This is a genomic window from Streptomyces sp. Ru62 (assembly GCF_002920615.1).
GTDB lineage: Bacteria > Actinomycetota > Actinomycetes > Streptomycetales > Streptomycetaceae > Streptomyces.
Genome location: NZ_PQSU01000004.1, coordinates 285328 through 341372 on the forward strand (window position 1 = coordinate 285328; position 56045 = coordinate 341372).

Sequence of the window (56045 nt, forward strand, 5' to 3'; positions counted from 1 at the left end):
CTTTCGCTCGGTCATGAACCCATTGTGCCGGACGCGACCCCGCCGGGCGTTTTATCATGCGGCGGCGGTACGGCACTGGGCCCGCCGCGACCAAGCCACCGCACAGGACGTCTCAGGGGGAACCTCGTGCTCGAACTCACCATGGCCACCGTCTCCGGGGCGGACGCGGGCGCCACCGCCGGCATGACGATGGCCGAGGCGCCCAGCGAGCCCGGCGCCGTGCTGCGGATCGGCCGGGACGGGGCGGCGTGCCGGCTGGTCACCCCCGACGACTGGCTGTTCGTCTCCCGCGTCCACCTGGAGTTCCTGTGCGGCCCGGACGGTGCCTGGCAGCTCACCTGGCTGCGCGGCTCCCAGCCCGACCCGGCCTCCGAGGTCCGGCTCAGCGTCGGGGAGTACGCCCAGGCCCTCGGCTACGGCGCGACCGTCCCGCTGCCGCACGGCGGGTCCGGCGAGATCGTGATCCAGGACCGCACCGCGCCGCGCAGCGTCAACGTCGGCTTCTACCACGAACTCTGAGCCCGCAGGACCTCGGCACCGAGTGGCCTCAGCCGAGCACCCGGGCCAGCGCGAACCCGTCGTACCCCTTGCTGCCGACGGTCTGGATCGCCGTACCGGTCAACCGGGGGTGGCCGGCGATCAGTTCGAGCGCCGCACGGGTGCCGACCACGTCCGGCTCGGTGCTGCCCGCGTCGGCCACCCGGCCGCCGCGCACCACGTTGTCCAGGACGATCAGGCTGCCCGCGCGGGTGAGCCGCAGCGCCCACTCCACGTAGTGCGGGTTGTTGGCCTTGTCCGCGTCGATGAAGACCAGGTCGAAGGGGGCCGGGTTCTCGTCGGCGAGCTTGGGCAGCGACTCCAGGGCCGGGCCCACCCGCACCTCCGCGATCCGGTCCAGGCCCGCCCGGGCGATGTTCCGGACGGCCACCTCCGCGTGCTTGGCGCTGTACTCCAGCGAGATCAGCCTGCCGTCCTCGGGCAGCGCGCGGGCCAGCCAGATCGTGCTGTACCCGGCGAGCGTGCCGATCTCCAGGATGTGCCGGGCCCCCTGGAGCTCGGCGAGCAGCCGGAGGAACTTGCCCTGCGCCGCCGTGACGGCGATGGCGGGCAGCCCGGCGGCATCACTGTCGCGCAGGGCCGCGCGCAGCACCTCGTCGTCCGGTGAGAGCGTGTTGATGAAGTAGTCGTCGACGTCGTCCCAGACCTGCGACCCGCTCATAGCCCCAGCTGCCTTTCCCGAGTGTCCTCCCTCGATGATCGCAGCAGAGGACGCGGATGGGTACGACTGCCCGCGGGGCATGGCGGCGGAAGCGCCCCGCTGGGGCGCGGGCAACCGCACGACCGGCCGCGACGGAGTCGCACCCGGGGGACGGCCCGCACCCCCGCGGCGCGCTCAGCGACCTTCCACGGACGGCGCGGAACCCGGCAGCGGACGCCCCGCCGACTCCGACATCCGCCACACGGCGACACCGCCCACGACAGCCGCGGCCATCATGTAGTACGCGGGCATCATCATGTTCCCGGTCGCCCCGATCAGCGCGGTCACGACCAGCGGAGTCGTACCGCCGAACAGGGACACGGACACGTTGAACCCGATCGACAGGGACCCGTACCGCACGCGCGTCGGGAACAGAGCGGGCAGCGCGGCCGGCATGGCCGCCGTGAAGCACACCAGGAGCAGACCCAGCGCGCCCATGCCCAGCCCGACGGCGAGCAGGCTGCCCTCGCGGATCAGCAGCAGCGCCGGGACGGACAGGAACAGGAAGCCCGCGCAGCCCGCCGCGATCACCGGCCGGCGGCCGACCCGGTCGGTCAGCGCGCCCACGAACGGCTGCACGATCATCATCAGGGCCATCACACCGAGCACGACCAGCAGCCCGTGTGTCTCGTCGTACTTCAGCTCACTGGTGAGGTAGCTCGGCATGTACGACAGCAGCATGTAGTCGGTGACGTTGAAGACCAGGACCAGGCCCATGCACAGCAGCAGCGACTTCCACTGGCCGGTGATCATCTCGCGCAGCGGCACCTTCGGCCGGGCCGCCTCCGCCTTCTCGACCTCCGCCGCGAACGCCGGGGTCTCCTCCAGCCGCATCCGCAGATACAGGCCGATGATGCCCATCGGGCCCGCGATCAGGAACGGGATGCGCCAGCCCCACGAGGTGAGGTCGTCCGAGGACAGCAGCGCGGTCATGAGCGTGACCAGACCCGCGCCGCCGATGTAACCGGCGAGCGTGCCGAACTCCAGCCAGCTGCCGAGGAAGCCGCGCTTCCTGTCCGGCGCGTACTCGGCGATGAACGTCGTCGCGCCCGCGTACTCACCGCCGGTGGAGAAGCCCTGCACCAGACGGGCGGCGAGCAGCAGGAGCGGCGCTCCGACGCCGATCGTCGCGTACGACGGGATCAGGCCGATCGCGAACGTACCCGCCGCCATCATGATCATCGTGACCGCGAGGACCTTCTGCCGGCCCACGCGGTCGCCCAGCGGGCCGAAGACCATGCCGCCGAGCGGACGGACCAGGAAGGCCGCCGCGAAGGCGCCGAACGTCGACAGCAACTGCGCGGTCGGGTTGCCGGACGGGAAGAAGACCTTGCCCAGGGTGACGGCGATGTAGCTGTAGACGCCGAAGTCGAACCACTCCATCGCGTTGCCGAGCGCCGCCGCCTTCACGGCGCGCCTGACGAGCGCGGGGTCGGTGACGGTGACGTCACGGGCGGCACGGGCCTGGGCGGCCCGCCGCGGTTTGAGGGGCGGGGTGACGGCTGAGGCGGTGGTAGCGGTCGCCAAAACGGGGCTCGCCTACCTTTCGACGGGGACAGGGACGGACCCGGACGGCGACGGTGACGTACGGCGGGCCGAAAATCGACCATAGGCGGAGTTCTACCCCTTACGTCCCGCATGCGTTTAGCTGCACAGTGCAGCTAAACGGCGCATACGCAGGTACGTCTGCCCCTTCGCCGGGGGCCATGCCCGCAGCTCGGTGTGATCCTTCTCGCGCCCCCCGCGCGCAACCGACCGCACCCCGGACTATGGTCTTTCGGACAAAAAGAGACCGACGTCAGGTGAATCGGGGGTTGCCTGCGTCCCTCTCCGGGGGGTCTGCGAGGCTCAGAAGGAGCGCAGAGGGGAACCCGGCGCGGACCGGCGGCCGGGACGACGGGGCGGGAGGCCGACGAGGCGTGGCGAACGTGGAGCACAGCGGGCGACCGGCGGACGTCTTCGGAAGAGCGGCGGTCGGAGCGCGGCTGCGCGCCACCCGGCTCGCCCTGTGGGCGGTGGCCGCGATCCTCGCCGCACGGCAGATGGCCGTCGTCCTGACCACCCCCAGCGGCGAACGGCTCACCGACCTGGAGACCTGGGTCGGCCCCGAAGGCGTCCTGCACGTGAACGGCTCGATCTACGACTCGACGCGGTTCACCGGCACCCCCTTCGGCGGCCTGGTCCTCAAACCGCTGACGCGGTCGGCCGAGGCCGCGCTCGGCTGGGGCTGGACCTTCGGCACCCTGCTGCTCGTCGTCGCCCTCGGCCTGGTCGCCGCCCGCGCGCTGCCCCAGCCCATCAGCCGGCGCACCTCACTGCTGGCCGCGCCGGTCGCCATCAGCCTGCTCATGCTGTCGCTGCCGGTCCGCAACACCCTGTGGCTCGGGCAGACAAGCATCATCCCGGTCCTGCTCGTCCTGCTCGGCTGCTTCACCGTACGCGGGCAACGCGCGAGCGGCCTGTGCACGGGCCTGGCCGCCGCCCTCCAGCCGACCGTCCTGCTCTTCATCCCGCTGCTGTGGTTCACCGGCCGCCGCCGGGCCGCGCTCACCACGGCCGGCACCTTCGCCGCCTGCACCGCGCTCGCCTGGGCCGCGCTGCCGCACGACTCCCGCACCTACTGGGTGCACCACATGGCCGGCGCCGGCCTCGGCGGCAAGGCCGACGCCCTCGCCAACCAGTCCCTGCACGGCGCCCTGCTCCGCCTCGGCCTGACAGGCACCTCGGAGACAGCCCTCTTCCTCCTCCTCGGCGCCGGCGTCGCCGCCCTCGCCCTGCGCCGCGCGGTCCGCTACGCCCACGACGGACAGCTCCTCCTCGCCGTCGCCGTCACCGGCTGCGCCGCCGTCGCCGTGTCCCCGACCACCTGGCAGCACCAGCTGCTGTGGGTGCTGCTCGCGGTGGTCGGCCGGGTCGGCAAGCGGACCTCCGACCGTTACGTCTGGCCGGTCGCGGTCGTCCTCGTCACCACGCTCCCGGCGCAGATGATGCTGCCGCACATGCCGGTGGTGTACCCGCTGCGGGACAACCTGGTCCTGCTCGCGGCCCTGGCCGCCGCCACGGCCGTCCCCTTCCTGTCCCGCACGTCGCCCTACTACCAGACCCCGATACCGGCGCACTACGCCCCGCCGGCCCCGGCCCGCTTCCGCCGCGTCCCGCTGCTGCCCTTCCTGCGCCGGGTGCTCACCCGTCCCAACCTCCTCCTGGAACTGCTCCTCCTCCGCGTCACGTACGCGGCCTACCAGCAGGTACGGCTGGCGGCGACCGGCGGCAGCAACTCCGAGGGGCGGGCTGAGGCCGAGCGGCACGGCCATCTGATCCTCGACACCGAACGCTTCCTCCACATCGACATCGAGCACGCGGTCAACCACGCCGTGGTGAAGATCGACTGGCTGCGGGACTTCTTCGACTTCTACTACGAGTCCTTCCACTTCGTCGTCCCGCTGACCGTCCTCGCCGTCCTGTACTGGCGCCGCCCGGTCGACTACCGCTGGGCCCGCGCCTCCCTCGGCTTCGCCACGCTGCTCGCCCTGGTCGGCTTCTGGCTGTTCCCGCTGGCCCCGCCGCGCCTGATGCCCACGCTCGGCATCATCGACACCGTCCACGGCGTCCAGGACTTCTCCAAGCCGGACTACGGCACCCTGACCGCCCTCACCAACCAGTACGCGGCGATGCCGTCGCTGCACTTCGGCTGGTCCCTGTGGTGCGGGGTGGTGATCGCGGTGATCGCCCCGAAGTGGTGGATGAAGGCGCTGGGCCTTCTGCACCCCCTCTTCACCGTCTCGGCCATCGTCGCCACCGGCAACCACTGGGTCCTGGACGCGGTAGGGGGCGCGGTGGTGGTGACAGCGGGCTTCGGCCTGTCGTACGCCTTCCAGGGACCGCGCGCGAGGGGGCGGACGGGGGTCCGGGGAGCGGGTGCCGGGGCCGGTGCCCGTGCCGGGGCTGGGGAGGTCGGCTGTGTGGACGTCGGCAGTAAGTGACTGTCGGGCCGCTCGCTTCTCCCTCGTGCTGGAGCGGGCCGGGTCAAGGGTGGGCCGGAGGCCCGTCGCCGGAGGCGACGCGCAGCGCCCTTGACGCGGACCGCGGAAGCACGACACTGGCCAAGAGGCGGGCGGCCCAACAGCAACCGTTTCAGCCGACGTCCGAGTTCAGCGCCCAACGTCCGAGTCCAGCGCCCGGTGGCGTGACTGGCCGCCGGGTCGCCGTTCGCCGTGGTCATTCCCGGCCCGAGGCCGCCATCGCCAGGGCACCCGACGCCAGTGCCGCCAGCAGCAGGGGGATGCCCAGGCCGTGGTGGAGGACCAGCCAGGCGCCCAGGCAGGCACCGCCGGCCATCGCGAGCACCGAGGCCGCGCGGCGCAGGGTGCGGTGGTGCGTGGCGTCACCGAGGCGGGACTCGGAGGCCAGGCCGGTCAGGGTCATCGTCACGACGGTGGTGGTGGTCAGGTCGGGCACGCGGAACTTGCGTACCGTCGCGGTGCGCAGGCCCATCGCGAAGGCCGTGAGGCCGATCAGGGCGTCCCGGGTCCCGGCGGTGTCCGGCCGGGCGAAGGCCACGGCCGCCGCGACGCCGACCAGCGCCGCCTCCCCCGCCAGGGCCAGCCGGGCCGAGCGGCGGCGGGAGCCCCGGCCGTATCGGCCCGTCACCCGGCCGCCGGTCACCGCGCCCAGCAGGAAGCAGACCAGGGACATGACCGCGTGGCGCACGGAGAAGCCGGGGACGCCGGCCGCGGCGAAGCCGAGGATGACCACGCTGCCGGTCACATTGGCCGTGAAGACCCGGCCCAGGCCCAGGAAGCTGACGGCGTCGATCAGGCCGCTGACCACGGTCAGTGCCAGCAGTACGGCCACCAGCCGCAGCCCGCGCGTCTCCGGGTCCGGTACCGGTACCGGACCCGGAGACGTCGGCGGCGGCGTCGTCATCGTTCCTCCGAGGGGACGGGAGGTGGAAAGAAGTCCACCCGGCGCGCGAAAGAAGTCCACCCGAGGACGGGGGGCTCTCGGATGTCCGGGCGCAGCGTGCGTCCGTAGCGTTCGGGACATGACTCAGGACACGCGCAACACGGTGGAAAAGCAGCCCGGTCGGCCCATCCGCAAGGGCCCGGCGGTCACCCTGGGTGCCCTGGCGCTCGTCGGGGTCGCAGGGGTGGCACCGGGGGTCCCCGGCGCCGACGGACAGCGCGCCGGTGAGCGTGGGGAGGTCGTGTCCGTCGTACCGGTCGCCGCGCACAGCCGTGCGGAGGTCGCCCGGGCGCTGCGCGCGCAGCACATCGGTGCCGTCCCGGTGCGCTACGGCGTCCTCGCCTACCGGGTGACGTACCGCACGGTGGACCCGCAGGGCCGGCCGACCACCGCCACCGGTCTGCTCACCGTCCCGTCCGGTGGCGGGCACCGCCTCGGGCTCGTCTCCGACACGCACGGCACCATGGCCAACCGGTCCTACGCGCCCTCCGTGGCCGAGGCCGCGCGGACGCGGTCGTACCTCTTCGCCGCCACGGGGCGCGCGGTGGCCGCGCCCGACTACCTGGGCCTGGGGGAGGGGCCCGGCCGGCACCCCTACATGGACACCCGGTCCGCGGTCACCGCCTCGGTGGACATGCTGCACGCGACCCGGACGGCGGCCGGGCTGCTGGGTCGCTCACTGACCGGGGACCTGTACGTGACCGGGTTCTCCCAGGGCGGGCAGGTGGCGATGGCGCTGGCCCGGGCGGTGCAGGGCGGGGACGCGGCCGGGTTGCGGCTGAAGGCCGTCGCGCCGGTGGCGGGGCCGTACGACCTTGAGGGCACCGAGGAGCCGGCGCTGACCGACGGCCGGGTCAACGACGTGAGCGGGGTGTTCTACCTCTCCTACTTCCTCGTGGCCCAGAACCGCCTGCACCCCATCTACAAGGACCCCGCCGAGGTGTTCCGGCAGCCGTACGCCGGGCGCGTCGAGCGGCTCTTCGACGGGCGGCACAAGGACGAGGACATCGTGCGTCAGCTCGCCCCGACCGTCCGGCAGTTGCTCACCGACCGCTTCTACCGGCAGCTCCGCGAGCCCACCGGCGGGCTGCTCACGGCCCTGCGCGCCAACGGCCACGCCTGCGACTGGAAGCCCGAGGTGCCGGTACGGCTGTACGCGGGCGACCGCGACACCGACGTACCGATCGGCAACGCCCGGACATGCGCGCGCACCCTCGCCCAGCGGGGGGCGAGGGTGCGGGTGCTGGAGGTGGGCCCGGTCGACCACTTCGGGTCGGACCGGGCCGCGCTGGCCGGCATCGCGCGCTGGTTCAGCGGGGGCGCGGCTCGGTGAGGGGCGGCGGGACGGCCGGTGGCAGGGAGCCGGGTGGCTCAGTACCAGCCGTTGGCCTGCCAGAAGCTCCAGGCCTTGGCCGGGCTGCCGTAGCGGGAGTTCATGTAGTCCAGGCCCCACTTGATCTGGGTGGCCGGGTTGGTCTTCCAGTCGGCGCCGGCGGAGGACATCTTCGAGGCCGGCAGGGCCTGGACCAGGCCGTAGGCGCCGGACGAGCTGTTGGTGGCGGCGGGGTTCCAGCCGCTCTCGTGCTCGACGATCTTGCTGAAGGCGTTGAACTGCGCGGCGTCCGGGATCATCCGGTGCGCGATCGCCTGGGCGGAGGAGGCCGAGGTGGTGGCGGCCTGGGCGGGCGCCGCGCTCAGAGCCATACCGGCGGTGGCGGCGGCCACGGCGGCGGTGGTGAGGACCTTCTTCGGGGAAGCGATGCGGCGGATGAAGGAGACGGACACGGAGAACCTCTTGCGTCGGGGACGGGGGATCGCCCGCATGGGAAGGACCACGTGCTGCGGTCTCATGCGGCGGCGCCGCGGCCCGGGTGGGCTCGTGGCGCCTGGCGACGTCGTCCAGAGAAGCAGGCCCGGAACACGTCCGCAATGACCCCTTTTACTAGTTGTGGCCGGATCGGCGGCAAACGCCGGCTCTGTGATCTGGGTCGCAAAGCCCAGGTCAGAAGGGGTGCAGGAGAGGGTGTATCAGGCAAATGGGACTACGGTCCCGGGTCGTAGGTGACGTGCGTCATGTGGGGTGCTTCACCGGACCGCTCACGGCCCGGAAGCGAGCCCTCACCCGGCGGGGCCGTCGAATGTGACCGCGGTCTCGAAAGCGGCCCGCCGCGTGGCCCGGCGCAGCGCCCGCAGCACCGCCGGACCGAGGACCACGGTCAGCACCACGGTGCACAGCGCCCGGCCCAGGTCCCAGCCGAGCGAGGTGGCCAGGCAGTACGCGACGAAGTGGGCGAGGTTCTCGGCGACCGGCGCATCGCCGTGGAAGGAGATGTTCGAGGCCGCCGCGTCCAGGAAGGGCCAGCCGGCCAGGTTCATGCACGTGCCGTAGGCGAAGGCGGCCAGGAAGCCGTAGCCGGCGAGCAGCAGCAGCTCGCCACGGCCGCGCAGCCGGACCGGCCCGGGCAGCAGGCCCGCACCCATCGTGAACCAGCCCATCGCCAGCATCTGGAACGGCAGCCACGGCCCGACCCCGCCCGTGAGCAGCGCGGACGCGAACATCGTCACCGAGCCCAGCGCGAAGCCGAAGCCCGGGCCGAGCACCCGTCCGCTGAGCACCATCAGGAAGAACATGGGCTCCAGCCCCGCCGTACCCGCGCCGATCGGCCGCAGCGCCGCGCCCGTCGCGGCCAGCACGCCCAGCATGGCCACGGCCTTCGGCCCGAGATCCGACTCCGAGATCGTCGCCGCGACCACCGCCACCAGCAGCACCAGCAGGCCGGAGAAGAGCCAGGGCGCGTCCTGGGCGTGCGCGTTGAGCTGGGAGGCGGGCGGGGCGAGGAAGGGCCAGCCGAAGGCGACCACGCCGACCGCGCTGGTCAGCGTCAGTGCGGCGAGCGAGCGGGGGCCGAGGCGGACGGCGCGCGTCCGCGCGGTGGCGCGGCTGCCGTGGCTCATGTCAGCGCCTCCCGCACCTGGGCCACCGTCAGCCACTGCTGCGGGGCCAGGATCTTGGTCACCTGCGGTGCGAAGGACGGGGAGGACACCACGATCTCGGCCGTCGGCCCGTCGGCGATCACCTCTCCCTCGGCGAGCAGCACCACCCGATGGGCCAGCTCGGCGGCCAGCTCCACGTCATGCGTGGCCAGCACGATCGCGTGGCCCTCGGCCGCCAGATCGCGCAGTACGGCGACCAGGCGGGCCTTGGCCGCGTAGTCCAGGCCGCGCGTCGGCTCGTCGAGGAGGAGCAGGGGCGGGCGGGCGGTCAGGACCACGGCCAGCGCGAGCGCCAGGCGCTGGCCCTCCGACAGGTCCCGGGGGTGGGTGTCGTCCGGCACACCCGGCAGCAGCTCGGACACCAGGGCGCGGCAGGTGCCGGGCGCGGCGGCGGCGTCCCGGTCGGCCGCCGCGCACTCGGTGGCGACCGTGTCCGCGTACAGCAGGTCGCGCGGCTCCTGGGGGACGAGACCGACCCGGCGCACGAGGTCCCGCGGCGGGGTGCGGTGCGGAACGGCGCCGTCCACGTCCACGGTCCCCGAGCTGGGCGCCACCAGGCCGACGAGCGAACCGAGGAGGGTGGACTTGCCGGCGCCGTTGCGGCCCATGAGCGCGACGGTCTCGCCGGGGGCGACGGTCAGGTCGATGTCCCGGAGGGCTTGGACCTGGTCCCGGCGGACGGAGAGGGCGCGGGTCTCCGCGAGGTGCTGCCGCGGGACTTCCGGGGCGGGGGCGGGACGGCGACGGAACAAGGAGCGGCGGGCGGGGGTGCCGGGTGCCCGGCGCGGGGGCCGCCCGGCGGCCGGTGCCGCCTGCCCGCGCGGACGCGGTACCGCAGCGGCGCCCACCCGCGCCGCCCCAGCGACACGACTACCCGCGGCCACGACACCGGAGGCGCCGGTGGCCGGGGCGGGGGAGGCGCCTGTCGCTGTGGCGGTGGTGTCTCGGTCCGCAGCCGCGTCGGCTGGATCGTCTGCGGCCACGGCGGCGGTGCCCGCAGCCGTGGCGGTGGTGCGACGGCCCGCGGCCACGTCGGTGGGGGCGCCTTCGGCTGGGGTGGCGGTGTGGCCGGTCGTGGCTACGGCGGCGGAATCGCAGGAAGCCGGGGCGGCGGCGGTGTTCGTGGGCGGGGTGGTGGCGGCGCCTGCCGTGACCGGGGCGGCAGGGGCCTTCGCCGGTGCCGTCGCGCCGGAGAGAAGGGCGCGGAGGGTGGGGGCCTGGCGGCGGGCGTCCCGGACCGTCAGGGGGAGGGGGGACCAGCCGGCCAGACGGCCCAGGGCCACCACCGGGGGGTAGACCGGGGACACGGCCATCACCTCGGCCGGGGGGCCGGTGACCGGGGCGGCGCCGGGGGCCGGGAGCAGCACGACCCGGTCGGCGTACTGGATGACCCGTTCCAGGCGGTGCTCGGCCATCAGGACCGTCGTCCCCAGGTCGTGCACCAGCCGTTGCAGCACGGCCAGCACCTCCTCGGCGGCGGCCGGGTCCAGCGCCGAGGTCGGCTCGTCCAGGACCAGCACCTGGGGGTGCGGGGTGAGGACCGAGCCGATCGCGACCCGCTGCCGCTGTCCGCCGGACAGCGTGGCGATGGGCCGGCCGCGCAGCCCGGCGAGGCCCAGCAGGTCGAGGGTCTCCTCCACCCGGCGCCGCATCACCGCCGGGGCGAGCCCCAAGGACTCCATGCCGTAGGCGAGTTCGTCCTCCACGGTGTCCGTCACGAAGTGTGCGAGCGGATCCTGGCCCACCGTGCCGACCACGTCGGCGAGTTGACGCGGCGGGTGGGTACGGGTGTCCCGGCCGGCCACCGTCACGCGACCGCGCAGGGTGCCGCCGGTGAAGTGCGGGACCAGCCCGCTCACCGCGCCCAGCACGGTCGACTTGCCGACCCCGGACGGACCGGCGAGCAGCACCAGTTCACCCTCGGGCACCTCGAAGTCGACGCCGGCGACGGCGGGCCGCGCCGCCCCCTCGTACGTCACGCTGACATCCTCGAAGCGGATCACGACGACTCCCTCGGGACGACGAAGGCGGGCAGCAGGGCGAGCAGGACGGCCACGGCGGGCCAGAGGGGAAGCGTGGGCGCGACGAGGGGCACGACCCCGGGGTGCAGCGCCCGTGGATCGCCGAGTGAGGCGAGCGTGAGCAGCGCGGCCACCGCGGCGCCCGAGCCCGTGACCAGCCAGGCGCGCGGCCCCCACGGGTCCGGGCGGTACCGGGTGCGCGGGGAACGCCGGCCGCCCAGCCGCAGTCCGGCGAGCGAGGCGACGACTCCGGTGAGCAGCAGGGGAAGCCCGTACGCACCCCCGGCCGCGGTCAGCAGGCCGTACGTGCCCGCGCACACGCCGAGCAGACCGCCGAGGGTGAGCGCGGCCGTCGTACGGCGGACCCGGGCGGGAACCTCGGCGGTACGGCCGTAGCCGCGGGCCTCCATCGCGGCGGCGAGCGCGACCGAGCGCTCCAACGCGCCCTCCAGGACCGGCAGTCCGACCTGGAGCAGGCCCCGTACGCCCCGGTCCGGCCGGCCGCGCAGCCGGCGGGCGGCGCGCAGCCGCTGCACGTCGGCGATCAGATGGGGCGCGAAGGTGAGGGCGACGACCACGGCCACGCCCGTCTCGTACAGCGCGCCGGGCAGGGACTTGAGGAGGCGGGTGGGGCTGGCGAGGGCGTTCGCGGCACCGACGCAGATGAGGAGGGTGGCGAGCTTCAGTCCGTCGTACGCGGCGAAGACGACCGCCTCGGCGGTGACCCGGCCGCCCAGCCGGATGCCCTGCGCCCAGTGCGGGAGCGGGACTTCGGGGAGCGTCAGGAGGACGTGCGTGCCGGGGATGGGGGAGCCGAGCGCCACCGCGAACAGCACGCGGATGACGAGGACGGCGAGGGCGAGCCTGGCGAAGGCGGTGTAGGAGCGGGCCCAGGGGGCGGGGGAGCGGTGGGTCGCCACGACGTAGGCGGAGGCGGATATGAGGAGGGCGAGGAGCAGGGGATTGGTGGTACGGGTGGCGGCGACACCGAGGGACACCGCCCACAGCCACCAGGCCCCGGGGTGCAGGGTGGCGCGGTGCGAGCGCCCCGGAGGAGTGCGGGGCGCCGTCCGCTGCGCGGCCACTGCCGCGTGGGTGCGGTCGGCCCCCGCGCGCCCGGACCCGCACGACCGCTTCGGCTCACCCGGACTCATCGCGCCGCCGACGTGCCTGCCACACCGCCGCCCCCGCGAGGAGGGCGACCACGCCCGCGCCGATCGGCAGACCCAGCGAGGGCCCGCCACCGGCCCCGCCCGAGGTCCGCTTCTCCCCGGTGGAGACCTGCTCCCCGCACCCCTCCTCCGGGTACCCGGCGATGGCGCACAGCAGGGCGTTGGTGTCGTACCGGAGCGGTTTCGCCACGGCGGCCAGCGCGTCCGCGGTGGTCGCGTCGGACGGCACCCGCGCACACGCCGTGCGGCGCGCCGGCGGGGTCTCGCCGGACGGCGCGTCCGACCGCGTGCCGAAGTCGAGGACGAGGGCCACCCGCTTCGTGCCCGGCCGGGCCGGCGTACCGGCGCAGACCGTGTCGAAGTCCGCCGTACCGCGCGGCCGGCTGGCGTCCGCCGAGTCCGCGCTCACCGCGAACCGGAAGCCCTGGACCGCGCCGTCGTCGGGGCGGACGAAGGCCGGGCCCTGGGTGGCGTACGTCCAGTGGCCGCCGGTGCGCTCCCAGAAGGACCAGTAGCGGTAGCCGGTGGCAGCGGCCGGCCCGGCGGATCCGAGGAGCAGCAGCGCGGCGGCGAGCACCGGCAGGGTACGGCGGACGGCGGTCACGGCTGCTGCTTCTTCCGGCCGCTGAGCAGGAAGCCGATGCCGATGCCGGCGACGAGGCCGACGCCGACGATCCACCAGACGCCCGTGCCGGAGTCGTCGTCGGACTTCTCCTCGTGCTCGGCGGCGGAGTCCATGTGCGGGGCGGGACCGAGCGCGTTGAGGGAACGGACCAGGCTGGTGCCGCCGAAGTCGCCCGGCTGCTGCCCGAGCGCATGGGCGGCGAGGATCAGCTGGGCGTACGCGGCCGGCCCGTTCTGGGTCGCCCACGGGCCGGCGTTCTTCTCCAGCCAGGCGTAGGCCTTCTTGGCCGGCTCGGTCCGGCCGTCCGCGGCGAGCGCGACGACGGCGTCGGCGGTGTTGCCGAAGTCGGGCTGGTCCTCGGCGCCGGGCAGGGCGGACTTGAGGTGGCCGGTCCTGGCGACGGCCGCGGCCAGGAACGCGCCGGCGTTGTCGGCGACCTGGGTGCGGTTCCCGGCCCTGACACAGGTGTCGTGTGCCGGGGCCTTGCCGGCCCGCGCGGCGAAGCCCTTGCCGAGGGCGCCCAGCAGGCCGGCCGCCGTCGCGTCCGCGTTGGGGAGCAGCTTGCCCTTCTTGTCCGCCTGGTAGGCGAGGGCGCCGCCGCCGTCCTGGTCGCAGGGGATGGACCAGGCGGGCAGGGCGTCGTAGGGGGACTTGCCGGACTTCCGTACGTCCGCCGGGTCGGTGCCGGCCGCGGTCAGCGCGCCGATGACGACGGAGGTGGAGTTGGTGTCGCTGGGGCCGCCGGGGTAGTAGCCCCAGCCGCCGTCCTCGTTCTGCACGGACTTCAGCCAGTCCACGGCCTTGCCGACGGCGATGCCGTGCCCGTCGGTCGCGGCGAGGGCCTGGACGGCGGCGGCCGTGCTGTTGGTGTCGGCCTTGACCTTGTCGTCGCACGCCTCGGCGGGGGCGGCGCGGAAGGCGGCGAAGGAGCCGTTCGCGCACTGCTGACCGGTGAGCCAGTCCACGGCCTCGGCAGCCGGCCGGTAGCCGAGGGTCCGCTGGGCGACCAGCGTCAGCGACTGCCGCCACACGCCGTCGTACGTCGGGTCTCCCTTGCCGTAGAGCCCGGACGGGACCGTCACCTTCGGCGACGGGGACGGTTCGGCGGCCGTGGCGGGCGCGGCGGCGGCCAGCACGCCTACGGCGGCGAGAGCCGCGGCACTGCGGCGGACGTTCATGGTCGGCGACTGCCTCTCCTGCGGGGAGCCGGGCGGCGCACGGGTGACACCCCGGGCGGCTCGGCTCCGTAGACCTCGACGGTGCCGTGCGCGGCGGGCCGCCGACGCACGCGAGCCGGTCAACGTCCCGTCCGGGGCGGTCCGGCTCACCGCCTCGCTGGCGGCACACGGATGGGGGTGCCCCCGGGCGCGAGCGCAGCCGGGAGCCGGGGGAGGGTCAGCGCCGGAATTGCACCGGCTTCCCCCCGTACGGGTGTGATGACGACCCGCGCCACTTTACCGGCCGCCTCGCACGGGCCGAGGGGTGGCCGTGCGCACACGGAGCTGGTGACGGGGGTCACGGCGGGACCGGGGCGGGGCACGCGGCCACCGGGTACGAGGCGCAGGTCGATCGAGGGGCGGGTCGCGGCCGGGTGGGCGCACTGGACGGTGGCCCGCTGCCGGTGGGGGTCGGTCCCGCCGCCCGCCGGTGCCGAGGGCGATGCCCGGAGTCGTTCCCTCAGCGGCGGGATCAGGCCATCGGGTCGGTGCGGGGCCAAGGGGAGGAGGCGGGGGCGCCGACGGTCAGGCGAAGGGTGACGGCGCGGGTGCCGCAGCAGCCGTGACGGTGGGTCGGCGTAGGCCGACGTCGTCCCGTACGGCAGGCCCGGTGGGCCGAGTCGGGTCGTGAGCCGCGTCGCGACACCCGGACCCGACGAGGGGGGCGCTGCACCACCGAGGGGTGGACGTCCCCGGGGTGAAGGCGGGCGCGGAGGCGCCCCGGGTGCCGCTCCCCCATAGGCGGCACCCGGGGCGGGTCGGAATCTTGCTCTCCGTGCGGTGATCCTCACCCACCGCGCCCCTAACTGTCAACGATAGCTGCCTAATTAGGCAGGGAGCGTTGTCACATCTGGTCGCCGAACGGGCGAACCGGTAGCCTCGCCGTCAGCCCAGCCGCCGAACGGACGACACGCCCAGGGGGGACCTCGGTGAGTGACGCGTACGCCTCGCTGGCCGATGTCCTGGACCGGCTCGGCGAGTTGACCGGCCGGCCCGGCCGGCTGCCGGAGGCCCTGGACGTGGCCGGCCTCTCCCACCGCACGGGCATCCCCGTCGGCGTCGTCGTCGACCTGCTTTCCGGCGGCCGGGCCCCCGAGACCTCCCTGGCCGAACGCGTGCGCCAGCGACTGGACTTCATCCGGGAGACCCGGCGCCGCCCGGACGGCAAGCGGTACTCGCTGGACGAGCTGGCGAGGATCGCCGGAACCAGCCGCCAGTGGCTCAGCGAGTGGCGCAAGAGCGGAATGCCGAGCCTGGAACACGCCGACCGGCTGCGCCGGTTCTTCGGCCTGCCCGCGGGCTACTTCACGGCGGACGAGCCGGAGGCGCTGCACGAGGCGCTGCAACCGGTGCTGCAGAGCCTGGAGGCGGAGGCGGACCCGCTGCTGCGGCTGCGCGAGAGCGGGCTGGTACGACTGGCCGCCCGGGCTCCGCAGATGAACGCCCGGCAGCTCGCCACCCTCGCCGACCTCGCCGAGATGATCATCGCCTCCGAGCGGGCGGAGGACGCCGGGCGTGCGTGAACCGAGCGCCAGGGCCCCGAAGCCGGCGCCGTACCCGCGGTCGGCACCTCTGGCGAGGCACTTCAGGTCCCCGAGGCGCTTCCTCGACCGGCTCGTGCGCGACACCGTCCGCACCCTCACCCCGCCGACCGGCCCGGAGGCGTTCCTGCACGCGCTGTGCGCCACGCTCAGCCCGCGGCTCGACCGCCCGGTCCGGCTGAAGTTCGTCGCCTTCCCGCCGGGCCTGGACGTCTCCGGGATCACCCTCGCCCGGGACGAGGACTACATCGTCGTGGTCGAGGACCGGGCCCCGGACCCGCACAAGTTCGTCATCGCCGGGCACGAGATCGGGCACATCCACTACGGCACGCTGGACGTGCACTACCCGTCCGGCCTGCCCGCCGCCGCCCGTCGGCTGCTCTCCCGCGCCGAGGACGACGTTCCCTGGGACCGGGTCGTCGCCATGGCCACCCGCTCGCCCGCCGCGGCGGCGGCCGAGGCCGAGTGGGAGGCCGAGGAGTGCGGGCTGCGCCTCGCCGCGAAGTTCTCCAAGGTCGTGGGGCCGGGCGCGGCCGGCCGGATGACCCAGGACACCCTCACCGACCGGCTGTCGTCCTCGCTGGGCAACATCGGCGGGCCCTGATGCGCTGGGACATCGCCGGTTCCTTCGCCGCCTACGCCGTCCCGGCCGCCCTGCTCGCCGTCGCCTTCGTGATCAAACTGCCGCTGCTGCGGCGCGCCTGGCAGGATCCGATCCTGCGGGCCACCGCCCTGCTGCTCGGCATCGGCGCGGTCTGCTTCGCCTCGCTGCCACCGGCCAACCTGCACCGCATCAACGTACTGACCGGAATCCCCAACTTCGCCGGCCTCTGGGTCTATTCGCTGCTGACCGCGTACTGCGGTGCCTGCCTGTGGCTCATCATCACCTGGCGGGAGCCCCCGTCCGCCGTGCGCCGCCGGCGCACCCGGCTGGTCCGGGTGGCGTACACCGTCATCATCGTCGGCCTGTGGACGACGTTCCTGCTCGGCGACCACCGGGTGGAGCGCACGCGCGACCTCGACACCTACTACGCCGGCACGCCCTGGATGCGCGAGTTCGTGCTGCTCTACCTCGTCGCCCACCTGGTGTCCGCGCTGGTCGCGGCGGGCATGCTGTGGGCCTGGTACCGGGAGGTCGAGGACACCTGGCTGCGCCGGGCGGTGATCTTCCTCCAGGTGGCCTACGCACTCGGGCTCCTCTTCGACGTCGCCAAGCTCGCGGCGATCGGCGCCCGGTGGAGCGGCCGGGACTGGGACTGGCTGTCGACGTACGCCGCACCGCCGTTCGCCATCGCCGAGGCCGTCCTGGTGGCCGTCGGCTTCATCGCCGGGCAGGCCGGGCCGTGGGCGGCGGAGCACCGGAGGCTGGTGCGCACCCACCGGCGGCTGAAGCCGCTGTGGCAGACCATGCTGGCCGTCACCGCCCCGGCGGCGCCCGCGACCGGCCGGGTCAGCGGTGCCGCCCTCCGCCTGGAGCTGCGCCGGGCCGCCATCAACGACGGGCTGCTCAAGCTCGCCCCGCACCTGTCCGCGACGCGGCGCGAACGGACGCGGACGGCGGCGACGGCGGCGGGCTACCCGCAGCCCGTGGCGCGGGGCATCGCCGCGGCGGTGGACATCCTGGTCGCGGCCGACGCGCTGCACGCGCCAGACGGCCACGCCCGTCCGCTGCCGGCGGGGCGGGCCGGGGCCGCCTTCGTCCCCGACGGCGAACTGGAGTCCGTCGCGCACGCGCTGCGGAACCACGCGGCGGCCATCGAACGGTTCCGCCGGCAGGCGGTCGCCACGGAAGGTCTCACCTCACATGCCTGACATACCCACCCGCCGCCGTACCGCGCTCGTCATCGGCGGCAGCACGGCCGGCATGCTCGCCGCGTCCGTGCTCGCCAGCCGCTTCCACGAGGTGACGATCGTGGAGGCCGACCGGCTGCCCGCGGGCCCCGAGCCGCGCAGGGGCCTGCCCCAGGCCCGGCACGCCCATCTGCTCTGGTCCGGCGGGGTGGCCGCGCTGGAGGAGCTGCTGCCGGGCGTCACCGGGGAGCTGACCGCCCGGGGCGCCGGGCTCATCGGGGTGATGCGGGACCTGGTCAGCAAGGCGCCCTCCGGGCAGTGGTTCCGGCGGTTCACCGACTCCCGGCACCACATGATCGTGTGCAGCCGGGACCTGCTGGACGCGGTGATCCGCGCCGACGTCCTCGCCCGGCGCCGGATCACCCTGCGCGACGGGACCCGGGTGGCGGGCCTGACCGGCGACCGGCACCGGGTGACCGGCGTCCGCCTGGCGACCGGTGAGACGCTGCACGCCGACCTGGTGATCGACGCCGGCGGGCGCGGCTCCCACGCGGCCAACTGGCTGCGGGACCTGGGCCACGCACCGGTCGAGGAGCGGGTGGTCGACGCGGGCGTCACCTACGCCAGCCGTGTCTACGCGGCCCCCGAGGCCACGGCGACCCTGCGCTACCCGGTGGTGAACGTGCAGGCCGACCCGCGCGAGGCGCCCGGCCGGGGCGGGGTCGTCGTACCGATCGAGGGCGACCGCTGGCTGGTGACGCTCTCCGGCACCCGGGGCGGCGAACCCTCTGCCGAGCCGGAGGCGTTCGAGCACTTCGCCCTCACCGCCCTGAAGGACCCGGTCATCGGCCGGCTCCTCGCGCGGGCGAAACCGCTGACCGACCCGGTGACCACCCGCAGCACGGCCAACCGCCGGCGTTTCTACGAGAAGGCCGGGACCTGGCCGGAGGGCTTCGCCGTCCTCGGGGACGCCGTCGCCGGCTACAACCCGGTCTACGGCCACGGCCTGTCCGTCGCCGCGCAGAGCGCCCTCGCCCTCGGCCGGACCCTCGACCGGTACGGCCCCACCGCGCCCGGCACCGCCCGCCGGATCCAGCGCGCGGTGGCCCGGCCGGTGGGCAACGCGTGGAACCTCGCGGTCGGCCAGGACGCCTCCTACCCCGGGGCCGCGCCGCAGCCGCCGACCCGCGTCGAACGCCTCCTCACCGCGTACGTCGACAAGGCCGTGGCCGCCGGCTCCGAGAACCCCCGCGCCCTGCGCGGCCTGCTGGACGTCATGAGCCTGCGCACCCCGGCGGCCCGCCTGTTCGCTCCCGACATGCTGTGGACCCTCTCCTTCGGCCCCCGCAAGGGCCCCCTGCCGGGCCCGCCCCTGACCCGGGCGGAGCGGGAGGCGGTGGGGCTGGACTGACCTGACGGCCTCGACGGGCCGGCGCCGCCTGGGGTGCCGGCCCGCCGAACGGGAGGGGCCGCCGCTCGGCGAGCTGCCAGGGGGTGAGGGGCTCGGCGAGCATGCCCGCGAGGCGGCTCGCGTGGTGGTCGAGCAGTGCCTGGACGCGACCCGGGGCGTCGGTGAAGGGGTGCTGGTGGGCCGGAGGCCTCGGCGGGGGTGAGCCGGCCGATCCGCTCCAGGGAGTCGAGGTGGTCACCGAGGGGTTCGGTGACGGTCGCGTCGTCGGGGTCGGACTTCAGGTCAGCCGAGCCAGGCGAGCGGGTCCTCCTCGTCCTCCCCGGACGCCCGGACCGTCGTGAAAGTGACAGGGATTCCCAGTTCTGCGAGACCTGCGAGGACGTCTGGCGAGAGGTGGAGCCCCGATCCGAACTCGGCAACGCCTGCCACATCGACCCTCACCGATTTTCCCGCCTCCTTCAGCGCCTCGAGCGCCGACTTGCGGGACCTGAGGAATCCGATGAGTGCCGCGGCCTGTTCGTCGGCGCATTTCGAGCGTCGCTCGTCAACGGTGAGCGTGGCCCAGCCGGGGCCGGAATGAATGCCCACGCCGTCAAGTGAGGCGAACTCTTCGCTGTCGGCCAATTGGAACTCCATGACCAGGGACCCGGTATCCACTTCCTGACCTGATACGACCAGGGACGTGCTCAGGTCAGCCCAGGGCTTCAGTCCTGCCGCAGGTTCCATTTCCATGATTGCTCTCTCAGCGTTCGCTCATGCTGGCTGCGACCTTGAGGGGGAATCCCAGGAGTGCGATTCGCCTGATTTCTTCCGGATGAAGAGCAAGAGTGTAATCGTTTCCGGAGAAGCCGAAGAGGTTGACGGTCACCTCATATCCTCGTTCGGCCAGCTGTCTGAGCTCGGTCCGCTTCCGTTCCGCGACGGAGAGGATACTGTCCAGCTGTTCGTGGAAGTCCCGGGTCGTGCGCTCGTCGCAGCTGATCCTCCACTGTCCGTCGGTCTCGCCCGGACGGTCCCATTTACCGGGGCCCGGATTGCGTACCCCAGTGGGCTCGATGGCAAGGAAGGGCGTGATCTCTTCGGGGTGCAGATCCCTTCCCTTGATGACGAGCGACGCCTCCGTCAGCACCCAGTAACGCTTTGCTGTCACATACCCGCCTGTTCGGCCTGTTCGACAGCCCATCATCACCACCGCAACCGGAGGGGACAACCCGGCGCTGTACCGCCCTTGGCGCAGGCGCGGCCCGGCGGGGGACGGGTGGCGGGTGGCGGGGTACGCTCCTGCGGTTCCGGTGGACCGCGTCGCAGTGGGCAGGGTGGGGAAGAGTGCACAAGTCCGAGGCCGAGCAGTTGATCGACCAGGCGTACGCGGCCTGGGACGCCGAGGACTGGCTGACCGCCGCCGGGCTGTTCGAGCGGGTCCTCGCGCACTACCCGGACGAGCCGAAGAGCCCGGTGTGGTGGTACGACGCCGCGCTCGCCCACAAGTTCCTGCGCAACTGGGGGAAGGCGTACGAGCTGGGCCGCGAGGCCGCCGCCCGGGCTCCGCGGGGTGAGGGCGATCCGGCGTACTGGAACCTGGGCATCGCGGCGACCATCCAGCGCGACTGGGCGACGGCCAGGGACGCCTGGGAGGGCTTCGGTATCCAGCTCCCGCCGGGGGAGGGCGAGATCAACGGGCGGTTCGGGCCGGCGTGTGTCCGGCTGGACACGGGCGGGGAGCGGGAGGTCGTCTGGATCGACCGGCTCTGTCCGACGCGCGGCCGGGTGGTGAACGTGCCGGTGAGCGGCGGACGCCGCTACGGCGAGATCGTCGTCCATGACGGGGAACCGAAGGGGCGACGGGTCATCGAGGGGCGCGAGTACCCCGTCTTCGAGGAGCTTCTCCTCTTCCAGTCCTCCGACCTGCCGACGTTGACCGCGACGGTGAACGCGAGCGAGGTGGCCGATGTCGACGCCCTGATCGAGCTGTTCGACCGGCATGGCTACGGTGCCGAACCGGCGAGCGGCTTCGAGGTCCTGTGCGCCTGTTGCAGCGAGGGCACGCACGAGCAGGAGCGGAAGGTCCACGCGGGTGCCCAGCGGGTGTCCTTCGCGGCGCCCGAGGAGGAGGCCCGCCGTCTGCTCGGGCAGTGGGCGGCACAGACGCCGATCGGCCGGAGCTGGAGCGGGCTGACCTTGATCGGCTGACCTGGAGGTGACACCGGGGAGAATTGGTCGGAAATGGGGGGTTCCGTCGCGGGGTTTCCGGTCTATCCTGGAAACAGCCTACGAGGCGAGTGAGGGAGTCCGACCGGAGTAGCCGACTCAGGCGGGATGCGCAGGCATCCGCCCGGGCCGACAGCGACGGTAGGGCTGAGAGGCTGGAAGGCAGCAGTCAGGCCGGACGGCGACCCCTATGACCTGATCCGGACCATACCGGCGAAGGGAACCCGTCTCGTAGGTCTTTCCGTGTCCCGACTCATGCGTGTTACGCCGGCTCCGTCAGGTCGATCAGCCGGCACACCGTCTCGATGTCGATCTTCACCTGTGCGATGGAGGCGCGGCCCGACAGCCAGGTGATGAGGGCCGAGTGCCAGGTGTGCTCGATGACCCGGACCGCGGAGAGCTGCTCGGGGGTGGGGTCCGACAGGCCCATCGCGTCCAGGATGATCGCCGTCGTCTGGCGGGAGACCTGGTCGACCTCGGGCGAGACGCTGCGGTCGGCGAAGGTGAGGGCGCGGACCATCGCGTCGGCCAGTTGCGGCTCGCGCTGGAGGGCGCGGAAGGCCCGCATCAGGGTCTCCGCGACCCGCTCGGCGGCCGTGTCGCCCGCCGGGGGCTTCCTGCGCAGGGTCCCGTGCATGTGCTCCAGCTGGTCCTGCATGGTGGCGACCAGCAGATGCACCTTGGACGGGAAGTAGCGGTACAGCGTGCCCAGGGCCACCTGCGACGACTCCGCGACCTCTCGCATCTGCACGGCGTCGAACCCGCCCCGGCCGGCCAGCTGCGCGCTCGCGCGCAGGATCCTGCGACGGCGGGCCTCCTGGCGCTCGGTGAGGGGCGAGGCCGGACGCGAGGTGCTGGCTTCCGCAGGCATGGATCCCCGTTCCGTGACAGTCGGTGAGGCCGTCTGTTGGGCTTGTGATCGGACAGCATGGCAGGGCGCCGCGCCGTGGCGCGAATCACCCGATCCACTGCTCACAGCGCCCCTACCTGCCGGTAGATTCAGAGCCTCTTGAACGATCAAGTCTGAAACTTGTTCTAGATTAGCGTCCCGTCGTAGTCTCGCGGGACAGTGCAGGCAGAAGGGGGCACGGAGTGACCGCTGAGGCCCGGGAAGCGGGTGCCGACCAGGAACCCGCTGCCGACGGCGGACGACCGCTCGACATCGCGCTCCTCACCTACAAAGGGAACCCGTTCTGCGGGGGGCAGGGTGTCTACGTACGACACCTCTCGCGGGAGCTGGCCCGCCTCGGCCACCGCGTGGAGGTCATCGGCTCCCAGCCGTACCCCGTCCTCGACGAGGGCTACCCCGGCCTGACCCTCACCGAGCTGCCCAGCCTCGACCTCTACCGCCAGCCCGACCCCTTCCGCACCCCGAAGCGGGAGGAGTACCGGGACTGGATCGACGCCCTGGAGGTCGGGACCATGTGGACCGGCGGCTTCCCCGAGCCGCTGACCTTCTCGCTGCGCGCCCGCCGCCACCTGCGCGCCCGGCGCGGCGAGTTCGACGTCGTCCACGACAACCAGACCCTGGGCTACGGCCTGTTGGGCGACCTCGGCGCGCCCCTGGTCACCACGGTCCACCACCCCATCACCGTGGACCGGCAGTTGGAGCTGGACGCCGCCGACACCTGGCAGCGCCGCTACTCGGTGCGCCGCTGGTACGCCTTCACCCGCATGCAGAAGCGCGTCGCCCGCCGGCTGCCCTCGATCCTCACGGTCTCCGGCAGCTCGCGCCAGGAGATCGTGGACCACCTCGGCGTCCGGGACGACCGGGTCCACGTCGTCCACATCGGTGCCGACACCGACCTGTTCGCGCCGGATCCGGCCGTCGCCGAGGTGCCGGGCCGGATCGTCACCACCTCCAGCGCCGACGTGCCGCTGAAGGGGCTGGTGTTCCTCGTGGAGGCGCTCGCCAAGGTGCGCACCGAGCACCCCGCGGCCCACCTCGTCGTCGTCGGCAAGCGCCCGCAGGAGGGCCCCGTCGCGCAGGCGATCGAGCGGTACGGCCTCGAAGGCGCCGTCGACTTCGTCAAGGGCATCTCCGACGCCGAACTCGTCGACCTGATCCGTTCCGCCCAGGTGGCCTGCGTGCCGTCCCTGTACGAGGGCTTCTCGCTGCCCGCCGCCGAGGCCATGGCCACCGGCACCCCGCTGGTCGCCACCACCGGCGGCGCGATCCCCGAGGTCGCGGGGCCGGACGGCGAGACCTGCCTGGCCGTACCGCCCGGTGACGCGGGGGCGCTGGCCGCCGGGCTGAACCGGCTGCTCGGGGACCCGGAGCTGCGGGCGCGCCTCGGCCACGCGGGCCGCGGGCGGGTGCTCGACCGCTTCACCTGGGCCCGCGCCGCCGAGGGCACCGTGGCCCACTACCGCGAGGCCATCGCCCGCTCCGCGGGCCACTCCCCGAGCCGCTCCGCGGCCCCGACCCCCGGCCGCTCCGCGGCCCCGGCAAGTGTTGCAGGCGTCTCCTCCGAAAGCAGGGCCACGTGCTGACCGTCGACTTCTCCCGGTTCCCGCTCGCCCCCGGCGACCGTGTCCTGGACCTCGGCTGCGGAGCCGGCCGGCACGCCTTCGAGTGCTACCGGCGCGGCGCCCAGGTCGTGGCCCTGGACCAGAACGGCGAGGAGATCCGCGAGGTCGCCAAGTGGTTCGCGGCGATGAGGGAGGCCGGGGAGGCACCGGAGGGCGCCACCGCCACGGCCATGGAGGGCGACGCCCTCGCCCTGCCCTTCCCCGACGAGTCCTTCGACGTCGTCATCATCTCCGAGGTGATGGAGCACATCCCCGACGACAAGGGCGTGCTCGCGGAGATGGTCCGCGTGCTCAAGCCGGGCGGGCGCATCGCGATCACCGTGCCGCGCTACGGCCCCGAGAAGGTCTGCTGGACGCTGTCCGACGCCTACCACGAGGTCGAGGGCGGCCACATCCGCATCTACAAGGCCGACGAACTGGTCGCCAAGGTCCGCGAGGCCGGGCTGAAGCCGTACGGCAGCCACCACGCGCACGCGCTGCACTCGCCGTACTGGTGGCTCAAGTGCGCGTTCGGCGTCGACAACGACAAGGCGCTGCCGGTGCGGGCGTACCACAAGCTGCTGGTCTGGGACATCATGAAGAAGCCGCTCGCCACCCGGCTCGCCGAGCAGGCGCTCAACCCGCTGATCGGCAAGAGCTTCGTGGTCTACGCGACCAAGCCGCACCTGCCCCGGCTCGCCGAGACCGACGGGGTGGCCGCCAAGTGACCACCCCCCGGACAGAACACCTCGTCCTGCCCGGGGTCCTCACCGCCGAGCAGGCCGCCGCGACCGTCGCCGGCATCCTGGCCGCGCAGCGGGAGGACGGCGCGATCCCGTGGTTCCGCGGGCACCACCTCGACCCGTGGGACCACACCGAGGCCGCGATGGCCCTGGACGCGGCCGGTGAGCACGACGCCGCCGAGCGGGCGTACGACTGGCTCGCCCGGCACCAGAACGAGGACGGCTCCTGGTACGCCGCCTACGCCGACGGCGCCCACGACGAGATCACCGACCGCGCCCGCGAGTCCAACTTCGTCGCCTACATAGCCGTCGGCGTCTGGCACCACTACCTGTCCACGGGCGACGACACGTTCCTGGACCGCATGTGGCCGACCGTCCACGCGGCTGTCGAATGGGTGCTGCGGCTCCAGCAGCCCGGCGGCCAGATCGGCTGGCGCCGGGAGGACGACGGCACACCGACGACGGACGCGCTGCTGACGGGCAGCTCCTCCGTCCACCACGCCCTGCGGTGCGCGCTCGCCATCGCCGAGGAACGCGAGGAGCCGCAGCCCGACTGGGAGTTGGCCGCCGGTTCCCTGCGCCACGCGATCCGCCGCCACCCGGAGCGCTTCCTGGACAAGGACCGCTACTCGATGGACTGGTACTACCCGGTCCTCGGCGGCGCGCTCACCGGAGCGGAGGCCAAGGCCCGCATCGAGGCGGACTGGGACCGGTTCGTCGTCCCCGGGCTCGGGGTGCGCTGTGTGGTCCCGAACCCCTGGGTGACCGGCGGCGAGTCCAGCGAACTCGCCCTGGCCCTGTGGGCGATGGGCGAGTCCGACCGGGCCCTGGAGATCCTCCAGTCCATCCAGCACCTGCGGGACGCCGACAGCGGCCTGTACTGGACGGGCTACGTCTTCGACGACGACGCCATCTGGCCCCGCGAGCTGACCACCTGGACGGCCGGCTCCCTGCTGCTGGCCGTGGCCGCACTGGGCGGCCACGACGCCACGTGCGCGGTGTTCGGCGGGGAACACCTGCCGGCCGGACTGGACCCGGACTGCTGCGGCTGACCCGAGCGCGGACGTAACGGCTCCGCGAGGGTCCGGTCCGGCCGTCCGCCGGGGTCAGTGCCGGTGCATCCGGTTGGCTATGGCATGGCCCACGAACAGGTAGACCACCGCGGCGAGTCCGTATCCGGCGACCACCCGGGCCCAGGCCTCGTCGAAGGTGAAGAGGTCGTGGGACCAGCCGGCCAGCCAGGAGGCCGCGTCATGGACGAACTGGACCAGGCTGTTCGCCCGGTTCGCGTCCAACAGGTACATCAGGATCCACAGGCCGAGGATCAACGCCATGATGTCGGCGACGACCGCGATGACCGTCCCGGCCTGGTTCGCGCCGTTGCGATATCGAGGGGACATACTCTCCGGATTGCCGGGCGATGTGCCGTGAAACCCCCCAGGGAGCCCGGAGCCGACCCGGACCCGGCCCGGACACCACCCGGACGGCGTCCCCCGGGTGGCGCACCCGGCCACCCCGGACGAGGCTGCCGGAGGAAGCAGACCGCTCGGGGAGGACACGTCCGGAGGACTCTCGTGCCCGTACCGATACGGCGCCTCGTCGTGGCGCTCACCTTGTGCTGCGCCCTGGTGGCGGGTGCCACCGCCTGTGGAGGCAGCGAGAAGAACAGCACGAAGGACACCGCGGCGGCACAGGCCGTCCCCGCCGTCGACAGTCCCAGCCCGACCACGTCCGAGGAGAAGCGCAGGTTCGCCAAGACCCGCTTCGTGGTGGACGCGGGCCTGGCCGCCGGCGCGACCTACCAGTGGATCGTCAAGCCCTGGAAGGAAGGCAAGTTCAAGAAGGGCGCCAAGGGCCGCAAGACCGCCCTGATCAAGGCGGGTCTCGCCGGCGCCTTCGCCTACAACCGGCTCAAGGCGGCCCAGAGGAACGCCAAGGCCGACCCGACGCTCTCCAAGGCGCTCGAACCCCTCAGCAGTGGCATCGAGGCCCTGAAGAACCTGCCGTCCAAGCTCCGCAAGGGCGACGAGAACGCGGTGAACTCGTTCAACGACGTCATCGGCGATGTCAAGGACGCGGGCAGGAGCGCCGGTGCCCCGGTCAAGGACCAGGTGCCCTCGGCCTCCCAGCTGGCCAAGGGCTAGGACACCCTGTCAACTGCCGGTAGAGAGGCGACTGTACGACGACAACGGCCCCCCGCCCGGAAGGGCGAGGGGCCGGTGCGGTGCCGTGGTGCGGCTCAGCCGCGCTGGATGCCCGAGGTGTCCTGGAGCACGCCACGGCGGCCGTCCTGGGTCTGCGCGACCAGCGCGGCACCGCGCTGCTCGACGGCCAGGTACCAGGTGCCCGGCGCCAGTTCGGCGATCTGGTTCGGCGAACCGTCCTCCGAGAACAGCGGGCGGGGCACCGGCACGGCGAACCAGAACGGCGAGAAGTCCGCGGCGGCCGGCTGCGGCGCCGGGGCGGTACCCTGCGCGGCCGGCGGCTGCTGCCCGAACGGCTGACCCGGCTGCGGCTGGGCACCGTAGGGCTGCTGCGGCTGGGCGCCCGGGTAGCCGTAACCACCGGGCGGCTGGGCGCCGTAGGGCTGCGGGGCGACCGGCTTGGGGGCCGGGACCAGGGCGGCCTGGAGGGCGGGCACCAGCGGGGTGGCGATGGCGGCGGCGGCCAGGACGAGAGCGGCGATGAACCCAAGGACGAGACCGGCGCCGGCGTCCACGTTGTCGAGGTCGATCAGCGTCCACAGCAGCGTCCAGGCCGCCAGGATCGCGAAGGCGGTGCCGACCGTGGCCAGGTCGAGCCCGGCCACCTTGCGCGGCTGCGGCAGACAGCGGTTGACGACGATGAGAACGGCACCGATCACCGCGCCCATGTAGGTGCCCAGGCCCATGCCCAGGTTGTCCCACGCGCTCCGGCTGACTTCAGCGCCGAAGCCGGAGTAGGTGTAGAAGTCGAGGAACGACGCGATGAACAGCACCACCGCTGCTCCGATCACCACGCCGTCGCCTCTAGTGAGGGAGCGGATATTCACTTCAGGTCCTTCGTAGGTCGTCTCGTCGTCGGTAGACACTATCGTCCGCAAGATCCGGCTGTCCGGCCGGTTCCGCCCGCCGCTCACGAATCGCGCAGGAAACTCACGATTCCCTCAGAGATCCCTTGCGCGGCCCGCTGTCGCCAGGCGCCGCTGGTCAGCAGTGCCGCGTCCTTGCTATCGCGCATGTTGCCGCACTCGATGAACACCTTGGGAACCGTTGACAGATTGAGACCACCCAGGTCCGTCCGCGTGACGAGACCGGTACCGTCACCGAGGTAGTTGGAGGGCGGCTCCCCCGTCTCGCGGAGGAAGTTGCCGGCGATGCGCACCCCTAGATCGTGGGACGGGCCGACGATGGCACGGGTGTCGGCGGCACCCGCGTGCACGGAGCCCGGCAGGATGACGTGGAAGCCGCGGTTGCCGGGGGCGGAGCCGTCGGCGTGGATGGAGATCGCCGCGTCCGCGCGCGCGGCGTTGCCGATCCGGGCCCGCTCGTCCACGCACGGACCCCACGCCGGACTGTCGTCGCCGCGCGTGAGCTTCACCGTGGCGCCCTGCCGCTCCAGCAGCTCCCGCAGCCGCTGCGCCACGTCGAACGTGAACCGCGCCTCGGTGTAACCGTCGTTGGTGGACGTACCGGTGGTGTCGCACTCCTTGCGGTTCGTTCCGATGTCCACCGGGCGGTTGATCTCCGCCGTGTGCCGGAAGTTGCCCGGGTTGTGCCCCGGGTCGACGACGACGACCTTCCCCTTGAGCGGACCGGAACCGCCCGGCCGGCCCGAGGGCGAGCCGGACACCTTGCCGTCGTCACCGCCGCCGCTGCCACTGTCGCCGCTCTTGCCGCTCTTGCCGCTCGGGGAGGGGGCCGGGGCGGAGGACACCGCGGAGCCGTGCGGGGCCGGCGCGGGGGAGGCCGTACGGTCCGCACCGCCACCGCCGGCCGCCCCGTACACCACCCAGCCGAGCAGCGCCCCGGGCACCAGGGCGGCGAGCGCCACGGTCAGCGGGCGGCGCCGGGGCCGGCGGGGCTGCGGGGGATCGAAGTCCGGACCAACGTACGACACGTCTGCGACTCTAACCGGGGCCTCAGATCCCCGCTCCCGTTCGCCGCAGGACACGCAGCGAGCCGGTCGCCGAGACCTCCTCGAACGCCCCGGAGCCAAGGGCCCGCAGGTACACCCGGTACGGCGCCTGGCCGGTGAACTCGTCCTCCGGGTGGGGGAAGACGTCGTGGATGACCAGCAGCCCGCCCTCGGCCACGTGCGGCGCCCAGCCGTCGTAGTCGGCCGTGGCGTGCTCGTCCGTGTGGCCGCCGTCGACGAACACGAACCCGAGCGGGGAGTTCCAGATCGCCGCGATCTGCGGGGAGCGGCCGACGAGGGCGACCACGTGCTCCTCCAGCCCCGCCCTGAACAGCGTGCGCCGGAAGGTCGGCAGCGTGTCCATCAGGCCGACCTCGGGGTCGACCGTCTCCGGGTCGTGGTAGTCCCAGCCGGGCTGCTGCTCCTCGCTGCCCCGGTGATGGTCGACGGTGAGCGCCGTGACCCCGGCCGCGCGCGCGGCGTCGGCCAGCAGGACGGTCGAGCGCCCGCAGTACGTGCCGACCTCCAGCAGCGGCAGCCCGAGCCGGCCGGCGGTGACGGCGGCGTCGTAGAGGGCGAGCCCCTCGTCGAGGGGCATGAAGCCCTTCGCGGCCTCGAACGCGGCCAGGATCTCGGGCTTGGGAGCGGCGGGCATGGGGCGCCTTTCGGTCGTACGTCGGTCCGGGCGCCCATGCTGCCGCACCCCCGGTCACGCGTGGACAGGGGGTGCGGTGCGAGGGCGCGGAGCCGGACGGCGGAACGAGGTGCCCGTCAGGCGTTCACGGTCTCCCCGGGCAGCGAGAGATCCAGGTCGACGGCCCGCTCCGCACCGGAATGCGTCGCCGAAGAAGCCAGCGGCCCATGGCCGGAGGCCCGCGCGGCCAGCACGTACGCCCCCTCGGCCGGCACGGCGAGCGCATAGCTGCCGTCCTCGGCGGAGACGGTCGCACCGGCCTGCCGCCCCCGGCGGTCGATCAGGGTGACCTTGGCCCGGGCCACGGGCGCGCCGCCGGCGTCCAGGACCCGCCCCCGGAACCCGCGCAGCGCCTCCTCGGCCCGCTCCAGGTTGGCTTCCTCCTCACTGCTCGCCCGCAGCTGGGTGTGCTGCGCCGGGCGGGCCGCCTTCGGCAGGAAGACCGCCAGCAGCAGACCGACCGCGACGGCGACGGTGGCGATCAGGAAGGACACCCGGAACCCGTGCATGGTCGGGATCGCGACGCCGTTCACGTTGTTCGCCGTGTTGGCCAGCACCATGCCGATGACGGCGCTCGACACCGACGTGCCGATGGACCGCATCAGGGTGTTCAGGCCGTTGGCCGCGCCGGTCTCCGAGGCCGGGACCGCACCGACGATGAGCGCGGGGAGCGAGGAGTAGGCGAGGCCGATGCCCGCGCCGAGGACGACGGACGTGATGATCGTCTGCCAGGCCGCGTCCATCAGGCCGAGGCCGCCGCCGTAGCCGATCGCGATGACGACCAGGCCGGTGATCAGGGTGACCTTGGGGCCGTAGCGGGCGGACAGACGGGCGTACACCGGGGCGGTGAACATCATCGTCAGGCCCAGCGGGGCCACGCACAGGCCCGCGACGACCATGGACTGGCCGAGGCCGTAGCCGGTCGCGGTGGGCAGCTGGAGGAGCTGGGGCAGGACGAGCGAGACGACGTAGAAGCTGACGCCGACCATGATCGAGGCCAGGTTGGTGAGCAGCACCTCGCGGCGGGCGGTGGTGCGCAGGTCGACCAGGGGCGCCTGGACCCGCAGCTCGTACACGCCCCACAGCAGCAGGACGACGACGGCCGCGGCGAACAGACCGAGCGTCGTGCCCGAGGACCAGCCCCAGTCGCTGCCCTTGGTGATCGGCAGCAGGAGCAGCACCAGACCGGCGGACAGGCCGAGCGCGCCGAGCAGGTCGAAGGAGCCCTGGGCGCGCATCGGGGACTCGGGGACGACGAGGAGGGTGAGGAGGATGGCGAGCGCGCCGAGGCCGGCGGCGCCGTAGAACAGGGCGTGCCAGTCGGTGTGCTGCGCGACCAGGGCAGCGGCGGGCAGCGCGAGGCCGCCGCCGACGCCGATCGAGGAGCTCATCAGGGCCATGGCCGAGCCCAGCTTCTCGCGGGGCAGCATGTCGCGCATCAGGCCGATGCCGAGCGGGATCGCGCCCATGGCGAAGCCTTGGAGGGTACGGCCGACGATCATGGTGAGCAGCTGGTCGGTGAAGGCACTGACCAGGGCGCCGGCCACCATCACGGCGAGGCTGAGGACCAGCATGCGGCGCTTGCCGTAGAGGTCGCCGAGCCGGCCCATGATCGGGGTGGCGACGGCGCCCGACAGGAGGGTCGAGGTGAGGACCCAGGTGGCGTTACTGGGGGCGGTGTCCAGAAGCTGCGGCAGATCCTTGATGACCGGCACGAGCAGCGTCTGCATCACCGCGACCACGATGCCCGCGAAGGCGAGCACGGGGACCACGGCGCCGCCCGCTTGCCGGGTGGGCTGGTCGGTCGTCGTCTCTGGCATGGGGTGAGGCCTTCCGCGTGTCATAAGTGCTGGGTAAACCTCGTATGCACAGGCAACTATTCCGTTGCTTCGGGCCTCTAACGAATTCTTGACCGTTCCATGGGTTACTGACGCGGTGTCATGGCGGGAGGAGAAATCCTGGTGCGGACCGGGGCAACGGTCCGGGCGGCCCATGGACTCCTTCAGACATCTAGGAGGTGCCCATGGGGGACGGGAAGCAGACTCGGAACGAGGAGTTCCAGAGCTTCGTGGTCGGCCGCTGGCCGCGGTTGATGCGTACGGCATTTCTCCTCACGGGGGAGCAGCACGCCGCCGAGGACCTGGTCCAGTCGACGCTCGAACGGGTCTATGTGGCCTGGCGCCGGGTCGGCGGCGCGGACGACCCGGAGGCATACGTACGGCGCGTGATGATCAACGCGCACGCGCGCAGACACCGACGGAGGCTCAGGGAGTTCCTCGCTCCGAAGGACGACTCCGGCCTGGTGCGCGAGGTGGCCGACACCGGCGACCGGATCGCCCAGGCCGACGACCGCAGCGCCCTGCTCAAGGCACTCGCGCAACTGCCCGTCCGGCAGCGGGAGGCGGTCGTGCTGCGCTACTGGGAGGACCTGACGGAGACACAGACGGCGGAGGCGATGGGCTGCTCGGTCGGCACGGTGAAGAGCAACGCGGCCAAGGGGATCGCGAAACTCCGCGCCATACCGGGACTGGCCGACATGGTGACGCACGGAGGGCGGAAGTGATGAGCGCGGACCGGGAGAACCACGACATGACGCAGACGGACATCGCCCTCCTGCTCGCGGACGCGGCGGACGAGGTCGAGATCGGCATAGCCCCCGTCCAGGCCGTCATCCGCGGCGGCCGGCGCCGCAGAGCCCGGCGCTGGGCCGTGGCGGCGGCCACCGCCCTGGTGCTGGCGGGCTCGACGGGGGCCACGCTGGCCTTCGCCGGGCTGCCCGGGGAGCGCGTCGACCGGGGGACGCCGATGGCGCCCGGCCCGGCGTCCGCGGAGGAGAGACATGTGTACGACCCCCGGCGGACGGAGCTGGCGCGGGGGACCGAGCACGGCAAGCAGTGGCGGGTCTGGGTCGAGGTGTGGGGCGCGCCACGTGACGCGCGGGAGGCTGACCGGCAGTTCGACGCCATGAAGCGGATGGGCCTGCGGCCGGCCGTGGACAAGGCCGCCGACCTGGTCGGGAAGACGTCGTACTTCTCCATGCGGTCCTACGGCGACGGCCGTTCCCTGGTGGTCATGTTCGACACGCACCAGAGGATCGACCGCCTCTCGGGCACCGACCTCATGGCCGCCGCCGTCAGCCTGGACAAGGCCGGCCCCACGGCCCCGGAACGGCTGGTGGTCGGGCATGTGGCGAAGACCGCCCGGGAGGTCACCTGCCACTGGAAGGACGGCAGTTCCACGGTGGCCCGGCCGGCGGGCTCGGCGCCGGCCGCCCCTGACGGCACCGCGCTGATCCGCCCGGTCGCGGGCTATCCGGGAGGCAACTGGTTCGTGTGCGTCGCCCCCGAGGGAACGGCCTACGAGGACGCGGACGTGACGAAGTGACCCTGGGTGCGGGTGCAGTGTGCCGGCGATGGCGGCGACGGTCGGCTCGGTGGGGGTGGCCTGGGTGGATGCGGATGTGACGGAGTGACCCTGGGCGCGGGAGGCCCTGCTCAGAGCCAGCCCTGCTGCCGGGCTTCCCGTACCGCTTCGGCCCGGTTGCGGGTGCGGGTCTTGCCGATGGCGGAGGAGAGGTAGTTGCGGACGGTCGACTCGGACAGGTGCAGCCTGCCGGCGATGTCGGCGACGGTCGCCCCGTCCACCGACGCCGTCAGCACCTCCCGCTCACGGGGCGTCAGCGGATTCGGCCCGGCGCTGAGCGCGGCGGCCGCCAGCGCCGGATCGACCACGGTCTCCCCGGTGAGCACACGCCGGATCGCCGCGGCCAGCTCCTCCACGGGCCCGTCCTTGACGAGGAAGCCGGCCGCTCCGGCCTCCATGGCCCGGCGTAGATAGCCCGGCCGGCCGAAGGTGGTGAGGATCAGCACCCGGCAGTCGGGAGCCTGGTCCCGCAGCTCGGCCGCCGCGTCCAGCCCGCTCATGCCCGGCAGCTCGATGTCCAGCAGGGCCACGTCCGGCCGGTGCGTGAGCACGGCGTCCACGATGCCGTCGCCCGAGCCCAGCTGGGCCACGACCTCGATGTCCTCCTCCATGCCGAGGAGCAGGGCGAGAGCGCCACGCATCATGCCCTGATCCTCGGCCAGCAGCACCCGGATGCGTGCGCCGGGCCGGTGGTCCCGGGGCATCTCGTCGTCCATCGCCACAGGTTACGCCGGGCGGCCCGAGCAGCCCCGCGTGAGCCGTACCGAGCCGCACCCTGCCGAGCGGACTGAGCGTTTCCTCGGTGGGAGCGGACAGTGCGACTGGGTAACGGGGGAGGGGCCGGGCGGCCGTGGGGCGGGGGTGGGCGGTACGGCAGTACGGCGCTTGGGGTCGAGGCCCGGACCGGCGGGGGTGCAGCGCTCGGAGGCGGGGGCCGACGGCGGTACGGCGAGACGGCGGTCAGGACAAGGGCCGGAGACGGTACGGCGGTCGGGACCGGAGACGGTCTGACTGTCGGGGCCGGAGGCGGTGTGGCGGTCGGCCGTTGACCGCCGGGGTCGGGGTGCGGTCGCGGAAATTGCCTACCGTGGCCGTTGGAAAGGGCGGAGACTCGGCTCATGGCTGACATGGGGGCGTTCCGGGAGGCGGTCACCGCGTGGGCGGCCGGTGGGCCCGGGGGCCCCGCGCGAGAACTGGCCGCGCGGCTGTCCGTGCGGGCAGCCGTCCTGCTCGAAGGTCCGAGCGACGCCGCGGCGGTCGGCGCGCTGGCCGCGGGCCGCGGCCGGGACCTGGCGGCCGAAGGGGTCTGTGTCCTGCCGATGGGCGGGGCGATGAACGTCGGGCGGTTCGCCGGCCTCCTCGGGCCGGCCGGACTGGGCCTGCGCCTCACCGGGCTGTGCGACGAGCGGGAGCGCCCGTACTACGCCCGCGGCTGGGAGCGGGCCGGTGCGGCACAGCACGGCTTCTTCGTCTGCGCGGCGGATCTGGAGGACGAGTTGATCCGCGCGCTGGGCGTGGCCCGGGTGACGGAACTGGTCCGGGCGGAGGGCGACCTGCGCGCGCTGCAGACCTTCCTGCGCCAGCCCGCCCAGCGGGGCCGCACGGCGCAGCAGCAGTTGCGGCGCTTCCTCGGCACGAAGAAGGGGCGGAAGATCCATTACGGACGTGTCCTGGTCGAGGCCCTCGAACCCGATCACACACCCGCCCCGCTGGACGGTCTGCTCACCAGCCTCTGACCGGAGCCTTTGGTCCGAGCCTCCGACCGGACCCTCCGACCGGACCCTTTGACCGGAGCCTTTGACCTGAGTTCCTGATCGGACGCGGGTTCGTCACAGACGGCTCCTCACGAACGGCTCGTACAGAGGGCCCGTAAAGACTCGGCATGGTCCGCTGCGGCGGGGGTTGACGCGCCTTGACGGTGCACAAACAATCGCCCCTGCAATCACCCGCAGCAATCACCCGTGCTGTGGCTGCGCATTTCCAGAAATCCGCAGTAATTCCGCAGGTGAACGAGTTCGGTATTTCGATCGAACGACGTTCGGGATGTCGGACAAGCCCTCGCCCCACGACGAACCCGAGGTGCACCGTGCTGTCGAGAACCCCCCGCGCCCCCGGCGCCCCCCGCGCCCTCCTCTCCCTCCTCGCTGTCTGCGCCACCCTCGCCGCGCTGTTCCTCGGCGCCGGCGCGCCCCCGGCCGCCGCCGCGAGTTCGCTGCCCTGTGACCTCTACGCCGCCGCGGGCACCCCCTGTGTCGCCGCGCACAGCATGGCCCGGGCGCTGTACGCGTCGTACAACGGACCGCTGTACCAGGTGCAGCGCGCCGAGGACGGGGCGAAGACGAACATCGGTCTGCTGGCCGCCGGCGGGTACGCCGACGCCGCCGCCCAGGACTCGTTCTGCTCCGGCACGACCTGCATCATCACCGAGATCTACGACCAGTCCCCGCGCCACAACGACCTCACGATCGAGGATGCGGGCGGAGCCGGGGCCGCCGACGTGGGCGCACCCGCGGACGCCCTGCCGGTGACCGCCGGCGGCCACCAGGTCTACGGCCTGGAGATCTCCGCCGGCATGGGCTACCGGGACAACTCCACCTCGGGCGTGGCCGTGAACGGGCAGGCCGAGGGGATGTACATGGTGACCTCGGGCACGCACGTCAACAACCGCTGTTGCTTCGACTACGGCAACGCCGAGACCAACAACATGGACACCGGCAACGGCCACATGGACGCCATCAACTTCGGCACCGAGTGCTGGTTCTCGCCCTGCTACGGGCAGGGCCCCTGGGTGCAGGCCGACCTGGAGAACGGGCTGTTCCAGTCCGACGCCGGCTACAGCAGGAACACCTCCAACACCGGGACCGGCCCGCTGCCGTTCGTGACCGCGCTGCTGAAGAACAACGGCCAGGACCATTTCGCGCTGAAATACGGAAACGCCCGATCGGGCGGGCTGACGACCACCTATTCAGGGGGTGAGCCGACCGCGGGCGGATACTCTCCGATGCACCAGGAGGGCGCGATCGTCCTCGGCACCGGCGGTGACAACAGCAACGGCTCGATCGGGTCCTTCTTCGAGGGCGTGATGACCGCCGGCATCCCGACCGACGCCGCCGACAACGCGGTCCAGGCCGACATCGTCTCCGTCGGCTACGGCGGCCCGACCGGCAGCACCGGCACACTGAGCCCCGGCTCCGAGATCTCCCTGCGCGCCACGACCTCCTGCTGCACCGGCGACTACGTCCGCCACCAGAACGATGCGGCCGTCATCTCCCCGCTGACGTCGAGCAGTTCGTCCCTCGACAAGAACGACGCCACCTGGATCGTCCGCCGTGGACTGGCCGACAGCTCCTGTGTCTCCTTCGAGTCACGGAACTACCCCGGTGACTTCCTGCGGCACTTCAACTACCGGGTCCACCGGCAGCCGATGGACGGCACCGCCCAGTTCCGGGCCGACGCCACCTTCTGCCCGCAGACCGGCAGGAGCGGCACCGGCACCTCGTTCGCCTCGTACAACTACCCGACGCGCTACCTGCGCCACTACGACCACAGCCTCTACATAGCGAGCAACGGCGGAACCAACGCCTTCGACAGCGCCACGTCCTGGACGGCGGACGTCAGCTGGGCGGTCACAGCGCCCTGGGCACCGTAGCCGCCGACGGCACGGGTTCGTCACCGCCCACCGGAAGGTCGGCGGTGACCGTGAAGCCGCCGCGTGGCGCCGGGCCGGCCGTGAGGGAGCCGCCCGCCGCCGCGAGGCGTTCGGTCAGCCCCTTCAGTCCCGTACCGCCCGCGCTCGCGCCGGCGGCGGGGGACCCGGCGCCCGTGCCGTTGTCCGTGACCGTCAGCCGGACCCGCTCGGCGGCTCCCTCGACGGTGATCTCGCAGCGGTCGGCGCGGCTGTGCCGGACGACGTTGGTGACCGCCTCGCGCACCACCCAGCCGAGCAGCGCCTCGGTCTGCGGGGCGAGCGGCGCCCCGGACTGGCGGACCACCGGCTCCACGCTCGCCGCGGAGAGCGCCGACCGGGCCCGGGTCAGCTCGGTGGCCAGGCTGCCCTCGCGGTAGCCGGTCACCGCCTCCCGGATCTCGGTGAGCGCCTGCCGGCCCACCGACTCGATGTCCGAGATCTGTGCGAGCGCCGCGGCGAGGTCGCGTGGCGCGAGCCGGCGGGCCGCCTCCGACTTCACCACGACCACCGACAGGGTGTGCCCGAGCAGGTCGTGCAGATCGCGGGAGAAGCGCAGCCGCTCCTCCGCCACCGCCCGCCGGGCCAGCTCCTCCCGGGCGGCCCGCAGTTCCCGCACGGCCTCGGACAGGCTGAGGATCGCGGCGGTGACCATGCTGGACAGGAAGGTGGCGTAGGCGATGCCGGACGCGTCGTCCCAGCCGTCCCGCAGCCAGGTGGCGGCTCCCGCGTAGAGCGTGAGCAGCAGGCCCGCGCGGCCCAGCCAGGGTCCGCGCAGGGTGGCGCCCGTGGCGAGGCCCAGCAGCGGGAAGAACATCAGCCAGTTGCCGCCGTACCCGAGGGCGAGGCCCGTCGTGACCAGGCCGAGCAGGCCCAGGGCCACCCGGGTGGACGCCGACTCGCGCCTGGCCCGGTCGAAGGCGCGGAAGGTGACGTAGACGTAGAGGGAGTTGAAGGCGAGCAGGCCCAGGCCGCCGATCCACGGGTTCGGGGTCTCGCCCTGGATCACGTTGGAGAAGGAGCCCATGCCCAGCAGCAGCCAGGGCAGCAGGGTGAAGCCGGTGGGCGGCGGGCCCGGACGCTCGGCGGCCGAGGGGTCCGCGCCCGCGCGCCGGGCGGCCCGGAAGCGCCGCACGTCCGCCCGCCACACCAGCCGTTCCCGCTGCCAGGCCGCCATCTGACAGCTCAGGCTCCGCCACCACGTCATCTCCGAGTCCCCCGTCTCAGTCGTTCGAACGACCCCTCCCGCGTGAGGGCGGGAGGGCGGCACAGCGTCCGGATCGAACGGTACGGAACCGGGCCCGGCCCCGGGCAGACACGTGTGTACCGAATCGGGCAGGACAAATGTCACGGCCGACCGATCTGACACTATGTCAGGAGTCTTCACAACCGCGGGGGGCTCGGCTATACAGGGGGCGCCGGACTGGAACGCGTTCTAGGTCCGCACGTGGACGACCTCGGTGCGGCCGACGGTGCGGACGTCCGCACCGAGGTCTTGAGACCCGTCAGGAGCCCCATGCCCATCGACGCCGCCATGGCACTCGCCGCCGAGCCCCGGTCGCGAGAGATCTCCTGGACGCGCAAAGACGTCCTGCTCTACCACCTCGGCATCGGCGCGGGCGTCCCCGCCACCGACCCCGACGAGCTGCGCTACACCCTGGAGTCCCGGCTGCACGTGCTGCCCAGCTTCGCCACCGTCGCGGGCGCCGGCTCACCGGGTGTGATCAGCGGGCTGTCCATGCCCGGCATCGACGTCGACCTCGCCCGCGTCCTGCACGGCGGCCAGACGCTCACCCTGTACCGCCCCCTCCCGGCCGAGGGCACCGCCACCGCCACCGGCCGCATCACCGCCGCGTACGACAAGGGCACGGCGGCCGTTCTCGTCATGCGCACCGAAGTCGCCGACACCGAGGGCCCGCTGTGGACCGACGACGCGCAGATCTTCGTACGGGGAGAGGGTGGCTGGGGCGGCGACCGGGGACCGTCCGCCCGGCCCGAACCGCCCGCCGGGGATGCGGACCGGGTCGTCGAGCGGCGCCTGCGCGAGGACCAGGCACTGCTCTACCGCCTCTCCGGCGACTGGAACCCCCTGCACGCCGACCCCGAGTTCGCCGAGCTCGCCGGCTTCGAACGGCCCGTCCTGCACGGCCTGTGCACCTACGGCGTCACGCTCAAGGCGGTCGTCGACACCCTGCTCGGCGGGGACGTGAGCCGGGTGCGGTCGTACGCCACGCGGTTCGCCGGCATCGTGTACCCGGGGGAGACCCTGCGGATCCGCATGTGGGCCTCGGAAGCCTCCGTGCGGGCCGCCGTGAGCGCCGTCGAACGGGACGACGCGCCCGTCCTCGTCGACACCATCGTCCAGCACTCCTGACAGACCGCGAGTGACAGACCGTGGATGAGGGCGGCCGGGGAAAGGCGAAGGGGGCTCCCGCCGAGCGGGAGCCCCCTCTTCTTCACTGCCGTCAGGCAGCCACCTCCGCCGTCTCCTGGGCCGGCTTGCGGTGCCGGCCGTGCGGAGTCGACTCGCTCTCCTGTGCCGCGATCGGGCCCCGGTGCCGGCCGTGGCCGGCGTTCTCGGAAGAGCCGGCAGACAGCTGCTCAGTGGTGCTGGTGTCGCTCATCGGACGTATTCACCCCGTCAAACTGATCTTTCGTACAGCCGGGCGAGTGTAACCGGCGCACCACGGGCCGAATCCAGGCGCACACGCCAACCGGCACTAGTTCGTTACAAGACGCCCCAAGGGTGCCTGCTGCAACGGCACGGGCCGGGTCGGCACCGGCACAGGAGGACCGGGTTCCGCCCCCGCCGGAACCCCCCGCTCCAAGGTCCCGGCAGCGCCGCCGTCCCGGTCCGGCCCCTGGGTGCCCCCCACCCCTTCCGTGGCCGCGCCCTCCGTGACCGCGCCCCCCGCGCCGTCCGTGGCCGCGCCCTCCGCACCCGCGGTCGCGTACCCGCCCGGTGCCGGCACGTCCGACACGCCGCACGGAGTCGCCTCCGTGGCGTACGGCAGGCGCAGCACCCCGTCGCGCGTGCACAGCCCGGTGCCCGCCAGCCAGCCCTCGGGCGCCGGGAGGTGCCGGACCTCCCGGTCGGCCGGGCGCCACACGCCCACCCAGGTGCCGAGGGCCCCGTCGAGCCGCAGGCCCACCGCGCAGTTCTCCGGCATCAGCACCTGCCCGGGCTGGATCGCGAACGGCGTCACCACGCAGTCCGGCACCCGCAGGCACTCCGGGAACCGCACCGGCAGGGTGCTGCCGAGGACACCCCAGCCCAGGCGTTCCCGCCCGGGCGAGGGCGCGTCCGAGGAGATCAGCAGCAGGCCGCTGTCCGGATCGGCGAGGAGCAGCCGGTCGTCGCTGCCCTCCGCGATCTGGAGCAGCGGCGAGACCTCGCCGGCGCGCTCCAGGTCCACCACGACCGTCTTGATGCGTCCGTCCAGCTCCCGGTCCAGTGCCAGCATCCGCCCGGAGCCGTCCAGCCAGACCCCGCCCGAGCAGCGCCCCGGCACCTCGGCGCAGCGCTCCGGGCCGAACGCCCCGCCCGCCACCAGCCAGACCACGCTGGAGCGCGGTCCGACCGCGAGGGCGTACGCCCGGGCGCCCCCCGGTGCCGGTGGCAGCAGGGTGAGCCGGGTGCCGGGCCCGGCGCACTCCACCGCGCCCAGCGGCAGCTCACCGGTGCCGGGCCCGGTCGGGTACAGCAGCGAGAAGGCGTGCCGCCCGGCCACCAGGCGGTGGATCAGCACCCGCCCGTCACCCATGGGCTGCACCTCGGTCCCGGGCTCCTCGGGCTGGTTTCCGGGCAGGGGCACCGCGTACGGCTCGGGGCCGTCCAGGGTCCAGCGCTCCGGGAACCAGGAGTCACCGTCCCGGGCGAGCCGGGCGGCGTACGCGCCGTCCGCCGTGATGGCGCATCCCGCCCGCGGCACGCCGCCGGTCCCGTCCGTGGAGGGGGGTTCGATCGCACAGGCCGTCATCGTTCGGTCACCTCCGGCGACGAAGCTAGTTTTCGCACGCGCAGGCGGGGGACCGGCCCTCCCCGGCTTCACACGTACGGGTGGTGCAGAAGCGATTCACCTGAGGAAACCGGGGCGTCCGTGCTGAGCGGGGTCAGACCGGACGCATGCGGTACAGCCCCGCCGAACAGCCAGGTAGCCTTGGGCCGTGCCCCGTCTGTCTGAAGTCATCGCCGCGCTGGAGAACCTGTGGCCGGCCGAGCGGGCCGAGTCCTGGGACGCGGTCGGCACGGTCGTGGGCGACCCCGCCCAGGAGGTCACCCGGGTCCTGTTCGCCGTCGACCCCGTCCAGGAGATCGTGGACGAGGCCGTGAAGCTCGGCGCCGACCTGCTGGTCACCCACCACCCGCTCTATCTGCGCGGTACGACCACGGTCGCGGCCACGCACTTCAAGGGCCGGGTCGTGCACACGCTGATCAAGAACGACGTCGCGCTGCACGTCGCCCACACCAACGCCGACACCGCCGACCCGGGTGTCTCCGACGCCCTTGCCGGGGCCCTCGACCTCCGCGTCGTACGCCCCCTCGTGCCGGACCCCACCGACCCCGAGGGCGGCCGGGGCCTGGGCCGCGTCTGCGAACTCGACCACCCCCTCACCGTCCGGGAGCTGGCCGCCCGCGCCGCCGAGCGGCTGCCCGCCACCGCGCAGGGCATCCGGGTGGCCGGCGACCCCGAGGCCGTCGTCCGCACCATCGCCGTCAGCGGCGGCTCCGGCGACAGCCTCTTCGACCAGGTCCGCGCGGCCGGCGTCGACGCCTTCCTCACCGCTGACCTGCGCCACCACCCGGCCTCCGAGGCGGTGGCCCACAGTCCCCTCGCGCTGCTCGACGCGGCGCACTGGGCCACCGAGTGGCCCTGGTGCGAGCTGGCCGCGAGCCAGCTCGACGAGATCTCCGACCGTCACGGCTGGGACCTCCGCGTCCACGTCTCCAAGACGGTCACCGATCCCTGGACCGCCCACGCGGCGTCCACCGCCACCGCCCACCCGTCGCCCACCACCACCCTTCCAACGAGCGCTTCACGCGCCCCTTCCGATACCACGGGAGCCCCCAACTGAACGCCGCGCCCGCCGACCAGATCCGACTCCTCGACGTCCAGACACTCGACGTCCGCCTGCAGCAGCTCGCGCACAAGCGGAGGTCGCTGCCCGAGCACGCCGAGATCGAGTCGCTGACGAAGGACCTCACGCAGCTGCGCGACCTGCTCGTGGCCGCGCAGACCGAGGAGAGCGACTGCGCCCGCGAGCAGACCAAGGCCGAGCAGGACGTCGACCAGGTGCGCCAGCGCGCCGCCCGCGACCAGCAGCGCCTGGACTCCGGCGCGGTCACCTCGCCGAAGGACCTCTCCAACCTCCAGCACGAGATCGCCTCCCTCGCCAAGCGGCAGGGCGACCTGGAGGACGTCGTCCTGGAGGTCATGGAGCGCCGTGAGGCCGCGCAGGAGCGGGTGAACGAGCTGACCGAGCGGGTCGCCTCCGTGCAGTCGAAGATCGACGACGCGACCGGCCGCCGGGACGCGGCGTTCGAGGAGATCGACGGCGAGGCCGCCTCGGTGACCAAGGAGCGCGAGGTCGTGGCGGCCTCCGTCCCCGCGGACCTGCTGAAGCTCTACGACAAGCTGCGCGAGCAGCAGGGCGGCATCGGCGCGGCCAAGCTGTACGCCCGCACCTGCCAGGGGTGCCGGCAGGAGCTGGCCATCACCGAGCTGAACGAGATCCGCGCGGCGGCGCCGGACACGGTGGTCCGCTGCGAGAACTGCCGCCGCATCCTGGTGCGTACGGCCGAGTCGGGTCTGTAGGGGGCTTCAGGGGTGCGGGAGTTCATCGTCGAGGCCGACGGCGGGTCGCGGGGCAACCCCGGGCCCGCGGGCTACGGGGCGGTCGTGCTCGACGGGGCCACGGGTGAGGCCCTGACCGAGGCCGCGGAGTACATCGGCGTCGCCACGAACAACGTCGCCGAGTACCGCGGCCTCCTGGCCGGCCTCCGTGCCGCGCACGCCCTCGACCCGTCGGCCCGGGTCCACGTCCGCATGGACTCCAAGCTCGTCATCGAGCAGATGTCGGGCCGCTGGAAGATCAAGCACCCCGACATGAAGCCACTGGCGACGCAGGCGAGGTCCGTCTTCCCTCCGGACCAGGTGACCTACGAGTGGATCCCCCGGGAGCGGAACAAACACGCGGACCGCTTGGCGAACGAGGCGATGGACGCGGGGGCGAAGGGCGAGCAGTGGTCACCGTCACGCTCCCGCGCGGCCCTCGACACCCCGCCCGCCACCCCTGAGCCGTCGGGCCCGCCCGGAGACGCGGCGGCGGGCGCGGCGAAGGCCCGCGCGGCCCTGGCGGAGGTCCGGGCCGCCGGTGCGGCCCCTGAATCCGCCGCCGCTGCGGGCAGTCGTGCCGCCGGTGCGGCACGGGTGGGCGATGGGGGTGCCCCCGCGCGAGCGACGCCGAGCGTGGGGGAGGCACCTCCCAGCGAGCAGCGCCCCGAGCCCCCCGGCGAAGGGCGCCCCTCCGGCTCCACCGCGGAAACCGTGCACGAGCAGCGCGTCACCAGTGCCCCCGGCTGGAGTGCCGCCCCCGATCTGGGCGCGCCCGCCACCCTGGTCCTCCTCCGGCACGGCGAAACCCCCCTGACCCCCCAGAAGCGGTTCTCCGGCAGCGGCGGCACCGACCCCTCCCTCTCCGCCGTGGGCCGGGAGCAGGCGCACCGCGTCGCCGAGGCCCTGGCGCGGCGCGGCACCATACAGGCCGTCGTCGCCTCCCCCCTCGCCCGCACCCGGGAGACCGCCGAGATCGTCGCCGCCCGCCTGAACCTGGACGTCACGCTGGAAGACGGCCTGCGCGAGACGGACTTCGGCGCCTGGGAGGGCCTGACCTTCGGTGAGGTCCGCGAGCGCCACCCGGACGACCTCGACGCCTGGCTCGCCGACCCGGAGGCCCACCCCACCGGCGGCGGCGAGAGCTTCGCCGAGACGGCCGTCCGGATCGCCGCGACCCGCGACAAACTGATCGCGGCCCACGCGGGCCGTACGGTCCTGCTGGTCACGCACGTCACCCCGATCAAGACCTTCGTCCGCCTCGCGCTCGGCGCCCCGCCCGAGTCGCTGTTCCGGATGGAGCTCTCGGCGGCCTCCCTGTCGGCGGTGGCGTACTACGCGGACGGCAACGCGAGCGTGCGGCTGTTCAACGACACCTCTCACCTGCGCCCCTGAGTCACCCGGGCGGCTGCGCCGTTGAGTCAGTCACCCGGGCGGTTACGCCTTTGGGCCGCCCGGGGCCTCAACCGGGCCGCCGTACGCGCCAGTTCCTCGATCCGCCCCCAGTCCCGGGCGGCCACCGCATCCTCCGGAACCATCCAGCTCCCGCCGACGCAGCCGACGTTGGGGAGGGCCAGGTACTCCGGCGCGGTCTCCGGCCCGATCCCGCCCGTGGGACAGAACCGGGCCTGCGGCAACGGCCCGGCCAGCGACCGCAGGTACGCCGTACCGCCCGCCGCCTGTGCCGGGAAGAACTTCATCTCCCGCACCCCGCGCTCCAGCAGCGCCACGACCTCCGAGGTGGTCGACACCCCGGGCAGGAACGGCACCCCGGACCCGCGCATCGCCTCCAGCAGCGCCTCCGTCCACCCGGGACTGACCAGGAACCGCGCCCCGGCGGCCGTACAGGCGTCCACCTGCTCCGGCGTGATCACCGTACCCGCCCCCACCACGGCCTCCGGCACCTCGGCGGCGATGGCCCGGAGCGCGGCGGGCGCGGCCGGGGTGCGCAGGGTCACCTCGATCGCGGGCAGCCCGCCCGCGACCAGCGCCCGCGCCAGCGGTACGGCGTCGGCGGCGTCGGAGAGCACCACCACGGGCACGACGGGGGCGAGGTCCAGCACGGAGGCAGCCGGAAACGAGGGCAGCGGCGAGGTCATGCGCTCATCGTGCCCAGCGACTGCAATCTCCGCAATGAGTGTTGCGTATGCTGCAACGCCTTACGGTTCCTCAGTGGACCTCGTCCACCAGCACATCCAGCGCCCACGCCTTGCCCGCCTTCCCGGGCGCCTCCGCCTCCACGACGTACCCCAGCTCCCGCAGCACCCCCACCAGCTCGGCGGGATCCTTGGGCGCGGCCCCGGAGGTCAGCAGGCTGCGGACGATCCGGCCCTTCGTCGCCTTGTTGAAGTGGCTGACGACCTTCCGGGTCGGCGCGTGCAGCACCCGTACCGTCGCCGTGCGCCCGGCCACCTCGCCCTTCGGCCGCCAGGCCGCGGCGTACGCCGAGGACCGCAGGTCGAGGACCAGGCCGTCGGCCGCCGTCGGCAGCACCTCGGCCATCGGCGCCCGCCAGTGCCCGGCCAGCGCGCCAAGACCCGGCAGCTTCACGCCCATCGAGCAGCGGTAGGAGGGAATCCGGTCCGTCACCCGCACGGCACCCCACAGCCCGGAGAAGACCAGCAGCGACTTGGCGGCACGGCGTCGCGCCGCCGCGTCCAGCGTGGCCAGGCCGAGGGTGTCGTACAGAACCCCGGTGTAGACCTCCCCGGCCGGGCGGGCACCGGCCGTGTGCAGCCCGGCGTTCTTCGCGACCTCGCCGCGCAGCCCCTCGCTCAGCCCCAGCACCTCGCGCGCCTTGACCTCGTCACCGGAGCACAGCTCGACCAGCTCCCCGAGCACGGCCTCCCGCGCGGCGGTCAGCCCCGGCAGGGACAGCGACTCCAGCTGAAGCGGGGCACCCTCGCCCGCGTTCGCCTTGCCTTCCGAGGGCGGCAGCAGGACCAGCAACACGTACTCCTCACGTAGACCTCCGCGCCAGGGTACGGCGTGACTCGCGTGCCACCTCGGCCTACGCTCGCTCCATGCCCCGCCGCAAGATCCACGTCACCGGCGCCCCCGAAGCCCCCCTCCGCGCCGCGCTCGCCGCGCTCCGTTCCGGACTCGGCATCCCGGAGGCATTCCCGCCGGAGGTCCAGGCGGCGGCCGAGCAGGCGGCCAAGGACCCGGCCCTGCCGCTGTACGACGCCACCGACATCCCCTTCTTCACCCTGGACCCGCCCACCTCCACCGACCTCGACCAGGCCACCCACCTGTCCCGGCGGGGCACCGGCTACCGCGTCCGCTACGCCATCGCCGACGTCGCCGCCTTCGTCGCACCCGGCGGAGCCCTGGACGCGGAGGCGCACCGGCGGGTGACCACCCTGTACTTCCCGGACGAGAGGGTCCCGCTGCACCCCACCGTGCTCAGCGAGGGCGCGGCCAGCCTGCTGCCCGGCCGGACCCGGCCGGCCGTGCTGTGGACCATCGACCTGGACGGGGAGGGCCGCACCCTCGCCGTCGACGTGCGCCGGGCCCTGGTCCGCAGCCGGGCCAAGCTCGACTACACCCACGTACAGCGGGACATCGACGCGGGGACGGCCGAGGAACCCGTCGCGCTGCTCAAGGAGATCGGCGAGGCACGGGAACGCCTGGAGGGTGGAGGCGGCCCTGCTCAAGGACCGGGTCGGGGACGTCTTCGACGGCTGTGTCGTGGACGTGGACGAGCGCCGGCCGACCGTGGGCACCGTCCAGGTGCTGTCCCCGGCGGTCATCGGACGCGTCGAGGGCACGGACCTGCCGCTCGGCGAACGCCTGCGCGTCCGGCTCACCCGCGCCGACCCGGGCACATCGAAGATCCTCTTCGCCGTGGCGTGAGCGCCTGCACGAGCGCGGCATGGAATGGCGGCTTCCGGCGCTGTACCCGGTGACGGGGCGCGGCGCGGGACGGGCGCCGGCGGCGGGAGTCGTGAGGGGACGGTCCGATGGGGGAACAGGCACGGTGGACACGGGCCCGGCTGGGCCGCTGCGGCCCCCCGCTCGACCTGCTCACCGCGAGCTTCCGCCGGCACGTCTACGCCCCGCACGCCCACGACGAGTACACGATCGGCGTCTGCGTCGGCGGCTCCGAGATCATCGACTACCGGGGCGGCCACATCCGCACCGGCCCCGGCACGATCGTCGTCCTCGAACCCGGCGAGATGCACACCGGCGGCCCCGGCAACCCCACCGACGGCTACGCCTACCGCGCCCTGTACGCCGAGCCGTCCCTGCTGGCCGACGGCACCCTCGGCGGGCTGCCGCACTTCCGCGAACCCCTCATCGACGACCCGGTGCTCGCCCGGGCCCTGCGCGCCGCCCACACGCGACTCAGCGCCTGCCCCGACCCGCTGGAGGCCGAGTCCGTCCTGCCCTGGGTGCTCACGGCCCTCGCCCACCGCCACTCCACGGCCCGCCCGCTCCCCGACCGCGTGCCCGGCGCCGACGCCATAGCCCGCACGGTCCGCGACCGCCTCGCCGACGAACTCACCGACCCGCCCTCCCTGGCCCTGCTCGCCACCGACCTCGGCCTGTCCCGCTACCAGCTCCTGCGCGCCTTCCGTACGACGATGGGCATACCCCCCTACGCCTGGCTCGCCCAGCACCGGGTCACCAAGGCGCGCGTCCTGCTGGAGAGCGGCCTGCGCCCCGCCGAGGTGGCCGGCCTCGTCGGCTTCGCCGACCAGGCCCACCTGACCCGCTGGTTCCGCCGGGTGCTCGGGGTGACCCCGGCGGCCTACCGCAACAGCGTTCAAGACAGGCCCGCACCGGGAGGCCGACACTCGGCCGTATGACTGCACGCGGCTGGTTCCTGTTCTCCCTGATGGGAGTGGTCTGGGGCATCCCCTATCTGATGATCAAGGTGGCGGTGGACGCGGTGTCCCCGCCGGTGGTGGTGTTCACCCGCTGCGCGCTCGGCGCGGCCCTGCTGCTCCCGTTCGCCCTCCGCCAGGGCGGCTTCGGGGACGCGATACGACGTCACTGGCGTCCCATGCTGGCCTTCGCGGTCCTGGAGATCATGATCCCCTGGTTCACCCTGACCGACGCCGAACGGCACCTGTCCAGCTCGACGGCCGGCCTGCTGATCGCGGGCGTGCCGATCGTCGGCGTGGTCCTGGCCCGGCTCCTGGGCGACACGGAACACCTCGGCGTCCGCCGGGTCTCGGGCCTGACCCTGGGGCTGGCCGGGGTGGCGGTCCTCACCCTCCCGCACCTCACCGGCGGCGACGCCCGCTCCCTGGCGGAGGTCCTGGTGACGGTCCTGGGCTACGCCACGGCCCCCCTGATCGCCGCCCGCCGCCTCAAGGAGGTCCCGTCCCTCCATCTGACGGCCGCCTGCCTCACCCTGGCCGCCCTGGTCTACGCCCCCGCGGCGGCCCTCACCCGCCCGGCCGCCCTGCCCTCTCCCACCGTCCTGGCCGCGCTGGCCGGCCTGGGCGTGATCTGCACGGCGGTGGCGTTCGTGGCCTTCCTGGAACTGATCAAGGAGGCCGGCCCCACCCGGGCCACGGTGATCACCTACGTCAACCCGGCGGTGGCGGTGGCGGCCGGCGCCCTCTTCCTGGACGAAGCGCTGACCCTCCCCGTACTGGCCGCCTTCGCCCTCATCCTGGCCGGCTCGGTCCTCGCGACGGCCGCGGGTCCGCGACGGGGCACGCGCCCGGTACCATGGTCGACACGGCAGACGAGCCGGGCGGACGGCCGCGTGGAGTCCCCTTAAGGGGCTTCCCGAGGAACGTCCGGGCTCCACAGGGCAGGGTGGTGGCTAACGGCCACCCGGGGTGACCCGCGGGACAGTGCCACAGAAAGCAGACCGCCGGGGGCCTCGGCCCTCGGTAAGGGTGAAACGGTGGTGTAAGAGACCACCAGTGCCCAGGGTGACCTGGGCAGCTAGGTAAACCCCACCCGGAGCAAGGTCAAGAGGGGCCGCCTTTCGCAAGAGGGGCGTCCCTGCGCGGACGATCGAGGGCGGCCCGCCCGAGTCCGCGGGTAGACCGCACGAGGCCGGCGGCAACGCCGGCCCTAGATGGATGGCCGTCGCCCCGGCGTCCGCGAGGACACCGGGGAACAGAACCCGGCGTACAGCCCGACTCGTCTGCCTTTCGTTGCCCCGCCGGCCTTGGCGCTGTGAACCGCCGCCCGCATGCGGTGACCTCCTGGTGTCGTCCAGGAGCCGGGTGTCCCTGCTCCACAGGGCGCGGTGGTTCGCCGGCTGCCCGGGCGGCACGGTTGCGGGGCCGCTCGCGGCGCCCGAGGGGGTGGCGTCGTGGCAGGCCCGCGCGCGGACCCGTTGGCCCGCATCCTGCTCGCCGTCGCCCTGGTGGTGCTGCTCAGCCACCTGTTCGGCCTGCTGGTGGGCCGGCTCGGACAGGAGCCGGTGATCGGGGAGATCCTCGGCGGACTGCTGCTCGGACCGTCCGCCCCCGGAACCGCACGGACTACCGGAGTCGTCACGGCGACAGACGCGTCCCGATCCGCGCCCCCGGGGGCGGCCATCGGGCCGGCCCACGTCGCGGCGTTCGTCCAGGCTTCAGGACCGCCCCAGAGAGGAAAGAACCCATGGTGTCCAACGCCACCCGATCCGGTCCGAGCAACCGGCCGCCCCGCACCGCGTCCCGTTCCGCCCCGTGGGGCCTGTTCACCCTTCCGTTCCGCGGTCACACCTGGCGCCGCCTGCTGTACGCCCTGGTGGTGCCGCTCGTCGCCGGGCTCGTCCTCGTGCTCCAGTTCGTCATGAAGGCCGCCCAGGACAGTGGACACCCGGGAGTGGGGCCGCTGGTGCTGTTCGGGGCGCTGCTGGTCGCGGCCGTGGTGGGCCCCGCCTTCGAGCGCATGCGCCTGCGGTTCTTCTTCGGTGAGCACCTCGGGCCGCGTGACGGCGGCCGTTTCGCGGGCGCCGTCGCGTTCTTCTGCGTCAACACGCTGCTGACCACGCTGTCGTTCGCGGCCACCGTCGGCTGGATCGTCGTCTCCGCGCGCAATCTGACCTACCCGATCTGGGGCTGGGCGCCCTATCCCGACCCCGCGTGGGGCGGGCCGAGCCCGGTCGGCGCGGTCACGCTGCACTTCGCGGCCGGCGTGGTGGCCTTCTTCGCGCTGCCGTGGGTGGTCGTCCGGGTCACCGAATGGCAGCGCGCGGCCGTACGCCGGTTCGCGGCCGGAGAGCGCTGACCGCGGCCCTGCCCCGGGCACGGTCGTACCCGGGAGGCCATCCGGGCGCGCGGGGCGGGGGAGAGCCTCCTGTGCCCGGCGGGCAGCGGTACCGGCTCCGCCGGGGCCCGGGTGAGCGGCGGCGGTGCCAGGGCGGCCGGCTCCTCGGCGGACAGCAGCACCAACCACTCCGGGATGACCTCCTGGTGCTGGTACAGCGTCAGCTGTACGGCGGTGGCGCTCCCAGCGCCGCCGTCGGCTCACTCCTCGAACAGCGTCTCCTGTTCGCCCTCCGCCTGCTGCCGTACCCGGCGGTTGCGGGCGCCCACCATCAGGGCCGTCGCCGCCGCGGTCACGCCGAGGGCGACCGGGACCATCCAGCCGCGGTCGAAGACGTGGCCGAGGGCGTGGTCGAGGGAGAGGCGGCCCGGGCCGGCGACGGCGAGGCCGGCCGCGGCCAGGCCGAGCGTCGCCGCGTACTCGTATCCGCCCTCCTGCGCGAAGAAGCCGTGGGGCATGTGCACCGCCGCCGCCCCCGCCATCCCGCCGGCCGCCGCCGCGCCCGCCGCCGGGGTCGCGAGGCCCAGGGCCAGCAGGGTGCCGCCGCCCGCCTCCGCCAGGCCCGACGCCGTCGCGCTCAGCTTGCCGGGCGCGTAGCCGATGGACTCCATGTACTGGCCGGTGCCCTCCAGCCCGTGCCCGCCGAACCAGCCGAACAGCTTCTGCGCGCCGTGCGCCGCCAGTACCCCGCCGGTGCTCAGCCGGAGCAGCAGCAGGCCCAGATCACGTCGGTCGTAACAGGTCACGGTGACTCCCCAGCAGACAGGCGGACACGTCCCCTCCCGCGTTCCCACCCTCCCACCGCCGACGCGGCCCGGCCCGTCCTGGCTGCCGTTCGGGTGGCGGGATCGCGGCGCGGTGTGAGCCTGACGCCATGACGATTCAGCCGGCCAAGCTCAGCGACCCCGCGGTCCGGGCCTTCGTCCACGCCGTCAACGCCCACGACCGCGAGGGCTTCATGGCCCTGCTCGCACCCGGGGCGACCATGGCCGACGACGGCTCCGACCGGGACCTGGCCGACTGGATCGACCGGGAGATCTTCTCCTCCCACGGCCACATGGAGGTGGACAACGAGTCCGCCGGCGGCCGGACCCTGCTCGCCCGCTACCGCAACGACACCTGGGGCGAGATGCGTACCCGGTGGAGCTTCACGGTCGAGGACGACGGGCGGATCTCGCGGTTCGAGACCGGGCAGGCGTAGGAAGGCCCAGGCGTAAGAGGCCCCAGGCGCAAGAGGGCCCAGACCTCAGGCAACCCTCCAGAGGCTTGTGCTCGGGTGCACTCCAACTCCTAGCGTCCCACCCATGACGACACGGACGCTGGGACGCAGTGGCATCGAGGTGAGCGCGCTCGGATTCGGGTGCTGGGCCATCGGGGGCGAGCACCAGACCGCCGACGGTCAGCCCGTCGGCTGGGGGAAGGTGGACGACGACGAGTCCGTACGAGCCGTCCGCCGGGCGCTGGACCTCGGCGTCACCTTCTTCGACACCGCCGACTCCTACGGCACCGGGCACAGCGAGGAGATCCTCGGCAAGGCCCTCGGCAAGCGGCGGGACGACGTCGTCCTCGCCACCAAGTGGGGCAACGTCTTCGACGCGGACACCCGCACCCTCACCGGCACCGACGCCACCCCCGAGTACGCCCGCCGGGCCCTCATCGCCTCCCTGCGCCGCCTCGGCACCGACCGCGTCGACCTGTACCAGCTCCACATCTCCGACGCCGACCCGGCACGGGCCGCCGAACTCCGCGAGGCGTGCGAGGAGTTCGTCACCGAAGGGCTCGTCCGTGCCTACGGCTGGAGCACCGACGACCCTGCGCGGGCCGCCGTCTTCGCCGAGGGCCCGCACTGCACGGCCGTCCAGCACGCGCTCAACGTCCTCCAGGACGCACCGGAACTCGTGGCCCTGTGCGAGCGGCTGGAGCTGGCGAGCGTCAACCGCAGCCCGCTGGCCATGGGGCTGCTCGCCGGGCGGCGCGGCGGGTCGCTGGAGGCCGGGGACATCCGGAGCCGGCCGCCCGCCTGGCTCCCGGGGTACGCGGACGACGGCTCCGGCGCCGATCCCGAGTGGCTGGCCCGGATCGACGCGGTCCGCTCCGTCCTCACCAGCGACGGCCGCAGCCTCGCCCAGGGCGCCCTCGCCTGGCTGTGGGCCCGCAGCCCGCGCACGGTGCCCATCCCCGGCTTCCGGACCGTCGCCCAGGCCGAGGAGAACGCCGGGGCGCTCGCGAAGGGGCCGCTCACCGCGGCACAGTCGGCCGAGATCGACCGTCTGCTCGGCAGGTGAGCGGCCCGGGGACCGTACGGGAGGGGCCGGTACGGCGGGTGCCGAGGCATGACGCCGGCACGTGAACCATCGGATTTTCATAAGGCGGCAAATTCCGTACCGTCTCGGCCAACAGTTCGTGAAGTCCCTGCTCGACGCGGTGTACGGTCCCCGGGTGCGTGAATGTTCCCGGCTCAGCCGGCGTGCCGTCCTCGGGCTGACGGCCGCCGCCCTTCCCCTGTCCACGGCCACCTCCGCCGCCGCGGCGACCGTCGTCGGCGGCGAGCGGCTGGCCCGTACCGGCGTCCAGGTGCGCGGCGCCGGCGGGCTGCCGAAGAAGCTCACCGCCCGCTCCTGGCTGGTCGCCGACTGCGAGAGCGGGGAGGTGCTCGCCGCGTTCGACGCGCACCGGCGGCTCGCGCCCGCGTCCACGCTGAAGATGCTGTTCGCGGACACCGTGCTGAAGAAGTTCGACCGCGCCGAGCGGTACAAGGTGACCGACGCCGACCTCGCCGACATCCCGGCCGGCTCCAGCCTCGTCGGCATCAAGCCGGGCATCACCTACACCGTCGAGCAACTGTGGCAGGGCGTGTTCCTGCGCTCGGGCAACGACGCCGTGCACGTGCTGTCCCACATGAACGGCGGCATCGCGAAGACCGTCGCCGAGATGCAGGCCAAGGCCGCGGACCTCCAGGCCCTGGACACCCATGTGGTCAGCCCCGACGGCTTCGACCACAAGGGACAGCTCTCCTCGGCGTACGACCTCACGCTCTTCGCCCGTCACGGCCTGAAGGACCCCGACTTCCGCGCCTACTGCGGCACGCGGACCGCCGACTTCCCGGCGGGCGGGAAGAAGACCTTCCAGATCCAGAACACCGACCGTCTGCTGACCGGGGCTTGGGGCCTGAAGACCTACGACGGTCTGATCGGTGTCAAGAACGGCTACACCAGCCATGCCGGGAACACCTTCACCGGCGCGGCCACGCGGGGCGGGCGCACCCTGCTGGTCACCGTGATGCACCCCGACGAGGGCGGCAACGCCGTCTACGAGCACACCGCCGCGCTGCTCGACTGGGGCTTCACCCACGGGCGTTCGGCCCGGCCGGTGGGCCTGCTGGTCGAACCGCTCAGCGCGGGCGGGGCGAGCGCGACCCCGGTGCCCGCGCGGAAGACGGTGCAGGCGGCGGCGGCCGGCGCACCCGGCTCGGCGTCCGGCGGCGGCTCGGCGTGGCGGATCGCGGAGGGCGCCGCAGGGGCGCTCGCGCTGCTGGGAGCGGGAGCCTGGACCCTGCGCAGGCGCCGGGCACGGACGGCGGGGGCACCGGCGGACGACGGAGCGGAGACGGGAGGCGGGCGCCGGCGCTGACCGGGGCACCGGTGTGGGTGGTCGTACCGCACCGGCGCTGAGCGGTCGTACCGCCCGCCCCGCCGCCGAGGCGGCCGTACGGCGGTATGTGGCGGCGGTCGTTCCACCGGCCGGTGTGTACCCCGCGGCGCGCCGCGAGGTCCACCCCCAACTCCCGTCCGGTGGAACGGCCGCCGCCTCCCCCCTCGCAGTGGCCGCGGAACCTCTGTGCTCCAACTGTGAAGCTCTCGTGGAGAAGAGTTGAGCACACGTCACGTACCGGCCGCAATAGCGCGGATGTTCAAATTCCGTTTCCGGGGGCGGGCGGAGTCCGCCTCAGCCCCGCCCGATGTACGGCATCGCCGTCGCCAGTACCGTCGCGAACTGCACGTTCGCCTCCAACGGCAGCTCCGCCATGTGCCGTACCGTGCGCGCCACATCGGCCACGTCCATCACCGGCTCCGGGACCACCTCCCCGTTCGCCTGGAGCGCGCCCGTCCCCATCCGGGCCGTCATGTCCGTCGCCGCGTTGCCGATGTCGATCTGCCCGACCGCGATCCGGTACGGCCGGCCGTCCAGCGAGAGCGACTTGGTCAGGCCGGTCAGCGCGTGCTTGGTCGCGGTGTAGGCGACCGAGTGCGGGCGGGGCGTGTGGGCCGAGACGGAGCCGTTGTTGATGATCCGGCCGCCCTGGGGGTCCTGCTCCTTCATCCGCCGGTAGGCGGCCTGGGCGCACAGGAAGGCGCCGTTGAGGTTGGTGTCCACCACGTGCCGCCAGGCGTCGTAGGGCAGTTCCTCGACCGGGACCCCGCCGGGCCCGAAGGTCCCCGCGTTGTTGAACAGCAGGTCCACCCGGCCGAACCGCTCCACGGTCGCCGTGAACAGCGCCTCGACGTCCTCGGGCCGTGACACGTCGGTGGGTACGGCGAGCGAGGCCGCTTCCGGCACCAGCGCCGCCGTCCCGGCCAACGGCTCCGCGCGCCGGCCGGCCAGTGCCACCGACCAGCCGGCGCGCAGCAGTTCCACGGCGACGGCCCGCCCGATGCCGGAGCCGGCCCCGGTCACCACCGCGATGTTCGATTGCCTGTCAGTCATGGCTCCGCAGCGTAGGCGGGAAGTCCGCCATGCGGAATCCACTGTCCGCCATACGGTTACCCGGCGAGGACGGCCACCTCGTCACCCGCCGTCTCCGTCTCCTCCCCGGGGTAGCGCACGCCGATCCGCTCCCGCACCGCGTCCAGCGTGCGCATCACCGCGAGCGTGCCCTCCAGCGGCACCAGCGGCGACTCCTTCTCGCCCGCGCGCAGCGCCCGCATCACCTCCGCCGCCTCGTGCCGCAGGCTGGTGCGCGGCCCGTCGGCCGGGTCGGCGACGAACTCCTCGGGGTCACGGCCGTCCCGGTGCAGCACGAACCGGTCCGGGTGGAAGAAACCGGACGGGATGTCGATCCGGCCCCGCGAACCGGTGACCGACGCGGTGACCGCCGTACCCCCGACGATCGAGCAGTGCAGCGAGGCCAGCGCGCCGCTCTCCCAGGAGAGCACCGCGCCCGTCTGGAGATCGACGCCCTCGGGCGACAGCACCGCGCTCGCGGCGACCCCGTCCGGCTCGCCCAGCAGCAACTGCGCGAACGACACCGGGTACACGCCCAGGTCCAGCAGCGCCCCGCCGCCCAGCGCCGGATCCCGCAGCCGGTGCGCCGCCGGGAAGGGACCGGCCAGGCCGAAGTCGGCGTGCACGGTCCGCACCTCGCCGATCGCCCCGTCCTCCACCAGCGCCTTCAGCCGCCGGACCAGCGGGTTGCAGTACATCCACATCGCCTCCATCAGGAAGCGGCCCCGCTCCCGCGCCAGCGCGACGAGTTCCTCCGCCTCGCGCAGGTTCAGCGTGAACGGCTTCTCGCACAGCACGTTCCGGCCCGCCTCCAGGCACAGTCCGGCCGCCGCCCGGTGCGCCGCGTGCGGAGTGGCGACGTACACGACGTCGACGTCCGGGTCCGCCGCCAGCGACTCCCAGTCGCCGTACGCCCGCTCCACCCCGAACCGCTCGGCGAACGCCTCCGCCGACTCACGCCGGCGCGAGGCCACCGCCACGATCTCCGCGCCCGGCAGATCGACCAGATCCGCCGCGAACGCCGCCGCGATCCCGCCCGTCGCCAGGATCCCCCAGCGCACGCTCTCTCCCGCCATCCCCACCCTCGCTCATCCGTTCCTCGGCAGTGTGTACGAGCTGAGAGCATAGGTGCCGGTCGTGTCAGCGACACCGATGTCACACAAGCAGGGAGGGGCACATGCCGGACCACGCGGCGGCACCGACACCGGAACAGCACCAGCGGCCCGCCTCCGCCTCCGCACCGTCACCGGCCCGCGCACCACGCCCCACCGGCTCCCTCGTCACCTTCCTCCTCGGCGGCCTCACCGCGACCACCCCGCTCGCCATGGACATGTACCTGCCGTCGCTGCCGGAGGTCACCCGCTCCCTGGACGCCCCCGCCGTCACCGTCCAGCTCACCCTCACCGCCTGCATGGCCGGACTGGCGCTCGGCCAGCTGGTCGTCGGCCCCCTCAGCGACCGCTGGGGCCGACGCCGCCCGCTGCTCGCCGGACTCGCCGTCTACCTGGTCGCCACCGCCCTGTGCGCCCTCGCGCCCACCGTCGAGACCCTGATCGCCTTCCGGCTGGTGCAGGGCCTCGCCGGCGCGGCCGGGGTGGTCATCGCCCGGGCCGTCGTCCGCGACCTGTACGACGGCGTCGCCATGGCCCGCTTCTTCTCCACCCTCATGCTGATCTCCGGGGCCGCCCCCATCGTCGCGCCGCTCGTCGGCGGGCAGATCCTCCGGGTGACGGACTGGCGGGGCGTCTTCGTGGTGCTCACCGTGGTCGGCGCCGCGCTCACCGCGCTGGTCTGGGTGCGGCTGCCGGAGACCCTGCCGCCGGGCGAACGGCACAGCGGCGGAACCGGCGAGGCCCTGCGGGCGATGCGCGGCCTCCTCGCCGACCT

General features: G+C 73.4%; 53 protein-coding genes, 1 other RNA gene and 3 pseudogenes (2 of these 57 only partly in view). 29 read left to right on the forward strand and 28 right to left on the reverse strand.

All coding sequences use genetic code 11. The features are described 5' to 3' along the window. Positions 1–15 carry the 5' portion of a DUF1992 domain-containing protein gene (locus C3492_RS07545; protein WP_181140242.1) on the reverse strand. It extends 426 nt beyond the left edge of the window, so only the first 15 of its 441 coding nucleotides appear in the window; its start codon is at positions 13–15; its stop codon lies beyond the left edge, outside the window. 111 nt (positions 16–126) lie between these two features. On the opposite strand from C3492_RS07545, the gene C3492_RS07550 reads away from it, so the two are divergent. After that, positions 127–519 carry an FHA domain-containing protein gene (locus C3492_RS07550; RefSeq protein WP_103810944.1) on the forward strand — a complete coding sequence of 131 codons (393 nt, stop codon included), beginning with the start codon at positions 127–129 and terminating at the stop codon, positions 517–519. A gap of 28 nt (positions 520–547) precedes the next feature. Here C3492_RS07550 and C3492_RS07555 read toward each other — a convergent pair whose 3' ends face one another. After that, complete coding sequence (locus tag C3492_RS07555; protein ID WP_103810945.1) at positions 548–1219, reverse strand: O-methyltransferase; 672 nt, start codon at positions 1217–1219, stop codon at positions 548–550. Positions 1220–1393: 174 nt separating this feature from the next. Beyond that, positions 1394–2785: a glycine betaine/L-proline transporter ProP gene (gene proP, locus C3492_RS07560; protein ID WP_103810946.1), complete on the reverse strand. Its 1392-nt coding sequence runs from the start codon at positions 2783–2785 to the stop codon at positions 1394–1396. A 392-nt stretch (positions 2786–3177) separates the two neighbouring features. Here proP and C3492_RS07565 point away from each other — a divergent pair, with 392 nt between their 5' ends. Further along, positions 3178–5241: a bifunctional glycosyltransferase 87/phosphatase PAP2 family protein gene (locus C3492_RS07565; RefSeq protein WP_181140243.1), complete on the forward strand. Its 2064-nt coding sequence runs from the start codon at positions 3178–3180 to the stop codon at positions 5239–5241. 235 nt (positions 5242–5476) lie between these two features. Here C3492_RS07565 and C3492_RS07570 read toward each other — a convergent pair whose 3' ends face one another. Then, on the reverse strand, positions 5477–6184 hold the full coding sequence (locus tag C3492_RS07570; protein WP_103810948.1) for a YoaK family protein: 708 nt from the start codon (positions 6182–6184) through the stop codon (positions 5477–5479). Positions 6185–6302: 118 nt separating this feature from the next. Here C3492_RS07570 and C3492_RS07575 point away from each other — a divergent pair, with 118 nt between their 5' ends. Then, positions 6303–7556: an alpha/beta hydrolase gene (locus C3492_RS07575; RefSeq protein WP_258055549.1), complete on the forward strand. Its 1254-nt coding sequence runs from the start codon at positions 6303–6305 to the stop codon at positions 7554–7556. 38 nt (positions 7557–7594) lie between these two features. On the opposite strand, the gene C3492_RS07580 is transcribed toward C3492_RS07575, so the two are convergent. From C3492_RS07580 to C3492_RS07605, 6 genes are all read right to left on the reverse strand, one after another. Further along, positions 7595–8008, reverse strand: a complete 414-nt coding sequence (locus C3492_RS07580) for a transglycosylase SLT domain-containing protein (RefSeq protein ID WP_103811052.1) — start codon at positions 8006–8008, stop codon at positions 7595–7597. A gap of 333 nt (positions 8009–8341) precedes the next feature. Beyond that, on the reverse strand, positions 8342–9178 hold the full coding sequence (locus tag C3492_RS07585; protein WP_103810949.1) for an ECF transporter S component: 837 nt from the start codon (positions 9176–9178) through the stop codon (positions 8342–8344). After that, positions 9175–11220 (reverse strand): ATP-binding cassette domain-containing protein, encoded by a 2046-nt coding sequence (locus C3492_RS07590; RefSeq protein ID WP_103810950.1) that lies wholly within the window; start codon positions 11218–11220, stop codon positions 9175–9177. Before C3492_RS07590 ends, C3492_RS07585 begins: the two co-directional genes overlap by 4 nt. Further along, entirely contained in the window at positions 11217–12392 is a 1176-nt protein-coding gene (locus tag C3492_RS07595; RefSeq protein ID WP_258055550.1) for an energy-coupling factor transporter transmembrane component T, read from the reverse strand. Before C3492_RS07595 ends, C3492_RS07590 begins: the two co-directional genes overlap by 4 nt. Beyond that, a complete protein-coding gene (locus C3492_RS07600; protein WP_103810951.1) occupies positions 12379–13014 on the reverse strand; it encodes an SCO2322 family protein in 636 nt (211 codons plus the stop codon). The genes C3492_RS07595 and C3492_RS07600 overlap by 14 nt, the downstream gene beginning before the upstream one ends. Further along, the gene (locus tag C3492_RS07605) at positions 13011–14213 is read right to left on the reverse strand and encodes a prenyltransferase/squalene oxidase repeat-containing protein (RefSeq protein WP_103810952.1); all 1203 of its coding nucleotides are present in this window, start codon (positions 14211–14213) and stop codon (positions 13011–13013) included. Before C3492_RS07605 ends, C3492_RS07600 begins: the two co-directional genes overlap by 4 nt. 968 nt (positions 14214–15181) lie before the next feature. On the opposite strand from C3492_RS07605, the gene C3492_RS07615 reads away from it, so the two are divergent. The 4 genes from C3492_RS07615 (at position 15182) to C3492_RS07630 (ending at position 18995) form a co-directional block, all read left to right on the forward strand. Continuing rightward, positions 15182–15775: a helix-turn-helix transcriptional regulator gene (locus C3492_RS07615; protein ID WP_103810954.1), complete on the forward strand. Its 594-nt coding sequence runs from the start codon at positions 15182–15184 to the stop codon at positions 15773–15775. A gap of 94 nt (positions 15776–15869) precedes the next feature. Then, a complete protein-coding gene (locus C3492_RS07620) occupies positions 15870–16397 on the forward strand; it encodes a hypothetical protein (RefSeq protein ID WP_103811054.1) in 528 nt (175 codons plus the stop codon). Beyond that, on the forward strand, positions 16397–17605 hold the full coding sequence (locus C3492_RS07625) for an MAB_1171c family putative transporter (protein ID WP_103810955.1): 1209 nt from the start codon (positions 16397–16399) through the stop codon (positions 17603–17605). Before C3492_RS07620 ends, C3492_RS07625 begins: the two co-directional genes overlap by 1 nt. Then, positions 17598–18995: an NAD(P)/FAD-dependent oxidoreductase gene (locus tag C3492_RS07630; protein WP_103810956.1), complete on the forward strand. Its 1398-nt coding sequence runs from the start codon at positions 17598–17600 to the stop codon at positions 18993–18995. Before C3492_RS07625 ends, C3492_RS07630 begins: the two co-directional genes overlap by 8 nt. A 43-nt stretch (positions 18996–19038) precedes the next feature. On the opposite strand, the pseudogene C3492_RS45470 reads toward C3492_RS07630, so the two are convergent. From C3492_RS45470 to C3492_RS07640, 3 genes and pseudogenes are all read right to left on the reverse strand, one after another. After that, positions 19039–19276, reverse strand: a pseudogene (locus tag C3492_RS45470) (MBL fold metallo-hydrolase); the annotation flags it as partial. Position 19277: 1 nt separating this feature from the next. Next, positions 19278–19727, reverse strand: a complete 450-nt coding sequence (locus C3492_RS44500) for a hypothetical protein (protein WP_181140244.1) — start codon at positions 19725–19727, stop codon at positions 19278–19280. Positions 19728–19737: 10 nt separating this feature from the next. After that, positions 19738–20124, reverse strand: a complete 387-nt coding sequence (locus C3492_RS07640) for a DUF4279 domain-containing protein (protein WP_181140245.1) — start codon at positions 20122–20124, stop codon at positions 19738–19740. 197 nt (positions 20125–20321) lie between these two features. Here C3492_RS07640 and C3492_RS07645 point away from each other — a divergent pair, with 197 nt between their 5' ends. After that, positions 20322–21185 carry a tetratricopeptide repeat protein gene (locus C3492_RS07645; RefSeq protein WP_103810958.1) on the forward strand — a complete coding sequence of 288 codons (864 nt, stop codon included), beginning with the start codon at positions 20322–20324 and terminating at the stop codon, positions 21183–21185. A 280-nt stretch (positions 21186–21465) separates the two neighbouring features. Here the strand turns inward: C3492_RS07645 and C3492_RS07650 are convergent, their stop codons facing one another. Then, the gene (locus tag C3492_RS07650) at positions 21466–22074 is read right to left on the reverse strand and encodes a TetR family transcriptional regulator (protein ID WP_103810959.1); all 609 of its coding nucleotides are present in this window, start codon (positions 22072–22074) and stop codon (positions 21466–21468) included. A 221-nt stretch (positions 22075–22295) separates the two neighbouring features. Here C3492_RS07650 and C3492_RS07655 point away from each other — a divergent pair, with 221 nt between their 5' ends. From C3492_RS07655 to C3492_RS07665, 3 genes are read left to right on the forward strand one after another with little or no spacing between them, the layout of a single operon-like run. After that, on the forward strand, positions 22296–23696 hold the full coding sequence (locus tag C3492_RS07655; protein WP_103810960.1) for a glycosyltransferase family 4 protein: 1401 nt from the start codon (positions 22296–22298) through the stop codon (positions 23694–23696). Beyond that, positions 23690–24442, forward strand: coding sequence for a class I SAM-dependent methyltransferase (locus C3492_RS07660; protein WP_103810961.1), 753 nt, complete (start codon positions 23690–23692; stop codon positions 24440–24442). The genes C3492_RS07655 and C3492_RS07660 overlap by 7 nt, the downstream gene beginning before the upstream one ends. Continuing rightward, positions 24439–25509 (forward strand): prenyltransferase/squalene oxidase repeat-containing protein, encoded by a 1071-nt coding sequence (locus C3492_RS07665; RefSeq protein ID WP_103810962.1) that lies wholly within the window; start codon positions 24439–24441, stop codon positions 25507–25509. Before C3492_RS07660 ends, C3492_RS07665 begins: the two co-directional genes overlap by 4 nt. 54 nt (positions 25510–25563) lie before the next feature. Here C3492_RS07665 and C3492_RS07670 read toward each other — a convergent pair whose 3' ends face one another. Continuing rightward, complete coding sequence (locus tag C3492_RS07670) at positions 25564–25857, reverse strand: hypothetical protein (RefSeq protein ID WP_014672411.1); 294 nt, start codon at positions 25855–25857, stop codon at positions 25564–25566. 174 nt (positions 25858–26031) lie between these two features. Here C3492_RS07670 and C3492_RS07675 point away from each other — a divergent pair, with 174 nt between their 5' ends. Next, complete coding sequence (locus C3492_RS07675) at positions 26032–26601, forward strand: hypothetical protein (protein WP_103810963.1); 570 nt, start codon at positions 26032–26034, stop codon at positions 26599–26601. Between the two features lie 95 nt (positions 26602–26696). Here the strand turns inward: C3492_RS07675 and C3492_RS07680 are convergent, their stop codons facing one another. From C3492_RS07680 to C3492_RS07695, 4 genes are all read right to left on the reverse strand, one after another. Then, the gene (locus tag C3492_RS07680) at positions 26697–27488 is read right to left on the reverse strand and encodes a DUF5336 domain-containing protein (protein ID WP_258055551.1); all 792 of its coding nucleotides are present in this window, start codon (positions 27486–27488) and stop codon (positions 26697–26699) included. A gap of 83 nt (positions 27489–27571) precedes the next feature. Continuing rightward, positions 27572–28555 carry an N-acetylmuramoyl-L-alanine amidase gene (locus C3492_RS07685; RefSeq protein WP_181140246.1) on the reverse strand — a complete coding sequence of 328 codons (984 nt, stop codon included), beginning with the start codon at positions 28553–28555 and terminating at the stop codon, positions 27572–27574. A gap of 22 nt (positions 28556–28577) precedes the next feature. Continuing rightward, complete coding sequence (locus C3492_RS07690; protein WP_103810965.1) at positions 28578–29228, reverse strand: class I SAM-dependent methyltransferase; 651 nt, start codon at positions 29226–29228, stop codon at positions 28578–28580. A 116-nt stretch (positions 29229–29344) separates the two neighbouring features. Further along, a complete protein-coding gene (locus C3492_RS07695; protein ID WP_103810966.1) occupies positions 29345–31087 on the reverse strand; it encodes an MFS transporter in 1743 nt (580 codons plus the stop codon). Positions 31088–31290: 203 nt separating this feature from the next. Between C3492_RS07695 and C3492_RS07700 the strand changes: the two genes are divergently transcribed. Both C3492_RS07700 and C3492_RS07705 read left to right on the forward strand, forming a co-directional pair. Next, positions 31291–31830 carry a SigE family RNA polymerase sigma factor gene (locus C3492_RS07700; RefSeq protein WP_103810967.1) on the forward strand — a complete coding sequence of 180 codons (540 nt, stop codon included), beginning with the start codon at positions 31291–31293 and terminating at the stop codon, positions 31828–31830. Then, on the forward strand, positions 31827–32651 hold the full coding sequence (locus tag C3492_RS07705; RefSeq protein WP_103810968.1) for a hypothetical protein: 825 nt from the start codon (positions 31827–31829) through the stop codon (positions 32649–32651). Before C3492_RS07700 ends, C3492_RS07705 begins: the two co-directional genes overlap by 4 nt. Before the next feature lie 110 nt (positions 32652–32761). On the opposite strand, the gene C3492_RS07710 is transcribed toward C3492_RS07705, so the two are convergent. Then, positions 32762–33394, reverse strand: coding sequence for a response regulator transcription factor (locus C3492_RS07710; RefSeq protein WP_181140262.1), 633 nt, complete (start codon positions 33392–33394; stop codon positions 32762–32764). 414 nt (positions 33395–33808) lie between these two features. Here C3492_RS07710 and C3492_RS07715 point away from each other — a divergent pair, with 414 nt between their 5' ends. Next, positions 33809–34426 carry a TOPRIM nucleotidyl transferase/hydrolase domain-containing protein gene (locus C3492_RS07715; RefSeq protein WP_103810970.1) on the forward strand — a complete coding sequence of 206 codons (618 nt, stop codon included), beginning with the start codon at positions 33809–33811 and terminating at the stop codon, positions 34424–34426. A 350-nt stretch (positions 34427–34776) separates the two neighbouring features. Continuing rightward, on the forward strand, positions 34777–36339 hold the full coding sequence (locus tag C3492_RS07720) for an alpha-L-arabinofuranosidase B (RefSeq protein WP_103810971.1): 1563 nt from the start codon (positions 34777–34779) through the stop codon (positions 36337–36339). On the opposite strand, the gene C3492_RS07725 is transcribed toward C3492_RS07720, so the two are convergent. Beyond that, positions 36317–37582 carry a sensor histidine kinase gene (locus C3492_RS07725; RefSeq protein ID WP_258055552.1) on the reverse strand — a complete coding sequence of 422 codons (1266 nt, stop codon included), beginning with the start codon at positions 37580–37582 and terminating at the stop codon, positions 36317–36319. The two genes, C3492_RS07720 and C3492_RS07725, sit on opposite strands and share 23 nt — an antisense overlap. Positions 37583–37891: 309 nt before the next feature. Here C3492_RS07725 and C3492_RS07730 point away from each other — a divergent pair, with 309 nt between their 5' ends. Further along, complete coding sequence (locus tag C3492_RS07730) at positions 37892–38749, forward strand: MaoC/PaaZ C-terminal domain-containing protein (RefSeq protein WP_103811056.1); 858 nt, start codon at positions 37892–37894, stop codon at positions 38747–38749. A 91-nt stretch (positions 38750–38840) separates the two neighbouring features. Here the strand turns inward: C3492_RS07730 and C3492_RS44505 are convergent, their stop codons facing one another. Both C3492_RS44505 and C3492_RS07735 read right to left on the reverse strand, forming a co-directional pair. After that, positions 38841–38999 carry a hypothetical protein gene (locus C3492_RS44505; protein WP_165951535.1) on the reverse strand — a complete coding sequence of 53 codons (159 nt, stop codon included), beginning with the start codon at positions 38997–38999 and terminating at the stop codon, positions 38841–38843. Positions 39000–39095: 96 nt separating this feature from the next. Next, on the reverse strand, positions 39096–40355 hold the full coding sequence (locus tag C3492_RS07735) for a hypothetical protein (RefSeq protein ID WP_103810973.1): 1260 nt from the start codon (positions 40353–40355) through the stop codon (positions 39096–39098). Positions 40356–40542: 187 nt separating this feature from the next. On the opposite strand from C3492_RS07735, the gene C3492_RS07740 reads away from it, so the two are divergent. From C3492_RS07740 to C3492_RS07750, 3 genes are read left to right on the forward strand one after another with little or no spacing between them, the layout of a single operon-like run. Then, positions 40543–41451: a Nif3-like dinuclear metal center hexameric protein gene (locus C3492_RS07740; RefSeq protein ID WP_103810974.1), complete on the forward strand. Its 909-nt coding sequence runs from the start codon at positions 40543–40545 to the stop codon at positions 41449–41451. Then, positions 41448–42191: a zinc ribbon domain-containing protein gene (locus C3492_RS07745; RefSeq protein ID WP_103811057.1), complete on the forward strand. Its 744-nt coding sequence runs from the start codon at positions 41448–41450 to the stop codon at positions 42189–42191. The genes C3492_RS07740 and C3492_RS07745 overlap by 4 nt, the downstream gene beginning before the upstream one ends. A 12-nt stretch (positions 42192–42203) precedes the next feature. Then, a complete protein-coding gene (locus C3492_RS07750; RefSeq protein ID WP_103810975.1) occupies positions 42204–43604 on the forward strand; it encodes a bifunctional RNase H/acid phosphatase in 1401 nt (466 codons plus the stop codon). Positions 43605–43630: 26 nt separating this feature from the next. Here the strand turns inward: C3492_RS07750 and eda are convergent, their stop codons facing one another. Beyond that, positions 43631–44308 (reverse strand): bifunctional 4-hydroxy-2-oxoglutarate aldolase/2-dehydro-3-deoxy-phosphogluconate aldolase, encoded by a 678-nt coding sequence (gene eda, locus C3492_RS07755; protein WP_103810976.1) that lies wholly within the window; start codon positions 44306–44308, stop codon positions 43631–43633. Positions 44309–44378: 70 nt separating this feature from the next. Then, positions 44379–45158, reverse strand: coding sequence for a peroxide stress protein YaaA (yaaA, locus tag C3492_RS07760; RefSeq protein WP_103810977.1), 780 nt, complete (start codon positions 45156–45158; stop codon positions 44379–44381). 74 nt (positions 45159–45232) lie between these two features. On the opposite strand from yaaA, the pseudogene C3492_RS07765 reads away from it, so the two are divergent. The 5 genes and pseudogenes from C3492_RS07765 (at position 45233) to C3492_RS07795 (ending at position 49397) form a co-directional block, all read left to right on the forward strand. Beyond that, positions 45233–46064 (forward strand): annotated as a pseudogene (locus tag C3492_RS07765) (RNB domain-containing ribonuclease). Between the two features lie 107 nt (positions 46065–46171). Then, positions 46172–47020: an AraC family transcriptional regulator gene (locus C3492_RS07770; protein WP_103810978.1), complete on the forward strand. Its 849-nt coding sequence runs from the start codon at positions 46172–46174 to the stop codon at positions 47018–47020. A gap of 59 nt (positions 47021–47079) precedes the next feature. Next, positions 47080–47796, forward strand: a pseudogene (locus C3492_RS46825) (DMT family transporter); the annotation flags it as partial. A gap of 115 nt (positions 47797–47911) precedes the next feature. Continuing rightward, positions 47912–48324: RNase P RNA component class A (rnpB, locus tag C3492_RS07785), an RNA gene on the forward strand. A gap of 461 nt (positions 48325–48785) precedes the next feature. After that, entirely contained in the window at positions 48786–49397 is a 612-nt protein-coding gene (locus C3492_RS07795) for a hypothetical protein (RefSeq protein ID WP_181140247.1), read from the forward strand. Positions 49398–49636: 239 nt separating this feature from the next. Here C3492_RS07795 and C3492_RS07800 read toward each other — a convergent pair whose 3' ends face one another. Continuing rightward, entirely contained in the window at positions 49637–50182 is a 546-nt protein-coding gene (locus C3492_RS07800) for a DoxX family protein (RefSeq protein ID WP_103810982.1), read from the reverse strand. A gap of 128 nt (positions 50183–50310) precedes the next feature. Between C3492_RS07800 and C3492_RS07805 the strand changes: the two genes are divergently transcribed. The 3 genes from C3492_RS07805 (at position 50311) to C3492_RS07815 (ending at position 53066) form a co-directional block, all read left to right on the forward strand. Beyond that, positions 50311–50637, forward strand: a complete 327-nt coding sequence (locus C3492_RS07805) for a nuclear transport factor 2 family protein (RefSeq protein ID WP_103810983.1) — start codon at positions 50311–50313, stop codon at positions 50635–50637. A gap of 103 nt (positions 50638–50740) precedes the next feature. After that, positions 50741–51721, forward strand: a complete 981-nt coding sequence (locus C3492_RS07810; protein ID WP_181140248.1) for an aldo/keto reductase — start codon at positions 50741–50743, stop codon at positions 51719–51721. Between the two features lie 154 nt (positions 51722–51875). Next, on the forward strand, positions 51876–53066 hold the full coding sequence (locus C3492_RS07815; protein WP_258055553.1) for a D-alanyl-D-alanine carboxypeptidase family protein: 1191 nt from the start codon (positions 51876–51878) through the stop codon (positions 53064–53066). Positions 53067–53381: 315 nt separating this feature from the next. Here the strand turns inward: C3492_RS07815 and C3492_RS07820 are convergent, their stop codons facing one another. Next, complete coding sequence (locus C3492_RS07820; protein WP_103810985.1) at positions 53382–54140, reverse strand: SDR family oxidoreductase; 759 nt, start codon at positions 54138–54140, stop codon at positions 53382–53384. Between the two features lie 56 nt (positions 54141–54196). Beyond that, positions 54197–55234, reverse strand: coding sequence for a Gfo/Idh/MocA family protein (locus tag C3492_RS07825; RefSeq protein WP_181140249.1), 1038 nt, complete (start codon positions 55232–55234; stop codon positions 54197–54199). 101 nt (positions 55235–55335) lie between these two features. On the opposite strand from C3492_RS07825, the gene C3492_RS07830 reads away from it, so the two are divergent. Continuing rightward, positions 55336–56045, forward strand: partial view of a multidrug effflux MFS transporter gene (locus tag C3492_RS07830; protein ID WP_103810986.1) — the 5' portion only. Its footprint extends 604 nt past the window's final position; the window shows 710 of its 1314 coding nt (coding positions 1–710); it begins with the start codon at positions 55336–55338; the stop codon falls past the right edge of the window.

What these genes read in the sequence shown, in the direction of transcription:
- C3492_RS07555 (WP_103810945.1), bottom strand. Translation starts at nt 1,219, where the DNA reads ATGAGCGGGTCGCAGGTCTGGGACGACGTCGACGACTACTTCATCAAC.
- C3492_RS07570 (WP_103810948.1), bottom strand. Translation starts at nt 6,184, where the DNA reads ATGACGACGCCGCCGCCGACGTCTCCGGGTCCGGTACCGGTACCGGAC.
- C3492_RS07575 (WP_258055549.1), top strand. Translation starts at nt 6,303, where the DNA reads ATGACTCAGGACACGCGCAACACGGTGGAAAAGCAGCCCGGTCGGCCC.
- C3492_RS07585 (WP_103810949.1), bottom strand. Translation starts at nt 9,178, where the DNA reads ATGAGCCACGGCAGCCGCGCCACCGCGCGGACGCGCGCCGTCCGCCTC.
- C3492_RS07595 (WP_258055550.1), bottom strand. Translation starts at nt 12,392, where the DNA reads ATGAGTCCGGGTGAGCCGAAGCGGTCGTGCGGGTCCGGGCGCGCGGGG.
- C3492_RS07605 (WP_103810952.1), bottom strand. Translation starts at nt 14,213, where the DNA reads ATGAACGTCCGCCGCAGTGCCGCGGCTCTCGCCGCCGTAGGCGTGCTG.
- C3492_RS07625 (WP_103810955.1), top strand. Translation starts at nt 16,397, where the DNA reads ATGCGCTGGGACATCGCCGGTTCCTTCGCCGCCTACGCCGTCCCGGCC.
- C3492_RS07630 (WP_103810956.1), top strand. Translation starts at nt 17,598, where the DNA reads ATGCCTGACATACCCACCCGCCGCCGTACCGCGCTCGTCATCGGCGGC.
- C3492_RS44500 (WP_181140244.1), bottom strand. Translation starts at nt 19,727, where the DNA reads ATGGAAATGGAACCTGCGGCAGGACTGAAGCCCTGGGCTGACCTGAGC.
- C3492_RS07650 (WP_103810959.1), bottom strand. Translation starts at nt 22,074, where the DNA reads ATGCCTGCGGAAGCCAGCACCTCGCGTCCGGCCTCGCCCCTCACCGAG.
- C3492_RS07670 (WP_014672411.1), bottom strand. Translation starts at nt 25,857, where the DNA reads ATGTCCCCTCGATATCGCAACGGCGCGAACCAGGCCGGGACGGTCATC.
- C3492_RS07690 (WP_103810965.1), bottom strand. Translation starts at nt 29,228, where the DNA reads ATGCCCGCCGCTCCCAAGCCCGAGATCCTGGCCGCGTTCGAGGCCGCG.
- C3492_RS07695 (WP_103810966.1), bottom strand. Translation starts at nt 31,087, where the DNA reads ATGCCAGAGACGACGACCGACCAGCCCACCCGGCAAGCGGGCGGCGCC.
- C3492_RS07700 (WP_103810967.1), top strand. Translation starts at nt 31,291, where the DNA reads ATGGGGGACGGGAAGCAGACTCGGAACGAGGAGTTCCAGAGCTTCGTG.
- C3492_RS07710 (WP_181140262.1), bottom strand. Translation starts at nt 33,394, where the DNA reads ATGCCCCGGGACCACCGGCCCGGCGCACGCATCCGGGTGCTGCTGGCC.
- C3492_RS07715 (WP_103810970.1), top strand. Translation starts at nt 33,809, where the DNA reads ATGGCTGACATGGGGGCGTTCCGGGAGGCGGTCACCGCGTGGGCGGCC.
- C3492_RS07725 (WP_258055552.1), bottom strand. Translation starts at nt 37,582, where the DNA reads ATGACGTGGTGGCGGAGCCTGAGCTGTCAGATGGCGGCCTGGCAGCGG.
- C3492_RS07730 (WP_103811056.1), top strand. Translation starts at nt 37,892, where the DNA reads ATGCCCATCGACGCCGCCATGGCACTCGCCGCCGAGCCCCGGTCGCGA.
- C3492_RS44505 (WP_165951535.1), bottom strand. Translation starts at nt 38,999, where the DNA reads ATGAGCGACACCAGCACCACTGAGCAGCTGTCTGCCGGCTCTTCCGAG.
- C3492_RS07735 (WP_103810973.1), bottom strand. Translation starts at nt 40,355, where the DNA reads ATGACGGCCTGTGCGATCGAACCCCCCTCCACGGACGGGACCGGCGGC.
- eda (WP_103810976.1), bottom strand. Translation starts at nt 44,308, where the DNA reads ATGACCTCGCCGCTGCCCTCGTTTCCGGCTGCCTCCGTGCTGGACCTC.
- C3492_RS07770 (WP_103810978.1), top strand. Translation starts at nt 46,172, where the DNA reads ATGGGGGAACAGGCACGGTGGACACGGGCCCGGCTGGGCCGCTGCGGC.
- C3492_RS07795 (WP_181140247.1), top strand. Translation starts at nt 48,786, where the DNA reads ATGGTGTCCAACGCCACCCGATCCGGTCCGAGCAACCGGCCGCCCCGC.
- C3492_RS07805 (WP_103810983.1), top strand. Translation starts at nt 50,311, where the DNA reads ATGACGATTCAGCCGGCCAAGCTCAGCGACCCCGCGGTCCGGGCCTTC.
- C3492_RS07810 (WP_181140248.1), top strand. Translation starts at nt 50,741, where the DNA reads ATGACGACACGGACGCTGGGACGCAGTGGCATCGAGGTGAGCGCGCTC.
- C3492_RS07820 (WP_103810985.1), bottom strand. Translation starts at nt 54,140, where the DNA reads ATGACTGACAGGCAATCGAACATCGCGGTGGTGACCGGGGCCGGCTCC.
- C3492_RS07825 (WP_181140249.1), bottom strand. Translation starts at nt 55,234, where the DNA reads ATGGCGGGAGAGAGCGTGCGCTGGGGGATCCTGGCGACGGGCGGGATC.